This is a genomic window from Parafrankia sp. FMc2 (assembly GCF_041008525.1).
Lineage (GTDB): Bacteria > Actinomycetota > Actinomycetes > Frankiales > Frankiaceae > Parafrankia.
Genome location: NZ_JBFLUG010000011.1, coordinates 57,672 through 101,975, shown reverse-complemented (window position 1 = coordinate 101,975; position 44,304 = coordinate 57,672). Strand labels below are relative to the sequence as shown.

Annotated in this window: 37 protein-coding genes and 2 tRNA genes (1 of these 39 cut by a window edge); 28 read left to right on the top strand and 11 right to left on the bottom strand. The window is 72.4% G+C overall.

What is annotated here, in order from left to right; translation table 11 throughout:
• Positions 1-200: 200 nt before the first annotated feature.
• Positions 201-272 (top strand) — tRNA-Gln (locus tag AB1460_RS06800).
• Between the two features lie 45 nt (positions 273-317).
• Positions 318-390 (top strand) — tRNA-Glu (locus tag AB1460_RS06795).
• Between the two features lie 377 nt (positions 391-767).
• Here AB1460_RS06795 and AB1460_RS06790 read toward each other — a convergent pair.
• The gene (locus tag AB1460_RS06790; RefSeq protein WP_368959740.1) at positions 768-1,037 is read right to left on the bottom strand and encodes a hypothetical protein; all 270 of its coding nucleotides are present in this window, start codon (positions 1,035-1,037) and stop codon (positions 768-770) included.
• A 200-nt stretch (positions 1,038-1,237) separates the two neighbouring features.
• Here AB1460_RS06790 and AB1460_RS06785 point away from each other — a divergent pair, with 200 nt between their 5' ends.
• Entirely contained in the window at positions 1,238-2,956 is a 1,719-nt protein-coding gene (locus tag AB1460_RS06785) for a sensor histidine kinase (protein WP_368959739.1), read from the top strand.
• A 386-nt stretch (positions 2,957-3,342) separates the two neighbouring features.
• On the opposite strand, the gene AB1460_RS06780 is transcribed toward AB1460_RS06785, so the two are convergent.
• Together AB1460_RS06780 and AB1460_RS06775 are read right to left on the bottom strand one after the other, a co-directional pair.
• Positions 3,343-5,676, bottom strand: a complete 2,334-nt coding sequence (locus AB1460_RS06780) for a serine/threonine-protein kinase (protein ID WP_368959738.1) — start codon at positions 5,674-5,676, stop codon at positions 3,343-3,345.
• A gap of 472 nt (positions 5,677-6,148) precedes the next feature.
• Positions 6,149-6,967, bottom strand: a complete 819-nt coding sequence (locus tag AB1460_RS06775) for an IclR family transcriptional regulator (protein WP_368959737.1) — start codon at positions 6,965-6,967, stop codon at positions 6,149-6,151.
• 213 nt (positions 6,968-7,180) lie between these two features.
• On the opposite strand from AB1460_RS06775, the gene leuC reads away from it, so the two are divergent.
• From leuC to AB1460_RS06760, 3 genes are all read left to right on the top strand, one after another.
• A complete protein-coding gene (leuC, locus tag AB1460_RS06770; protein ID WP_368959736.1) occupies positions 7,181-8,578 on the top strand; it encodes a 3-isopropylmalate dehydratase large subunit in 1,398 nt (465 codons plus the stop codon).
• 125 nt (positions 8,579-8,703) lie between these two features.
• Positions 8,704-9,291: a 3-isopropylmalate dehydratase small subunit gene (gene leuD, locus AB1460_RS06765; RefSeq protein ID WP_018640565.1), complete on the top strand. Its 588-nt coding sequence runs from the start codon at positions 8,704-8,706 to the stop codon at positions 9,289-9,291.
• 521 nt (positions 9,292-9,812) lie between these two features.
• On the top strand, positions 9,813-10,097 hold the full coding sequence (locus AB1460_RS06760; RefSeq protein WP_018640566.1) for an HU family DNA-binding protein: 285 nt from the start codon (positions 9,813-9,815) through the stop codon (positions 10,095-10,097).
• A gap of 135 nt (positions 10,098-10,232) precedes the next feature.
• Here the strand turns inward: AB1460_RS06760 and AB1460_RS06755 are convergent, their stop codons facing one another.
• Positions 10,233-12,446: an RNA degradosome polyphosphate kinase gene (locus tag AB1460_RS06755; RefSeq protein WP_368959735.1), complete on the bottom strand. Its 2,214-nt coding sequence runs from the start codon at positions 12,444-12,446 to the stop codon at positions 10,233-10,235.
• Between the two features lie 189 nt (positions 12,447-12,635).
• Between AB1460_RS06755 and AB1460_RS06750 the strand changes: the two genes are divergently transcribed.
• Complete coding sequence (locus AB1460_RS06750) at positions 12,636-13,697, top strand: transglutaminase family protein (RefSeq protein ID WP_368959734.1); 1,062 nt, start codon at positions 12,636-12,638, stop codon at positions 13,695-13,697.
• Between the two features lie 405 nt (positions 13,698-14,102).
• Positions 14,103-16,499 carry a putative bifunctional diguanylate cyclase/phosphodiesterase gene (locus tag AB1460_RS06745; RefSeq protein WP_368959733.1) on the top strand — a complete coding sequence of 799 codons (2,397 nt, stop codon included), beginning with the start codon at positions 14,103-14,105 and terminating at the stop codon, positions 16,497-16,499.
• Here AB1460_RS06745 and AB1460_RS06740 read toward each other — a convergent pair.
• Positions 16,475-17,275 carry a cyclase family protein gene (locus tag AB1460_RS06740; protein WP_368959732.1) on the bottom strand — a complete coding sequence of 267 codons (801 nt, stop codon included), beginning with the start codon at positions 17,273-17,275 and terminating at the stop codon, positions 16,475-16,477. The two genes, AB1460_RS06745 and AB1460_RS06740, sit on opposite strands and share 25 nt — an antisense overlap.
• Complete coding sequence (gene cofC / locus AB1460_RS06735) at positions 17,272-17,964, bottom strand: 2-phospho-L-lactate guanylyltransferase (protein ID WP_071082501.1); 693 nt, start codon at positions 17,962-17,964, stop codon at positions 17,272-17,274. The genes AB1460_RS06740 and cofC overlap by 4 nt, the downstream gene beginning before the upstream one ends.
• Before the next feature lie 136 nt (positions 17,965-18,100).
• On the opposite strand from cofC, the gene AB1460_RS06730 reads away from it, so the two are divergent.
• Complete coding sequence (locus AB1460_RS06730; RefSeq protein WP_368959731.1) at positions 18,101-18,988, top strand: lysophospholipid acyltransferase family protein; 888 nt, start codon at positions 18,101-18,103, stop codon at positions 18,986-18,988.
• Positions 18,985-19,992: an NAD(P)H-dependent glycerol-3-phosphate dehydrogenase gene (locus AB1460_RS06725; RefSeq protein ID WP_368959730.1), complete on the top strand. Its 1,008-nt coding sequence runs from the start codon at positions 18,985-18,987 to the stop codon at positions 19,990-19,992. Before AB1460_RS06730 ends, AB1460_RS06725 begins: the two co-directional genes overlap by 4 nt.
• Positions 19,993-20,017: 25 nt before the next feature.
• Here the strand turns inward: AB1460_RS06725 and murA are convergent, their stop codons facing one another.
• Both murA and thiD read right to left on the bottom strand, forming a co-directional pair.
• Entirely contained in the window at positions 20,018-21,418 is a 1,401-nt protein-coding gene (gene murA, locus AB1460_RS06720) for a UDP-N-acetylglucosamine 1-carboxyvinyltransferase (RefSeq protein ID WP_368959746.1), read from the bottom strand.
• A gap of 284 nt (positions 21,419-21,702) precedes the next feature.
• A complete protein-coding gene (thiD, locus tag AB1460_RS06715; RefSeq protein WP_368959729.1) occupies positions 21,703-22,536 on the bottom strand; it encodes a bifunctional hydroxymethylpyrimidine kinase/phosphomethylpyrimidine kinase in 834 nt (277 codons plus the stop codon).
• Positions 22,537-22,746: 210 nt separating this feature from the next.
• On the opposite strand from thiD, the gene AB1460_RS06710 reads away from it, so the two are divergent.
• Both AB1460_RS06710 and AB1460_RS06705 read left to right on the top strand, forming a co-directional pair.
• Entirely contained in the window at positions 22,747-22,980 is a 234-nt protein-coding gene (locus AB1460_RS06710; protein ID WP_018640576.1) for an Lrp/AsnC family transcriptional regulator, read from the top strand.
• A 115-nt stretch (positions 22,981-23,095) separates the two neighbouring features.
• A complete protein-coding gene (locus tag AB1460_RS06705; RefSeq protein WP_368959728.1) occupies positions 23,096-23,557 on the top strand; it encodes a DUF3515 family protein in 462 nt (153 codons plus the stop codon).
• An 89-nt stretch (positions 23,558-23,646) separates the two neighbouring features.
• Here the strand turns inward: AB1460_RS06705 and AB1460_RS06700 are convergent, their stop codons facing one another.
• Together AB1460_RS06700 and rpmB are read right to left on the bottom strand one after the other, a co-directional pair.
• Positions 23,647-24,750: a D-alanine--D-alanine ligase family protein gene (locus AB1460_RS06700; RefSeq protein ID WP_368959727.1), complete on the bottom strand. Its 1,104-nt coding sequence runs from the start codon at positions 24,748-24,750 to the stop codon at positions 23,647-23,649.
• Between the two features lie 139 nt (positions 24,751-24,889).
• The gene (gene rpmB / locus AB1460_RS06695; protein WP_026311627.1) at positions 24,890-25,078 is read right to left on the bottom strand and encodes a 50S ribosomal protein L28; all 189 of its coding nucleotides are present in this window, start codon (positions 25,076-25,078) and stop codon (positions 24,890-24,892) included.
• A 236-nt stretch (positions 25,079-25,314) separates the two neighbouring features.
• On the opposite strand from rpmB, the gene AB1460_RS06690 reads away from it, so the two are divergent.
• From AB1460_RS06690 to AB1460_RS06645, 10 genes are all read left to right on the top strand, one after another.
• Positions 25,315-27,639 (top strand): ATP-dependent DNA helicase RecG, encoded by a 2,325-nt coding sequence (locus AB1460_RS06690; protein WP_368959726.1) that lies wholly within the window; start codon positions 25,315-25,317, stop codon positions 27,637-27,639.
• Positions 27,640-27,646: 7 nt separating this feature from the next.
• Positions 27,647-28,204, top strand: a complete 558-nt coding sequence (rsmD, locus tag AB1460_RS06685) for a 16S rRNA (guanine(966)-N(2))-methyltransferase RsmD (RefSeq protein ID WP_368959725.1) — start codon at positions 27,647-27,649, stop codon at positions 28,202-28,204.
• Entirely contained in the window at positions 28,201-28,689 is a 489-nt protein-coding gene (coaD, locus tag AB1460_RS06680; RefSeq protein WP_368959724.1) for a pantetheine-phosphate adenylyltransferase, read from the top strand. The genes rsmD and coaD overlap by 4 nt, the downstream gene beginning before the upstream one ends.
• Positions 28,690-28,911: 222 nt before the next feature.
• Positions 28,912-29,778, top strand: a complete 867-nt coding sequence (locus AB1460_RS06675) for a hypothetical protein (protein ID WP_368959723.1) — start codon at positions 28,912-28,914, stop codon at positions 29,776-29,778.
• A 222-nt stretch (positions 29,779-30,000) separates the two neighbouring features.
• The gene (locus AB1460_RS06670) at positions 30,001-30,585 is read left to right on the top strand and encodes a YceD family protein (RefSeq protein WP_368959722.1); all 585 of its coding nucleotides are present in this window, start codon (positions 30,001-30,003) and stop codon (positions 30,583-30,585) included.
• Positions 30,585-30,755: a 50S ribosomal protein L32 gene (gene rpmF, locus AB1460_RS06665; protein WP_018640585.1), complete on the top strand. Its 171-nt coding sequence runs from the start codon at positions 30,585-30,587 to the stop codon at positions 30,753-30,755. Before AB1460_RS06670 ends, rpmF begins: the two co-directional genes overlap by 1 nt.
• A 7-nt stretch (positions 30,756-30,762) precedes the next feature.
• Positions 30,763-31,767, top strand: coding sequence for a phosphate starvation-inducible protein PhoH (locus AB1460_RS06660; protein ID WP_368959721.1), 1,005 nt, complete (start codon positions 30,763-30,765; stop codon positions 31,765-31,767).
• Positions 31,767-32,606: a ribonuclease III gene (rnc, locus tag AB1460_RS06655; protein WP_368959720.1), complete on the top strand. Its 840-nt coding sequence runs from the start codon at positions 31,767-31,769 to the stop codon at positions 32,604-32,606. The genes AB1460_RS06660 and rnc overlap by 1 nt, the downstream gene beginning before the upstream one ends.
• 27 nt (positions 32,607-32,633) lie before the next feature.
• Positions 32,634-33,539, top strand: coding sequence for a bifunctional DNA-formamidopyrimidine glycosylase/DNA-(apurinic or apyrimidinic site) lyase (gene mutM / locus AB1460_RS06650; protein ID WP_368959719.1), 906 nt, complete (start codon positions 32,634-32,636; stop codon positions 33,537-33,539).
• Positions 33,540-33,723: 184 nt separating this feature from the next.
• Entirely contained in the window at positions 33,724-34,485 is a 762-nt protein-coding gene (locus tag AB1460_RS06645) for a DUF2786 domain-containing protein (RefSeq protein WP_368959718.1), read from the top strand.
• A gap of 134 nt (positions 34,486-34,619) precedes the next feature.
• Here AB1460_RS06645 and AB1460_RS06640 read toward each other — a convergent pair whose 3' ends face one another.
• On the bottom strand, positions 34,620-34,829 hold the full coding sequence (locus tag AB1460_RS06640; RefSeq protein WP_241829842.1) for a hypothetical protein: 210 nt from the start codon (positions 34,827-34,829) through the stop codon (positions 34,620-34,622).
• A 198-nt stretch (positions 34,830-35,027) separates the two neighbouring features.
• Between AB1460_RS06640 and AB1460_RS06635 the strand changes: the two genes are divergently transcribed.
• The 6 genes from AB1460_RS06635 to rpsP all read left to right on the top strand — a co-directional run.
• Positions 35,028-35,339 (top strand): acylphosphatase, encoded by a 312-nt coding sequence (locus AB1460_RS06635; RefSeq protein WP_368959717.1) that lies wholly within the window; start codon positions 35,028-35,030, stop codon positions 35,337-35,339.
• Positions 35,340-35,844: 505 nt separating this feature from the next.
• Positions 35,845-36,042, top strand: a complete 198-nt coding sequence (locus tag AB1460_RS06630) for a hypothetical protein (protein WP_368959716.1) — start codon at positions 35,845-35,847, stop codon at positions 36,040-36,042.
• Positions 36,043-36,652: 610 nt separating this feature from the next.
• On the top strand, positions 36,653-40,474 hold the full coding sequence (locus AB1460_RS06625) for an AAA family ATPase (protein WP_368959715.1): 3,822 nt from the start codon (positions 36,653-36,655) through the stop codon (positions 40,472-40,474).
• 95 nt (positions 40,475-40,569) lie between these two features.
• Positions 40,570-41,844 (top strand): signal recognition particle-docking protein FtsY, encoded by a 1,275-nt coding sequence (ftsY, locus tag AB1460_RS06620; protein ID WP_368959714.1) that lies wholly within the window; start codon positions 40,570-40,572, stop codon positions 41,842-41,844.
• A 550-nt stretch (positions 41,845-42,394) separates the two neighbouring features.
• Positions 42,395-43,993, top strand: coding sequence for a signal recognition particle protein (gene ffh, locus AB1460_RS06615; RefSeq protein WP_368959713.1), 1,599 nt, complete (start codon positions 42,395-42,397; stop codon positions 43,991-43,993).
• 264 nt (positions 43,994-44,257) lie between these two features.
• A protein-coding gene (gene rpsP / locus AB1460_RS06610) for a 30S ribosomal protein S16 (protein WP_368959712.1) crosses the window boundary here: on the top strand, positions 44,258-44,304 show its start. Its footprint extends 394 nt past the window's final position; only the first 47 of its 441 coding nucleotides appear in the window; it begins with the start codon at positions 44,258-44,260; its stop codon lies beyond the right edge, outside the window.

Below are 44,304 nucleotides of genomic sequence, written 5' to 3'. Positions count from 1 at the left end.
CGCCGGAGACCCGCCGGAGACCCGCCGGAGACCCGCCGGAGACCCGCCGGAGACCCGCCGGAGACCCGCCGGAGACCCGCCGGAGACCCGCCGGAGACCCGCCGGAGACCCGCCGGAGACCCGCCGGAGACCCGCCGGGGACACGGTCGCTGACAGGGCCGGTGGATGGGGTACAGTAGGCATCGCCCGAGAGGGACCCATGGGGTATGGGGTAATTGGCAGCCCAACAGATTCTGGCTCTGTTAGTCTAGGTTCGAGTCCTGGTACCCCAGCTGCACCACTTGCACGAACATGCTGTATATTGCAGAAACGGTCTTGGCCCCGTCGTCTAGCGGCCCAGGACGCCGCCCTCTCAAGGCGGTAGCGCCGGTTCGAATCCGGTCGGGGCTACATTTAAATCTTATGGCGCCAACCTTCCGAGGTTGGCGTTTTTTTGTGTGGCCGACGGAGTCCGTGGCTCAGTGGTAGGCAGCTCCGCGCCCTGACTTCACATCCCGTTCCTGAACGGACGGCCCGCGGACGTGCGGGGGCTCCGCTCGGAAGGGTCCGTCGGCGACCGGCGCGGGCAGCACTGGTCCGGCCCTGTCTGAGCACGGGTGCATCTGACGACGGAATCACCGATGCGGGTGTCCCGGCGGCGGCTGGATCACGGCGGATCGCGGCGGATCACAGCGGCGCAGCGGGGCCGACCGGCTCGTGGGGCCGGCCCGCGATGTGGCACCTGCCGGATGGTGGTGGGTACGCAGGACTAGTTCTCGGCCGTGCTCTCAGTCGACGACGCGCAGGCGGGGCATGAACGAGGGGTGGCGGGCCATGGCACACGGACGGCAGCCGCAGGTGCTGGGACCACCGAAACCGTGGACGATCTCCTGCACCTCCCCGGACGGGTCGACCGGCTCGGAACCGACGAGGCGCAGCACGGGGCGGGCCGCCAGCGCGAGCGAGGCACCGCCGTCCGTCGGAACATCCGCAGGCTGAGGCGTTGTCTGCACGGTGAAGGCGGCTGCGGTCGCGGTCGTCAGGGCAACTGGGGGCACGTGTCCTCCTCCGCGGGCGGCCGTCCGGGGGCCACCTCGCGGACCACAGCCTGTCGGGAATGCGGGCAACTGCGCCATGCTTCTTTGAGCCCCTTACCGAGTGGTACTGATGGCCTAGTCAAAGCTGGGCATAGTCGTCATACGACACCACCCTTGACAGCCATGGCGCTCCGGGCCCGGAACGGGAGAAACTTGCTCGGATGTCCTCCGCCCGACCCTCCATGCCCGAACGGGCGCGCCGCCGTCACGGCAGCGCCCACGTCGGGCGCGCCGCCCGCCGGCCCGAGAAGCCTCGGCCCGCCCGGACCCTCGCGGCGGACTCCGGCCTGGCCGCGTCGAGTGCCGAGGTGGTATCCCGCGGGCCGGTCGCCTGGTTCCCGCGCGGGCGGGGCCTGCCCACGGAGGACTGGGCTGCCCGCCACGCCCTGATGTGCTGGGTGCTGGCGATGCACCTGCCGGTGATCGTCGCGTACGGCCTGTGGCGCGACCACAGCCTGCCCCACGGCCTGCTGGCCGCCACTCCGCCGGCGCTGCTGTTCGGTGCCGCACTGGCCCCCGGCATGCGGCGGGTGCGGGCGCTCGCGGCAAGTCTGGGCCTGCTCTGCTGTTCGGTCGTCTTCGTGCACCTCTCCGACGGCCTGACGCCCATGTACTTCCACTTCTTCGTCGTGGTGGCGCTCATCGCCCTCTACGAGGACTGGAGCGTCTACCTCCTGGCCATCGCGTTCGTCTTCCTGGCCAGTCTCGCGATCGGTGACATCATCACCGCCGAGGCGGCGTCCAGGATGGACGAGAACGCCCTGCTGCTGGCCGGTCTGCACGCGGGCTTCATCTGTGCCCTGGCGGGCGCCCAGATGGTCTTCTGGCACTACAACGAGCAGTCCCGCCGCCGGGTGGAGGACTACCGCCAGCAGCTCTACGAGGGCCAGCAGAGCCTGATGGCGCGGCTGGAGGAGACCGACCGCATCCGCAGTGACCTGGTCGCCACCGTCTCGCACGAGTTCCGCACCCCGCTGACCGGCATCCGGGGCACCCTGCTCACGATCAGACGCCGTCGCGACCGCCTCTCCGACGCCCAGCTCGACGGCATGCTCGACTCCGCCGTGACCTACTCGGACCGGCTGTCCCGGCTGCTGGAGAACATGCTGACGGCCGCCACCGCGACCGGCACCGGCGACAACACGGTCGCCGACCTCCCGGAGGTCGTGCGGGACGTCATCGACGGGCTGGCCTACGCCGGCAACAGCGTGACGGTGGATCTCCCGCCGCAGCTCACCGTCCGGATGGCGCGCCAGGCACTGCACCAGGTCGTCGCGAACCTCGTGGACAACGCGCTGGTGCACTCCTGGCCCGGCGCCCCGGTGCGCCTCATCGCCGGCCGGGTCGGTGACGAGGTGGTGCTGCGGGTGCGCAATCCCGGGCCGGACCTCGACCCGGCCACCATCCGCCAGCTCTTCGAGCCGTTCACCCAGCGGGACGGGACGGCGACCCGGCAGACAGACGGCGCCGGCATGGGTCTTTACGTGGTGCGCCGCCTGGTCGAGGTGCACGGTGGTCGCCTGCGGATGTCCTCCGAGAACGGCGAGATCATCGTCGAGGTCGACCTGTGGGCCGCCTCGACGGCCACGGCGACTGCCGCGACGGACGAACCGGCACCGATGCCCGTCCCGATGCCGCTCCCGCGCAGCCTGCGCGCCCGGGGCGACCTGCTGCCCGACCCGCCCGCCCTGCCGGCGGGCACCGGTGCGCTGCTGCGCCCCCGCGGCGGGCCGTCCGGTGACGGCGCGGGCTCGGCCCTACCGACACCGACACCGGCGAACTTCCCCAAGCCGGCCGCCGCTCCGGCCCGGCTGCCCCACCCGCCGCCCGCCCGGGACCCGTGGTCGGCGGCGGTGTCCCAGTCCCAGGACTGGCGGTAGAGCGGTCTCCCCGTCGGCGCGAACTACTTCGGAGCGGACCATCCGCCGCCCTCGCGTGCCCGCGTGACAGACGCCGCGGGTCACGCGGGCACGGGCACACGGGCCGATGCCCGTGCCTCCGCCCGCCATGCCCGTGCCCGTGCCCGGGCACTGGCTCGGGCACGGCGGGCGGAGGCACGAGGGTTGCCTCGAGAGCAAGGCTGACGCCTGCCCCACCGGGAGTCGTGCCGGGCGCGGCACACGGGCTTCAGGGACCGCAGGATCGGCCACGCCGTTGATCGGCGTGGCCGCGGCAAGCCGTGGCTGTGTGGTGGCCGAGTGTCCGGAACTGCGAAAGCCGGCCCGGGCGGCAATCCGCCCGGGCCGGCTTTCGCGGCGGCCCGCCGCTATTTGGCGCTGGCAGGTGAGGCGGGCGGCGCGGAGCTCGGCGGCGGTGCCGGCGCGGGCGACGCGGCACAGGACGGCTCGAGCCAGACGCTCTCGCCCTTGCGCATCATCGTCCCGGCCGCGGGATTGGTACCGGCGGCGTTGCGGCCCGGCCCGTACGAGCAGTTGCCCGAGCCGTTCAGGACCCCGAACCCCTTACCGACAAGGGTGCTACGCGCCGCCTCGAGTGAGCTTCCGGCGACGCTGGGGACCTCGACGCAGTTCGTGGCCTGCACGGTCAGCGTCACCCTCGTGGAGACGGGGACCACACTGCCCGCGTTGGGGTTCTGGTCGAGCACGACCCCGCCGTTCTTGCCCTTCTGGCAGGTCTCGCTCGATGACACGTTGGTGAAGCCCTTGCCGCTCAGCGTGTTCGACGCCGCCGACTGACTCTGGCCCTGGACGTCGGGCACGGTCGCGTCCTTGGGTGTCGGTGAGGGCGAGGTCGTGGCGCTCGGGCTGGCGGTGGCCGGCCCGCTCTGCGTGGGCGTGGCGCCCGGGGAGGCACTCTGGCCGGGGCTCGCGGCCGGGCTCGTGCGGGCCGGTCCGCTGGGACCGCCGCTGGGGCCGACCTGCGCGGGATCCATTCCCGGCGGCATCGGGAGGCCTCCGGGCAGGGTCGCGGTGATCGACGGGTCGATCAGGGTCTGGGTCTGGCCGTCCGCCGTCAGCCCGCTCTCGCTGTCACCGGCGGCGAGAGCCCAGCCGCCGGCACCGGCGACGAGCGCGACGACCAGTCCGGCGCCGGCCGCGATGCGGCTGCGTCGCCGCCGGTCGACCGCGGACCGCGCGGCGGGGGAGCCCGGCCCGCTGACCGTGCTGGCGGGGGCCGAGTCCTTGCTGCGCGAGATCACCGTGTTGCGGTCGGCGGCCGAGCCGGCCGAACGGGCGGGGACACGGACCGCGGGCTGGGCCCCGGTGGCTGCGTCCGCCTCGTCCCAGCCGTCGGGCGCCTTCCCGGCCCAGGTCTGATCGGCTCCGCCCCGGTCCGGCCGGACCGGGGGGATGCCGGCAACCTGGGTGTGCGCGTCGTCGTTCCAGCCGGCCCGGCCCGAGGGCGGGCTGGAGGCCTGGGTGGCGGGGATTCCCCCCACCTGGGTGTGGGCCGCGTCGGCCCAACCGCCGTGAGCTCCGGTGGCTCCCCCGCCGGAGAGCACGGCGGTTGCGCCAGCGGCGGCCCCGGCCGATCCCGTCCTGGCAGCTCCGGCTCCGAGAGCTCCGGCTCCGACGACTGCGGGCTGACGTCCCGTCGTACCGGAACGGGCCGGGTCACGCTGCGGCGCGCCCGCTGTCGCGCGGTCGCGGTCGATCCGGGTCTGGGCGGTGTCGAAGTCGGAGTCCCGGCTCCCGGGGCGGCCCTGGAGCGCGCCGGGGCCGCCGTGCTGCCGGGAGGCGCCGGTGCCGCGGGGATCGGCGCGGCGGCCCTGCTCACGCTCCCAGCGCTGGTCATCGTCGCCCTCGTCGAGGTCCCGGTCCCGGTCCTCGTCCTCGATCGCGTCGAGCAGGTCCTCCGCGGCGTCGGCGGCGCTCGCCGGGCGCTGCTGCGGCGACTTCGCCAGCATGGCGGCCAGGACGTCCCACACCGCGGGTGGGACGCCCTGGATCGGCTGCGGCACGTCCTCGCGGTGCGCCCGCATGAGGTCCGCCGGGTGCGACGCGTCGAACGGCGGGCTGCCGGCGATGAGCTCGTAGAGGACGACGCCGGCGGCGTAGATGTCGACGGCCGGCGTCGGCGGGACCTCGTCCGCCAGCTCGGGCGCCATGTACAGCGGGGTCCCGATGGGGCCGGTCAGGGACGCCCGGCCCGGGGTCTGGATCATGCGCGCCACGCCGAAGTCGGTGAGCCGCACGTAGGGCCGCCGGGGGTCCGAGGTGTCGATGAGGACGTTCTCGGGCTTGACGTCGCGGTGGATGATGCCCGCCCCGTGCACGCTGTCCAACGCCCAGAGCAGGCCGACGACGAGCCGGACGGCCTCGGTCACCGGGCGCGGGCCAGCCTGGTCGAGGTGGGCCCGCAGGTCGATGCCCTCGACGAGGTCCATGACGATCGCCAGGGTGCCGGGCTCCTGGATCAGCTCGCGGACCCGCACGAGGTCGGGACTGTCGAGCTGGACCAGCAGATCGCATTCGCGCAGGAAACGGTCGACGACCTCGGGGTCGTGGGCGAGTTCCGGGCGGAGCACCTTGATGGCAACGGGCTCCCCGTCGGAGACGTGGGCTCCGCGCCAGACCTGGCCGGCCGTTCCCTGCCCGAGTAGTTCGTGCAGGACGTACCGCGAACCCAGTTTGCGCACTGCGCCTTTCCCCCTTTGAGCGCCGTCGGAACTCCTACGGCGCGAGCCTGTGATGCTGCCGCGGCGGGGCCTGCGGAAGCCTGAGGACTCCGGCGGATCCTCCCGTCGGCGGGTGGTGAGGCCGGCTGGCACAGCACCCGGCGGGTCGACCACACGTGCAGGTAAGGCGCCCCCTGCCCGGCCGGTGACCGCGGATCGGCGGTCTGGCCGGACTACGCCACGTGGCGTGGCCGGACTAGCCACGCGGAGCGCTGGGCCAGCCACGTCGTGCCTGTACGTGAACAACTTCTCGGTACGTCGATCCTGCTCTGGTGACAGGACAAAGGCTACGACGTCGTAGCCTGCCTGGCCGCGCCGGGGTACCGGTAGGGATGGCTGGTGCGGAAGCATTGTGTTTCAGGGTGTCAGGAAGTGGTGTTTAGGCGGGTAAGCGGGCGGCGTTTTTGCCTGCTCCGCGTGCGGCAATTCCCGTTCATGTGAAGTGACCTGCGACACCTCCTTCGGCGTGAGAAGGCGCGTCTGTGTCGTTAACCGTCACGCGAGGGCCGGGTTGTGTCATCACGGGCCCGGCCTGCGACGACAGCTGGCGGGCCGCGGCGACGACCACTGCCCCGTGCCGCCGCCCCGGCGACCGGGTGAGCCGCTCGACCGGGCCGGACAGGGAGATCGCCGCCACGACGCCCGCGGGGCCGAACACCGGCGCGGAGACCGAGGCGAGACCGGTCTCCCGCTCGCCGACGCTCTCCGCCCAGCCGCGCCGGCGAACCCGTGCCAACGCCTCTGCTGTGAACGTCGTGTGCGCTGGCAGCCCGGGCCCGGTGGCGCCGGCGGAGTCGGTGGAATCAGTGGAATCGGTGAAGGCGAGCAGTACCTGGGCTCCGGAGCCGGCGGTCATCGGCAGGGCGGCGCCGACCGGCACCGTGTCCCGCAGGCCGGCGGAGCGCTCCGCAGCGGCGACGCACACGCGGACCGGGCCGCGCCGGACGTAGAGCTGGGTGCTTTCGCCGGTGTCGTCCCGCAGCGCGGTGAGTACCCGCCCCGCCGCGTCGAGCATCTCCCAGGGCAGCGCGGCGGGGCTGCCCGCCGCCAGCCGCGGGCCGGGCACGAACCGCCCTGCCGCGTCGCGGGCGAGCAGGCGGTGTGTCTCCAGCGCGCTGGCGAGCCGGTGGGCGGTGGCCCGGGTCAGCCCGGTGCGGGCGACCAGTTCGCCAAGGCCGGCCGGACCGTGCTCGACGGCGCTCAGCACAAGGGCGGCCTTGTCCAGGACGCCGACGCCGCTACTATGTTCCATAGTCTGATACTGCCATCCCAAGCCTTGGGATGCCGTCCTTCGGGTGATGCAGCTCTTCGGGTGATCGCAGCCTTTCGGGTGCCGATGCCCACGGACTCCGATGGCCGTGCGTCGTGTGCGGCACCCGGGGTGGCAGTCCTGTGACGACACCGATGTTCGAACCGCATGTCCGACTGCGTGGGCCCGGCCCGCGCGAGAGAGGGAGTGGGGCCAATGGGGCGCACACTCGCGGAGAAGGTCTGGGACGCGCACGTCGTCCGCCGCGCCGACGGGGAACCTGACCTGCTCTACATCGATCTGCACCTCGTGCACGAGGTGACCTCGCCACAGGCGTTCGAGGCGCTGCGGCTGGCCGGGCGCCCGGTCCGCCGCCCCGACCTGACCCTGGCCACCGAGGACCACAACGTGCCCACGGTGGACACCCTGCTGCCGATCGCTGACCCGGTGTCGCGGGCCCAGGTGGAGGCTCTGCGCAAGAACTGCGCCGAGTTCGGCGTCCGGCTGTTCCCGATGAACGACCCGGGCCAGGGGATCGTGCACGTCGTCGGCCCGCAGCTCGGCCTGTCCGAGCCGGGCATGACGATCGTCTGCGGCGACAGCCACACGTCGACGCACGGCGCGTTCGGCGCGCTGGCGTTCGGCATCGGCACCAGCCAGGTCGAGCATGTGCTGGCGACCCAGACCCTGCCGCAGCGCCGGCCGAAGACGATGGCCGTCACGGTGCAGGGCGAGCTGCCGGCCGGAGTGACCGCCAAGGACCTCATTCTCGCCGTGATCGCCCGGATCGGCACCGGCGGCGGGGCCGGCTACGTCATCGAGTACCGCGGCGAGGCTGTCCGCGCGCTGTCGATGGAGGGCCGGATGACGGTCTGCAACATGTCCATCGAGGCCGGCGCGCGGGCCGGCATGATCGCGCCGGACGAGACGACCTTCGAGTACCTGAAGGGGCGTCCGAACGCGCCGACCGGCGCCGACTGGGACGCCGCCGTTGCCTACTGGCGGACCCTGGCCACCGATGCCGACGCGGTCTTCGACCACGAGGTGGTCATCGACGCGCCCAGCCTGAGCCCGTACGTCACCTGGGGGACCAACCCCGGGCAGGCCGCGCCGCTGAGCTCGGCGGTGCCCGACCCGGCGGGCTACGTCGACCCCGCGGCCCGCGCCTCGGTGGAGCGCGCGCTGGCCTACATGGATCTGACCCCCGGCGCGCCGCTGACCGATGTCGCTGTCGACACCGTCTTCATCGGCTCCTGCACCAACGGTCGGCTCTCCGACCTGCGGGACGCCGCCGACGTCCTGCGCGGTCGGCAGGTGGCCGACGGCCTGCGGGTCCTCATCGTCCCGGGATCGATGGAGGTCAAGGCGCAGGCCGAGGCGGAGGGCCTCGACGAGGTGTTCCGCGCCTCCGGGGCGGACTGGCGCAGCGCCGGCTGCTCGATGTGCCTGGGCATGAACCCGGACACTTTGCGCCCGGGGGAGCGCAGCGCGTCGACGTCCAACCGCAACTTCGAGGGCCGGCAGGGCCCGGGTGGGCGCACGCACCTGGTCTCGCCGGCGGTCGCCGCCGCCACCGCGGTCACGGGTCGCCTCACCGCGCCTGCCGACCTGTAACCCGGCCGCGGCCGGAACCGACTCCGCTCCACGACCTGCCCTGGAGACCCCTGGAGACCCCCGGAGACTCTCTCCCGGGGATCTTCCGGGACCTCTCCCACGACGCCGAAGGGAACGTGCCCTCGATGGAGGCGTTCACCATCCACACCGGTCGGGCGGTGCCGCTGCGGCGCAGCGACGTCGACACCGACCAGATCATCCCGAGCGAGTGGCTCAAGCGCATCGAGCGGACCGGCTTCGGGGCCGGGCTGTTCTCCGAATGGCGGGCCGACCCGTCGTTCGTGCTGAACGACCCAGCCCACGCCGGGGCGTCGATCCTGCTCGCCGGGCCCGACTTCGGCACCGGCTCCTCCCGGGAGCACGCTGTCTGGGCCCTGCAGGACTACGGCTTCCGCGCGGTGCTCTCACCCCGCTTTGCCGACATCTTCCGCGGCAACGCGCTGGGCAACGGCCTGCTTCCGGTCGTGCTGCCGGCGGACGTCGTCGAGGCGCTGACGGCCGCCGTGGAGGCCGACCCGGCCACCGAGATCACCGTCGATCTGGAGGCGCGGGAGGTCCGCGGCGCCGGCCAGGTCGTCGGTTTCGATCTTGACGACTTCACCCGCTGGCGGCTGATGGAAGGTCTCGACGACGTCGGCCTGACGCTGCGGCACGAGGACCGCATCACCGTCTTCGAGGCGGAGCGGCCGGCCTGGCTGCCGACCACCGCCTGAGCCCGACGGACCTGCGCCGGGCCGGGGTGACCTGGCCCGGCGCAGGGCTTTTCGGGCTACTGGGAGCCGGCCCGAGGGTGCTGCGGCGATGTTGCGTTGATCACATCACCGGCCATCGGGCGCACGCTCCCAGGGGGGTGGTGCACCCGTTCGGGTCGCCCCGTCCCGCAGTGGTCGCCGCGGTGCTGAGTGTGATCTCACATCCGCGTGGGGTAGTGCCCCGGTGTGTTGGGGTAAGGGTGCCTGTCGGCTGGCGTCTGCGGGCTATCAATTCGTGACTTTCGGCTCGAATCGCCACCGGACAAAAGTTACTCAAGGTGACGAAGCTGCAGGATGCGACGGGCTTGTCGAACAGTGCGCAAGCGGTAGCCACTCGACGCGAACCCGCTGACGTGCGGGTTTGTGTGACGCGACACGCTCATGGGAATTGCCCTCGACAGTGGAGATGCCTACGGTGCAGCGCAGTGTGATGCCCGATCTGCTCCCCACCCCGTCAAGCGCGGGGGCGTCCGGAGGTTGTTGTGAACAAGTCCCAGTTGGTTGACCGCATCGCTCAGCAGATCGAGGGCGGGCGGGCGAACGCCACCAAGGCCGTCGACGCGGTGTTCGACGCGATCCAGGAAGCCGTGGCCGGCGGCGAGAAGGTCACGATCACCGGTTTCGGTGTGTTCGAGCGCGTGGAGCGTGCCGCCCGCACCGGCCGCAACCCCGCGACCGGCGAGCCCGTGCACGTCGCCGCGTCCGTGGTGCCGAAGTTCCGTCCCGGTTCGGAGTTCAAGGCCAGCGTCTCGACGAGCAGCGACTGAAGTCGACGCCGCGGCCGTGCCCTCGCGCGGCCGCGTTCCGGCGCGGCCCTGGGCCGAACAGGCCGTGCCGGGACGCGCCAGCGCGAGGAGCGGCTCGGCGGCGGGGGCGAGCGGACCCCTGCCCCTGCCAGCGGCTCAGCGGCGGCCGCGCTCGTACGCCTGGCCCATGAGGTCCTGCTGGTAGTCCGCCAGGCGCGCGTCATCCGGGCCGGTCGTGTGCCGCTCCCAGCGCCCGTCGGCCGCGAGGACCCAGGCGGAGACGCCGTCGGAGAAGGCACGGTCGAGCATCCCGCGTACCGTGGCCTGGCGTTCGGCGTGCGGAACCCGCACGAGCGCCTCGATCCGCCGGTCGAGGTTGCGGTGCATCATGTCGGCGCTGCCGATCCAGTGCTCACCGGCCGAGGCGAACTCCAGGACCCTGCTGTGCTCCAGGAACCGTCCGAGGATCGACCGGACATGCACCGTCTCGGAGAGCCCGGGGACCCCCGGCCGTAGCGAGCAGATCCCGCGGACCAGGCAGTGGATCGGCACTCCGGCCATCGACGCCCGGTACAGCGCGTCGATGATCTTCTCGTCGACCAGGCTGTTGACCTTGATCCGGATGCCGCACTCGCGGCCCTCACGGGCGGCCTCGGCCTCAGCCTCGATGCGCTCGACGATCCCGTCCCGCATGTGCTGTGGCGCGACGAGCAGTGACCGGTACTCCGTCTGGCGGCTGTACCCGGTCAGGACGTTGAACAGGTCGGTCAGGTCGGCGCCGACGTCCGGCGCGGCGGTGAGCAGGCCCAGGTCCTCGTAGAGCCGCGCGGTCTTCGGGTTGTAGTTCCCGGTGCCGACATGGCAGTAGCGGCGCAGGCCACCGCGTTCCTGGCGCACCACGAGGCAGATCTTGCAGTGCGTCTTGAGGCCGATCAGGCCGTAGACGACATGGCACCCGGCCCGTTCGAGCTCGCGGGCCCAGCGGATGTTGGCGCTCTCGTCGAACCGTGCCTTGATCTCGACCAGGACGACCACCTGCTTGCCGGCCTCGGCCGCGGCAACCAGCGCGTCGACGATCGGCGAGTCGCCGGACGTCCGGTACAGCGTCTGCTTGATGGCCAGGACGTGCGGGTCGGCTGCCGCCTGCTCGATGAACCGCTGCACCGAGGTCGTGAACGAGTCGTACGGATGGTGCACGAGGACGTCGGCCTCGCGCAGCACGCTGAAGAAGTCGGACGGCTCGCCCTCGTCGTTGAGCAGGCGGGGATGGGTGACGGGCACCCGTGGGGAGTCCTTGAGCTCCGGGCGGTCGAGATCGTAGAGAGCCCACAGCACGGACATGTCCAGCGGGCCGCGCACCCGGTGGACCTCGCGGTCGGTGACCTCCAGCTCACGCATCAGCAGGCTGAGAAGGTCCTCGTCGATGTCGGCGTCGACCTCGAGGCGCACGGCGGGCCCGAACCGGCGCCGTGCCAGCTCGCGCTCCAGCGCCTGCAGCAGGTCCTCGGCCTCGTCCTCCTCGACCTCCAGGTCCGCGTTGCGGGTGACCCGGAACAGGTGCGAGTCGACGACCTCCATACCCGGGAAAAGCTGCCCGAGATGGGCCGCGATGACCTCCTCGAGTGGCACGAAGCAGGCGGTGGAGTCGTCCTGCGCGGGCCGGATCATCTCCCCGCCGGGGCGTTCCCCCGCGGGCTCGTCGGGGCCCACCCGGATCAGCCGCGGAACGTTCTGCGGAACCTTCACCCGGGCGAAACGTTCGGATTCCCCCCCGGGCGCACGGACAGCGACGGCGAGGTTCAGCGACAGGCCGCTGATGTACGGAAACGGGTGGGCGGGATCGACGGCCAGCGGCGTCAGCACCGGGAAGATCTGCTCGTGGAAGTAGTTCCGCAGCCCCTCCCGCTGTGACGGCCCGAGCTGATGCCACAGTTTGATCGTGATGCCCGCGTGGGCGAGCGATGGCGCGACCTCGTCGGTGAAGCAGCGGGAGTGCCGCGCGGTCAGCTCGGCGGTCGTGCGGCTGATCAGATCGAGCTGCTCACGGGCGGTCAGCCCGTCCGCGGAGCGGACCGCGAGCCGCGTCGCGTCCCGGCGCATCAGCCCGGCCACCCGCACCATGTAGAACTCGTCCAGGTTGCTGGCGAAGATCGCCAGGAACTTGGCCCGTTCCAGCAGCGGAGTGGCGACGTCCTCGGCGAGCGAGAGGACGCGGGAGTTGAAATCAAGCCAGGACTTCTCCCGGTTGATGTACCGGTCCGGCGGAAGATCCGACGGGGCCGGCGTTCGAGGGGCCTCCAGGGGCTCCAGCAGCGCGCTCCGCGCTTTTCGTTGCGGCTGGTCCGGCCGGGTCGCAACGAGGTCGCTCATGGTTGCTCATGCTGCCAGCTCCCGGTGAACTCGGCAGCCGCGATGTGTGACGAAGTGAGGTTTTCGTGCGGATGAGGCCTGTCGTCCGGGCAATGATGATGTTCCGTGTTGGCGTTGTTTGGTGACGCGGCGGAACCGGCCCGGTTTCCGTTAACGGGCGGGAAACAGGACCGGGCGACGATCGAGGGCGTGGCGCGAGCATCCGAGGCGGTCGCGGCGGGGGATGCCGCCCCCGAGCCAGGTGAACTCGACGGTGCCGAGCAGGTCACCTACCGGGTCCGCCAGCGGTTCCGCTACACCTACGACGGCGCCGCGACGGACCTGGAACACCGCCTCATAGCCGTGCCGCCGCCCCGCCACGGCGGGCAGCTGCGGCGCTCTGTCGACCTGCGGGTCTCCGCCCCGGACGCCCGGACGACCTGGGCTCGTGGGCCCGACGGCCTCCAGATCGCCACCATCAGCGTCGACGTGGTCCCGCCGACGCTGGACTTCGACATCACCCTCGTGGTGGAACGGTTCGCGGACCTCGGCTGGCCCGAGCTGCCCGCGTCCGCGCTGAGCAGCCGGCGGCTGCTCGCCCCCACCCCGCTCACGACGCCCACCGCCACCATGATCGACGCGGCCCGCTCGCTGGCCGGCAGCGACCCGGTGGCCACCGCCCGCCGCGTCTGCGGCTGGGTGTACCAGCGGATCGAGTACGTCTCGGGCAGCACGGACGTGGGTACGACCGCCGCCCAGGCGCTCGCCGGCGGCCACGGGGTCTGCCAGGACCAGGCCCACGTCATGATCGCGATGTGCCGGGCAGTCGGCATCCCCGCCCGCTACGTCTCGGGGCACATGCTCGGTGAGGGTGCCTCGCACGCCTGGGTGGAGGTCGTGGTGCCGGCCGGCATCCTCCGGGCGGGAGGCCTGGGCCCGCTGGGCGCCCGGACCGACGCCTCGCCGGTGCCGGCACCCGTGCCCATGCCCGTGCCCGTGCCCGGACACGGGCCGGTGGCGGTGACGCCCGGGGGGGCGGCCGCGGCGGCGGTGGCGTTCGACCCCTGCCACAACCGGGTCGCGGACCTTCGCTACGTCACGGTCGCGGTCGGCCGGGACTATCACGACGTCGCCCCCACCTCGGGCCGCTACGTCGGCGCGGGTCGCGGCGCCCTCACCGCGACCCAGCGGGTGGACGTCCTCGAGGTGCGCCGACGCGGGCCGATAGCGGATGTCCGATCTGGGGGTCCCCAGCGCCGCGCCCCGGGGTGAAGGTGGACCGACGCGCCGCGCGCACCACAGGTGGACACTCTTTGTGTTTGGCCGATCACAAGATACGGTGACGCGTGGGGCTCTCCGCCGAGCTGGTGTCTCAGCGTCGAATGGTCGACCACGCATGGGATGTCCTGGTTCGCGGGAGTACTTCGACGAGCGTGCCGCGGCCGTGTGCCGCGGTCAGTGACCCCTCGCAGTGGCCGGATCACCTCCGAGGCGCCGGCCCGCGACGCGCCGTCAGCCCCGACCAGCCGCCATGACCTCTGCCGCAGCTGGCCGACCTTGCCCGGCCGGCGTGTGCAGGGGGAGCCTGCCCGGGATCGGGCGACTGGCCGGGTGAGTGGCCGGGCGGCCGGTCGGGCCACCGGATCGCCACCGGATCACAGGGGAGGAGGGGCGGGCGTGCCGCTGTTGCTCGACGGTGTCGCGATCGCGGCAGGTCTGGCCGCCGCGGCGGGCTGCGTCTGGACGGGTCGCCGGCTCGGGCGGGCCCACGGCCGATGGCTGATCTGGGTCGCGGCCGCCCTCGTCGCCTGGGCCGCCGGCCAGTCGGCGTGGGTCATCGACGGGCGGGACGGCCAGCGGCCCCACCGGCCCACCCCTGCCGACGCCGGCTATCTGGCCATGCCGGTGCTCGCCCTGGCCGCGCTCGCGGCCGCGCCGACCGCCCGCCCGCGCCGCCCGCCCGACCAGCCGGATCTGCCCCCGTTGCCCGCCGGGACCCCCGGCGACGGTGGCCGCGGTGGCTTCACCGCCGCCACCGCCCGCTCCGCCCCCGCTGGCCCCGACGTTCTCGGCGCACTGACACCGGGGCCCGGCGGCGGTGCCGGCGGGCTGGCAGACCGGTTTCTGCTGGTCTGCTCAGTGATCCTCGTCGGCTGGGCGCTGGGCATCCGCCCGGCACTGCGGACCGCGGCGCAGGACGGGTGGGAACGCGCCATCGCGCTCGGCTACCCGACCGGCGCCATGCTGGTGGTACTCGCGTCCTTCCATGCGTCCGCCCTGCGCCGGCTCACCGACCGGATCCGGATCCTCGCCGCGGCCGTCGGGCTGGTTCTGATCGCCGCGTCGACGTCGCTGCTGCGGGGCACGCCCGGGCCGGCCGCCCCCCCGGCCCTCCTCGGGGTCGTGCCGATCGCCGGGTGCGCGTTCATCCTCATCGCCACCCGCCGCCCGGCCGCCGCGAAGGTGACCGAGCGGCGCGCGTTCCTGGTCGTCCCCACGCTGTTGGCCGGCGCCGCGGCCGCGGTGGTCCTCACCGGCGTCGCCAGCGGCCACCGTCTCGACGGCGTCGAGGTCGGGCTGGCGGCCGCCCTGGTCGCGGGCATGGTCGCGGACCGGCTGGCCGCCGCCCGCACGGGGCGGCGGCTGGTGCTGCGCGTCGACGCCGCCGAGCGGGAGCTGCACCACCGGGCGTTTCACGACCCGCTCACCGAGCTGGCCAACCGGGCGCTGTTCCACCACCGGCTGCGCGGCGCCCTGACCGACAGCTGGCGCACCGGTGCGCCAGCCCCGGGCGCCGAGATCGCCGTCCTCTACTGCGACCTGGACGACTTCAGCGTCCTCAACGACAGCCTCGGGCCTGCAGCCGGCGACCACCTGCTGCGCACCGTCGCCCACCGGCTACGGCACTGTGTGCGGACGTCCGACCTGGTCGCCCGGGTCGGCGCGGACGAGTTCGCGGTGCTGCTCGCCGGCGGGAGAGAGTCGCCGGAGGTGGTCGGCGAGCGGGTGCTGGCCGCGTTGCGCCATCCGGTGTCGGTCGGCGGCCGCCAGCGGTCGATCCGCGCGAGTGTGGGACTCGCCGTGGCCCGGCGCAGCCACGAGACGGGGGAGTCGCTGCTGCGTCACGCCGAGACCGCCGTGCAGGTGGCGAAGTGCTCGGGCAAGGACCGCCTGGTGACCTACCGGCCGGGGATGACCTCGCCCGACGCGGGCGCGCACCTGGCGGACGCGCTGGCCACCGCGCTGCGCAGGGGCGGGCGTTCCGCTGGCTTCGACGTCCACTACCAGCCGATCGTCAGGCTGCGGGACGGGCGCCCGGTCGCGCTCGAGGCACTTGCCCGGTGGACGGATCCGGGCCGCGGGCCGGTCTCACCAGGGACGTTCGTCGCCGCGGCGGAAAGCGGCGGCATGGTCGGGCTCCTCGACGACCTGGTGCTCACCAGGGCCTGCACCGAGGTCGCCCTGGCCTACCCGAGCGGCTCCCGGCTGCGCCTGCACGTGAACGTGTCAGCCAGCCGCATCACCGACATCAGGCTGCGCGACAGCGTCGCCCGGGTGCTCGCGGCGAGCCGGCTCGACCCACGGCGGCTCGTGGTCGAGGTCACCGAGACCAGCCGGATCACCGACCTCGGCGCCGCGGCGGACGTCCTGTCGGAGGTGCGCAGCCTCGGCGTCAGGATCGCACTGGACGACATGGGCTCCGGCAACACCAACCTGGCGGTGCTGCACCGGCTGCCGGTGGACGTCGTCAAGCTGGACCGCACGCTCATCGAGGCGCCCATGGACGGAAGCCGCTCCGCGAACCTGCGGCGGTCGATGATCGACGTCGCCCACTCGCTCGGCGCGGTCGTGATCGCCGAGGGCATCGAACGCGAGGCGCAGCTGGTGGAGCTCGACCGGCTCGGCTGCGAGCTCGGCCAGGGGTTCCTCTTCGCCCGGCCGGGTCCGCTGGCCGGCCTGGCCCGCATCGACGAGAACACCGGCGGGGCCGATGGGGCCGGAGCCGGCTGCGATGGCAGGGCCGACGGCGATGGCAGGGCCGATGAGCCTCAGCGGTGGCGACGGCCATCCTGATGGCGGACGGTCCGGATCCGGCGCCCGCCGGCGCATGGTTGCCGGGGGATCAGGCCGAACACGGTGGCGGCCGAGCCCGACCCGGCCCGGTTCACCGCGCCGCCGGCGAGCACCCAGGCCCCCGCCGCCGGGAGATCCTGAAGATTCGCCAGGTTCTCCAGGGAAATGCGATGTTCATGGAAGAGCTCCCGGGAGACCGCGAAGGTGGCGTCCAGACCCGGATCAGGTCCGAAGGTGTCCGAACCCAGTGCCCCGCGCCGACCGAGCCGTCCCGTCCCGATCAGCCAGCGGGCCGCCTCAAGGCTGAAGCCGGGCTGGTGCATCCGGCCCTGCCCGTCCAGGTTCGGGTAGGCCGCGGTTCCCCAGCGGTCCGACCACCCGGTCCAGGCGATGACCGCGGCACCGGCCGGGATGCGCCCGTGCCGACGCTCGAAGGCCACCAGGTCGGCCATGCTCACCTGGTAGTCCTGGTCCGCGGCGACGGCGGCACGCACATCGATCCGTACCGCGGGAAGGAAGAGATCGGCGGGGCACAGCTCGTCGGCGAGGGCGCCGCCGGGCTCGAAGTGGCCGGGTGCCCCCCAGTGCGTCCCGGTGTGCTCTCCGCGGGACACCCGCTGGAGGTAGTAGCCGTCGCGCTCGATCGTCGCCGCCGTCGTCAGGGTGAACTCCGGATCTCCCGGGAACACCGGTGTCACCGCGGGGTCGTGCACGTGGGCGAGGCTCACCACCCGCAGCGCGCCGAGGCCACCTGGTCCGCCCGGGACGTCCCTCACGCCGCGCTGCGGGGCGACGGGGCGGCCGCGAGGACGCTGCTGGTGGCCGGGCCCAGCCCGAGCGCCCGGGCCACCGCGAGGTCGGCGACCGTGTCGACGTCACGGCGCAGACCCGGCACCTGGTCGGTGAGCAGCAGGGTGAGGTCGACCGCGCCGGAATCCCGGTGTGCGGCGAAGCTGCCGGGGCCGAACCTCGGGTGCAGGTCGGTGCCGGCGGCGGCACTGAGCAGGACGGTGCCCGTGCCGGCCGCGTCGGCCAGCACGCCGTGGCCGGCCACGGGCGCGGCGGCGAGGGCCCGCCGTACCTGCTGCGGGCGAAGCGCCGGGAGATCCGCGGACAGCGCGGCGGTGCCCCAGCCCGGGTACAGGACGCGGGCGAGTGCCGCCGCGTGCGCGAACGCCGGGTTCAGCCCGCCCCGCGGCTCGTCGGCGGTCACCAGCAGCCGCTCGGCGAGCCCCCGCGCCCGGGCCAGGCCGGTCAGCGCGTCCCGGGCCGCGCGGTCGTCGGTGACGACGATCAGCGCCCCCACCGCGTCGCTCCCGGCGTCCAGGACGGCGGCGGCGGTGTCCAGAGCCATCGCCAGTGCCAGCGAGCGGCGCGCCGGATGGTCCAGCCGGGACTTGGCGGCTCCGAGCGGCTTCAGCGGCACCAGCGCGACCCAGGGCGGCGTGCTCTCGGCGGGCTGCACAGCGCCGACGATAGGACATCCCGGCCCTCGAGGGCCCGGCCTTGGGCGTCCCCGGCGGTGCCGTGCGGATGTCGTGCCATGGCGGGACGAAGGCGAACTCGACAGCGTTCCCGGCACTGAGCAAGACTGCGCGTTCATGAGACGACCGTGGCGTGGAGGGTTCTGGATCGCGTTCGCCGCGGCCGTCATCCGGCCCCTGTCGTGGCTGCTGACCCGCCGACGCTGGTCAGGTCAGGAGAACATCCCCGGGTCGGGGGGCGTCATCCTGGTCGCGAACCACCTCTCGACAGTGGACCCACCCCTGCTCGCGCACTATGTGTACGCCACTGGGCGTAATCCCCGGTTCATGGCGACGAGCGATCTGTGGGAGGTTCCGATCCTGCGCCATGTGCTGGCCGGTGCCGGCCAGATCCCGGTACACCGCCGGGATCCCAACGCCCAGGAGGCGTTGCGCGACGCGATCGCGGCGCTGCGGGCCGGGCGGGCCCTGGTCATCTATCCCGAGGGCGGGATCACCACCGACCCGGACTACTGGCCGAGGCCGGCGCGTACCGGCGTGGCGCGGCTCGCCCTCGCGACCGGGGCGCCGGTGATTCCGGTGGCCCAGTGGGGCGCCCAGCGCATCTGGGGGCGGGAGCGCCGGCTGCGGCTGTTCGCCCGCCCCGAGGTCCGGATCCATGCCGGTCCGCCGGTGGACCTCGCCCGTTTCGCCGCGCGGGCGGAACCGCTGGTCAGGCCGACCATGGCGACCGACGGCGATCAGTCGGCTGGTGGCGAGCACGGGTCCGGCGGGCTGGCGCCGCTGTTGCGCGAGGTGACCGAGGCGGTGATGGCCGGGCTGACCACGGAACTGGAGCGGATCCGCGGTGCCTCGAGGCCGGCCGTGATGCCCCGGCCGGGCCAGGAGGTCATCCCGCCTCGGCAGGTGGCTCCGGCCGACGCCGCGGCCGGTGCAGAGGCCGGCACCGCGTCCGGTAGCGAGTCGGACGCGGGGTCGACGGCCCACCCCGGAGGCGGCAGGTGAGGCGCGCGGCAGTGCTCACCGCCGGCTCGTGGGGCACCGTGTTCGCCAAGGTGCTCGGGGACGCCGGCGCCCGGGTCACGCTGGTCGCCCGTGACCAGGAGATCGCGGACGCGATCAACGCCCGTCACGTGAACCCCCGGTACCTCGCGAACGTCCGGCTGCCCGACCTCGTCCGTGCCACGATCCGTCCCGAACAGGCACTTCCCGGTGCCGACCTGGTGGTGCTGGCGGTGCCGTCGCACGCGCTGCGGGCCTGCCTGACCGACTGGGCACCGCTGGTGGGCTCCCAGGCCGTCTACGTCAGCCTGATGAAGGGAATCGAGGCCGGCAGCAGCCGACGGATGAGCGAGGTGATCGCGCAGACCGCCGGGGTCGGGCCGGAGCGCATCGCGGTCGTCAGCGGGCCGAACCTGGCCCGCGAGATCGCGGCCGAACATCCCGCCGCCACCGTGATCGCCAGCGCCTCGGCGTCCACCGCGCACGCTGTGCAGGCTGCCTGCTGGACGCCCTACCTACGGCCCTACACCAACGGTGACGTCGTCGGATGCGAGCTCGGCGGGGCGGTGAAGAACGTCATCGCGCTCGCCGCCGGGATGCTGGAGGGCATGGGCTTCGGCACCAACAGCCAGGCCTCGCTGATCACCCGGGGGCTGGCCGAGACCACCCGGCTCGGCGCCGCGCTGGGCGCCGAGCCGATGACGTTCGCCGGCCTGGCCGGGCTCGGTGACCTGGTGGCCACCTGCGGCTCCCCACTGTCACGGAACCGGACGTTCGGTGAGAAGCTGGGCCGTGGCATGACCCTGGACCAGGTACTCGCGCAGCAGCACCAGGTCGCCGAGGGGGTCCGCTCCTGCCGGCCGCTGCTCGCCCTCGCCGAACGCCTCGGCGTGTCGATGCCCATCACCCGGCAGGTCGAGCGGGTGCTTTACGAGGGCCTGCCGCCGCTGGAGGCGGTGAAGGACCTGATGAGCCGCGAGCCCGGCCCGGAGTACCGCACCCCCTGACCGCGGGGGAGTCGGCTGGCGGCGCTCAGCCGGCCGCGGCGCCCGTCACCGAGGCCGTCACCGAGGCCGGCACCGAGGCGACATCCGGCGCGGGGGGGCCTGCCGGGCAGGTCTCGATCAGCGCACCGATCGACCGGAGCTTGCCGACCGGGTCCTCGTAGCCGCGTTCCAGGAAACGAGTGCCGCGGATCAGGCTGGATCCCTCCGCGATGAGCGCGGCCATCACGTAGGCGAAGCCGGCCCGCAGGTCGGGAATCTCCAGGTCCGTGCCGCGCAACGGGGTGGGCCCGCTGACGACGGCCGAGTGCTCGAAGTCGCGGGAGGCGAACCGGCATCCCTTGCCGCCGAGGCAGATCGTCGACAGCGCGATGTCCGCGCCCATCTCGTTGAGCTGGCGGGTGTAGCCGAACCGGTCCTCGTAGATCGTCTCGTGGATCACCGACACGCCCTTGGCCTGGGTGAGCAGGACCGTCAGCGGCTGCTGCCAGTCGGTCATGTAACCCGGGTGGACGTCGGTCTGGACGTGGGTCGCGGTGAGCTCGCGCGCCCGCCGGAACGTCAGGCCGTGCGGGCTGACCTCGAACTCGCCGCCGAGCCGGCGCAGGTGGTTGAGGAAGGTGGCGACATGCTCCTGGCGGGCGCCGACGACGTCCACCCGGCCGTTCGTCGCGACCGCCGCCGCGGCGAACGAGGCGACCTCGATCCGGTCGGGGATCGGCGCGTGCGTCGCCCCGTGCAGGGCCTCGACGCCCTGTACGACGATCGTGCGGTCGACCTCGACGTCGACCAGCGCGCCCATCTGCTGCAGGAACAGGATGAGGTCGATGATCTCGGGCTCCACTGCGGCGTTGGAGATCACCGTGGTGCCCTTGGCGCGGACGGCCGCGAGCAGCAGGTTCTCGGTCGCTCCGACGCTCGGGAACGGCAGCGTCACGTGCGCCCCGTGCAGACCCAGTGTCTTGACCTCGACCGAGCGCAGCTGCTCGGTGATCTCGGCACCCATCGCGCGCAGTCCGCGCAGGTGGAAGTCGACCGGGCGCTTGCCGATCCGGCACCCACCGGGCAGGGGAACGACCGCCTCGCCGACCCGGTGCAGCAGCGGGCCCATCATCAGGATGGGGATCCGGTTGACCCCGGAGTAGGCCTCGGCGAGCGACGCGTCGACGATCCGTGGCGTCGCGACCCGCACCGTGTGCGCGTCCAGCCATTCGACCTGGGTGCCCAGCTCGGCGAGCATGCCGAGCACGACGTCCACCTCGACGATGCGCGGCACCTTGGTCAGGGTGCACGGCTCGGGGGTGAGCAGGGTGGCGACGAGCAGCTTCGTGACCGAGTTCTTCGCCCCGGAGACCTCCACGGACCCGGTCAGCGGCGCGCCACCGACGATCGTGTACCAGTGCTGGTCAGCGCCCGGGGGAGTGATCATGCTGGTACTGGTTTCCCTCACGGGCTGCCTCCACGACGGTGGGTCGATTGCGCCAGGGTTTGAGATGCGTCACATCGCATGGTGCGTCCGGGCCCGCTGTGCGAGCGCTCCAGCTGTGGCCGGGGAGATTCAATCAGACGCCCGGATCGGCTCCGCGAGGCCCACGGGCGTGCCCGCTGGACGTCGATTCGAAAGTGTGTTCGAATCTCGCGCTGTGGGAACATCAGCTGCTGTCAACGGCAGCCCGGCGGGTCCACCGCGAGCTCCGGGTCGGCTGTGCCGGGTCAGTCGGCTGTGCCGGGTCGGCTGTGCCGAGTCAGGTGTGCGTGGTCCACCGGGCCGATGCCGGCGCCCAGGGGGAACCCTGCGGCGATCGCACCGGTCACGTATCTCTTGGCGGCCCGCGCCGCCGTCGGGACGTCGTCCCCGCGCGCCAGGTGGGCGGCGATGGCGGAGGCGAGGGTACAGCCCGTCCCGTGGGTGTGGGGGCACTGCAGCCGAGTCGAGCGTAGCCAGACGTCGCACGAGCCGTCAGTGAGCAGGTCCACGGCGTCGCCGGCCAGGTGGCCGCCCTTGACGAGGGCCCAGGTGGGGCCGAAGGCGAGCAGGGCCTCGGCAGCCCTGCGCATCGTGGTCTCGCTGTGAACATCCACGCCGGTCAGCAGGCGCACCTCGTCCAGGTTCGGTGTGACGACGGTGGCGTGGGGAAGGAGTTCGGAGCGAACCACCTCCACCGCGTCGGCAGCCAGCAGCGGGTCACCGTGCTTGGAGACGCCGACCGGGTCGACGACGCTGGGCACCCCGAGTGTGGCCAGCTCGCGTGCCACGGTCTCGACGAGCGCCGCGGACGAGAGCATGCCCGTCTTGACGGCGTCCAGGCCGATGTCGTCGGCGACGGCGCGGATCTGGGCGCGTACCGCCTCGGGCGGCAGGTCCCAGACGCCGTGCACGCCCACCGAGTTCTGTGCGGTGACCGACACAACTGCGCTCATCCCGTGCACGCCGAGTGCGAGCATCGTCTTCAGGTCCGCCTGGATGCCGGCACCGCCACCGGAATCAGAGCCGGCGACGGTCAGCACCCGTGGCGGGGCGGGTACCCGCCGTACTGATGGGGTCATGCGTGGGGATCCTCACAGTGCGGGTGGGAGCGGGGGTGAGAGGCCGCCAAAGGCCGAGTTCACCGCCGGTGGGGCGCGGTTCCTCCGCGTCAGTCGGGCGATCAGAGCAAATTCCTCGCCTCAGACCCTCTCATCCGGCCCGTTTGCCTGTTACCTTCTGTCAGCCCGTGTCTGCTCGACGGGCTGTCGACGTCCGACGAGGGAGCGTCTGTGGTACACGCGTATATCCTTATCCAGACCGAGGTCGGCAAGTCGGCATCGGTGGCCAAGGAGATCGAGCAGATCCCGGGGGTCACCCAGGCCGAAGATGTGACCGGCCCATATGACGTCATTGTGCGTGCACAGGCGTCAAGCGTGGATGACCTGGGCAAGCTCGTGATGTCCCGGGTCCAGGCCGTGGACGGCATCACCCGCACCCTGACCTGTCCCGTGGTCCACTTCTGACGGCGGGCTACTGAACGTCATCACGGGAGGCGACGGCGGCGTGCGCCGGTGTGGGTCGCTGGGGCAGCGTGGGGTGCGAGGAGAAGGAACCGGCGCGAGATGGAGGGGGCGGTCGTTGCCGTCCCGCCTTGCCGGTTTCGCCTGTCTCGCGGCGGCGTCGCTCACCGCCTGTGGTGGGCCCGGCCCGGTGTCGATCACGGGAGTGCCCACCCCGGCCGCTGAGGACCAGGCTGCCTGTTCGGCACTGGCGGGCGCCCTGCCCGGCTCGCTGGGCAAGGGCCTCGAGCGTCGAGAGGTGGAGCCTCCCGTCGCCACAGCGGCCGCGTTCGGCCCGGATCCGGTCGTTGTCACCTGCGGTGCCTCGGGTGTCGCGGCCGGATACCAGCCAACCTCGCTGCTCTCCGAGGTCGACGGGGTCGGCTGGTTCTCGGAGGACGTCGGTGACCGGATCCGGTACTCGACCCCGACCAGGGCACCCCAGGTCGTTGTCACCCTGCCGGCGGACCGGCAGGCCTTCGAGGTCCTGGTGGCGCTGGCTGCCGCCGTCAGCGCGCACACCCGCGCCACCACGGCCTGACCAGGCCGCCCCGCCCCGCCGCGCCCGCGCGGGGCCCCTTGCCCGGGCTGGCCATGGCCCCTCTCCTGCCACGCCGGCGGCTTGCGTGGTCAGCGCAGACCAGAGCCGTCGCGCAGGGCCAGCTGGATGAGACGGTCCACCAGCGGCCCGTAGTCGAGGCCACTGGCCGCCCACATCCGCGGGAACATCGACATCGGGGTGAATCCCGGCATCGTGTTCACCTCGTTGAGGACGATCTGCCCGGCGGGGGTGACGAACATGTCCACCCGTGCCAGCCCGGCGCAGTCGAGCGCCTCGAACGCGGCGACAGCCGTCGCACGCACCTGCTCGCTCATCGCGGCCGGCAGGGCGGCCGGCACGTCGAAGCGGGCACCGTCGGAGACGTACTTCGCCTCGAAATCGTAGAAGCCGGCGGACGACGTCACCACGACCTCGGCCGGTGCGCTGGCCTCCGGCCCCGAGCCGTCCAGGCGGTCCAGCACGCCGCACTCGATCTCCCGGCCCCCGACCGCCGCTTCGACGAGCACCTTGGGGTCGCTGGCGCGGGCCGCCTTCAGCGCGGTGTCCAGGTCGGCCCAGGCGTCGACCCGGCTGATCCCGATGCTGGAGCCCCCGCGCGCGGGCTTGACGAAGACCGGCAGCCCGAGCCGGTCGCGGTCCTCCTCGGTGAGGCGCTGTTCCGGCCGCAGGACGCTGTAGGGACCGACCGGAAGCCCGGCGCTGGCCAGGATGCGCTTCATGTGGTGCTTGTCCATGGCCGCGGCGCTCGCGAACACGCCGGAGCCGACATAGGGCAACCCGCTCATCTCCAGCAGGCCCTGAATGGTGCCGTCCTCGCCGAACGGTCCGTGCAGGAGAGGGAAGACCACGTCAATGGGGCCCAGGTCCCGCAGGGTGGCCACCGGGTCACGGACCAGCAGGCGGGCGGTGGTCGGGTCTGGCGGAAGGGTCACGCCAAGACCGGCCGTCGCGTCGACGGTGGGGAGGTCGGCACCCGCCGCGGTGAGGGTGGGGCTGTCGTCGGGCACGACGACCCAGCGGCCCTCGGTATCGATACCGACCGGGATCACGTCATAACGGGACCGGTCCAGAGCCCGCAGGACTCCGCCGGCCGACACGCACGAGATCGCGTGCTCCGTACTGCGCCCGCCGAACAGAAGAACGAGCCGAGTCCTGCGCGTGGAGGCTCCCATGCCGGGACAGTAGCCGATGCCTGCCTGCCCGGCGCTACGGGGCCCGTGCGACCGGCCAGGGTTTCACCAGCCCGGCGAGGACGCCACCACGGGGCTCCTGGGCCCCGCCTGGCCAGCCGATCAGGCTGACCGGTGCAGGTCAGCCGCGGCTGACCTTGCCCGCCTTCAGGCAGGACGTGCACACGTTGAGCCGCTTGGGCGTCCGGCCGACCATGGCGCGGACGGTCTGGATGTTGGGGTTCCAGCGACGGCGGGTGCGCCGGTGGGAGTGGGAGACCGACATGCCGAAGCCCGGCCCCTTGCCGCAGACGTCACACACCGAAGACACGAGAACACTCCGTCAATAGCGATTGGGTCAATAGCGATGGCCGGGAATCACCGGCCGCTCTAGCCTGTAGTCGACTGTGAGGCTACCCTAGCAACGCCCAATCACGACGGGCCGGCCCGCGCGGGCCGATGCCCTGTGCCGCTCCGAGCCCGGCGGGCCACGCTCCGGTGCCGTGAAGGTGGCTGGGGCGGCGAAGGTGGCTGGGGCGGCGGGAACTGTCGGTGGCCAGGTGCACTATGCATGGTGTGCTCGATCTCGACTCGCCGCTGAAGGGGCCTCTCGGCGCCCGCTCCGCTGCGCTTCTCGCCAGCGAGCTGGATCTGCTGACGATCGGTGATCTCCTCAACCATCTTCCCCGGCGCTATCACGAGCGCGGCGAGCTCACCGACCTGAACGAACTCGTGGTGGGTGAGATCGCCACGGTACAGGCACGGGTCACGAAGGTCGTCGTGCACAAGGCCCGGCGCGACCCGTCCGAGCGGGCGCGCCGGCGGGAGAACGGCCGGCTGGAGATCACCGTCACCGACGGCAACGGCCAGCTCTCCCTGGTCTTCTTCAACCAGCAGTGGCGGGCCAAGGCGCTCGTCCCCGGAACGACCGCGATGTTCGCGGGCAAGGTCGCCGAGTTCCGGGGGCGCCGCCAGCTCATCCACCCCGAGGTGCACCTGCTCGACGGCCCCGCCGACCCGGAGGAACCCGGCGGTGAGCGGGGCGGCGATGGCGGAGCCGAAGCCAGCGAGACCAGTGCGGCCGGCGAGCGGCCGGTCGACTTCGCCGGCTCGCTGGTCCCGATCTATCCGGCCACGGCCAAGGTCGCGAGCTGGACCATCGTCCACTGCCTGCGGCTGGTCTTCGACTCGCTCGGCGAGATCGACGATCCGTTGCCGGGCCCGGTGCGTGCCCGGCACCGGCTGGTCGGGCTTCGGCGGGCCTACGAGCTCGTCCACCGGCCCGCCTCGCGGGCTGAGGTGGCCGCCGCCCGCGTCCGGCTCAAGTGGGACGAGGCCATGGTGGTCCAGGTGGCCCTGGCCCGCCGCCGTCGCCAGGCGGAGCTGGTCGCGACCGAGGCCCGGCCGGGCCGGCCCGGCGGGCTGCGTGACGCCTTCGACGCCGGGCTGCCCTACGACCTCACCGAAGGCCAGCGCTCGGTCGGCGAGACCATCGATGCGGAGATGGCCAAGGCCTACCCCATGCACCGGCTGCTGCAGGGCGAGGTCGGTTCGGGCAAGACCGTCGTCGCTGTGCGGGCGATGCTGACGGCGGTCGACTCGGGCGGCCAGGCTGCGTTGCTGGCACCCACCGAGACGCTCGCGTCCCAGCATCACCGCAGCCTGCTCGCCCTGCTCGGTGACCGGGCCCGCGCCGGCGAACTCGGCGTCGACGGCCCGGCGACCCGGATCGCGCTGCTGACCGGGTCGATGCCCGCGCGGGCCCGGCGCGAGGCGCTCGCCGCGATCGCCGACGGCAGTGTGGGCCTCGTCGTCGGCACCCATGCGCTGCTCGGCGCGGATGTCACCTTTCGCGACCTCGCGCTGGTCGTGGTCGACGAGCAGCACCGGTTCGGGGTGGAACAGCGCGACGAGCTGCGCTCCCGCGGCCGCCGGCCTCCTCATCTGCTGGTCATGACCGCCACGCCCATCCCGCGCACGGTCGCGATGACGGTCTTCGGTGACCTCGAGGTCTCCGTGCTGGACCAGCTCCCGGCCGGCCGGTCCCCGATCTCGACGTTCGTCGTCCCCGAGGTGAACACGGTGCTGATGACACGGATGTGGGGGCGCGTGCGGGAGGAGGTCGCCGCCGGGCACCAGGCGTACGTGGTGTGCCCGCGGGTCGGCGAGGGAACGGAGGACGACGCCGAGTCCGGTCTTGCCGAGCCCGGTGCCGCCGGCAGGCAGGACGGCGACCGCGCGTGGGGCGGCGCCGGCGAACAGAGCGGCCCCGGCGAGCGGGTCGGCGCGACAGTCACCGAGACGCTGCCCCGGCTGGCGGCGGGGGAGCTCGCCGGTCTGCGGGTCGAGGGCCTGCACGGGCGGATGCCGGCAGCGGTCCGGGAGGACGTGATGACCCGCTTCGCGGCGGGCCAGGTCGACGTGCTGGTGGCGACCACCGTCATCGAGGTCGGCGTCGACGTCCCGAACGCCACCGTGATGATCGTGCTGGACGCTGACTGGTTCGGTGTGTCCCAGCTTCACCAGCTCCGCGGGCGGGTCGGGCGTGGCCGGGCTCCCGGTGTCTGTCTGCTGCAGACCTGCGTCGAGGCGGCGGCGCCGGCCGCCGAGCGGCTGCGCGCCGTCGCCTCGACCACGGATGGCGCTCAGCTGGCGCTGCTCGACCTGGCGCAACGCCGGGAGGGCGACGTCCTGGGCGCCGCCCAGTCGGGCGGCCGCCGATCCCTGCGCCTGCTGGAGCTGCTGCGGGACGAGGACCTCATTCTCGCCGCGCGCGAGGAGGCCGCCACGATCGTGGCCGAGGATCCCGAGCTCCGGTCGCTCCCGGTGCTGCGCCGCCAGCTCGCCGAGGCGCTGGACGAGACGAGTGTGGCCTTCCTGGAGAAGGGTTGACCCGGCAGTGACGCGGATCGTGGGTGGGCGGGCCGGTGGACGGCGCCTGGTCGTGCCACCGGGCGGCACGACGAGACCGACGTCCGACCGGACGAGGGAAGGTCTGTTCAACACCCTGGCGACCCTGATCGACCTGACTGGCGCCCGGGTGGCTGATCTCTACGCGGGCTCCGGTGCCGTCGGCCTCGAGGCGTTGTCCCGCGGAGCGGCCCACGTCCTGCTGGTCGACAGGGATCCGGGCGTCGTACGGGTACTGCGCCGCAACGTCGAGGCGCTCGGGCTGCCCGGCGCCGAGGTGGTCCGCTCGCCTGTCACGCGGGTGGTGGAGGTCGATCCGGCCGAGCCGTACGACGTCGTCTTCCTCGACCCGCCCTACGCCCTGCCCGACGCCGAGGTCGGCGTCGTGCTGGGGCGGTTGGCCAGCGGCGGGTGGCTGGCGGGAGGCGGTGTCTGCGTGGTCGAGCGGGCAGCCCGGGGGGCGCCCGTGACCTGGCCTGACGGGATTGTCGCGCTCCGTGAGCGCAGGTACGGAGAGGGTGTCCTCTGGTACGGTAATCGATCATGAGGAGGGCAGTCTGTCCTGGATCGTTCGACCCCATCACCAATGGTCACCTCGACATCATCGTCAGGGCCAGCAGGCTCTTTGACGAGGTCGTCGTGGCCGTTGGGATCAACAAGACGAAGGCCACCCTGTTCACGATCGACGAGCGGATGGATTTCATCCGGCAGGCGGTGCGAAGTCATCCCGACTCGCCCACCAACGTCGTCGTGGACACGTCGCATGGCCTGCTGGTCGACTTCTGCCGTGTGCGGGGGGTCCAGTCCATCGTCAAGGGCCTGCGTGCGGTGAGCGACTTCGACTACGAGCTCCAAATGGCGCAGATGAACAACTCGCTGGCGGGAGTGGAGACGCTGTTCATGAGCACCAACCCGCAGTACGCGTTCCTCTCGTCGAGCCTGGTGAAGGAGGTCGCGCGCTACGGCGGCGACGTGTCGGGCCTGGTGCCCGACATCGTGCTCAAGGGACTGCGCGACCGCTCGGCCTCGTAAGCACCCACCCTCGGAGTCCGGCCACCCTCCCTGTCCGCGGTGCTCGTCGCGGGTCGGGAGGCTGGCCCTTCGGGGGTTGCCGCATCCGTGTGATACGTGCGGGTTGCGGTCGAAGCGTCACGTTGCGCTGATTTCGGGCTTCTGTGTCTCCGTGGTCGGTCCACGTGCGTTAGCGGAGTGTCGCTACCGGGTGCCCCGGCGACCGGTCGTAACCTACCGGTCATGGACGATCTCGCTGAGCGCCTCGATCTGATCATCGCCCTGGTCGAGGGTGCGCGGGCGATGCCGCTGTCGGCGTCCTGCGTGCTCAACCGGGCCGAGATGCTGGAGGCTCTGGAGGATCTGCGGGCCCGGCTGCCCGAGCGGCTCGCGGACGCCGACCGGATCCTGGCGGACAGCGAGTCGATCATCGATGACGCGCACCGCCAGGCCTCGGCCATCGTCGCCGACGGCCGCCGGGAGGGCGCACGCCTTGCCTCGGGCAGCGCCGTCGTGGTCCAGGCCCAGTCGGACGCGGCGTCGATCATGGCTGCCGCCCGCCGGGAGTCCGAGGACATGCGTAGCCAGATCGACGCCTACGTCGACGGGAAGCTCGCCGGCTTCGAGGAGCTGCTCGACCGCACGCTCATCTCGGTGACCCGGGGGCGGGAGCGCCTCGCCTCGCGGGCGGCGATGGCCAGTGCGGCCAGTGCGGCCGGTGCTCGCGGCATGGTCGGCTCGGCTGACCCGTCCGGAGCCGAGATGGGCGTGGGTGGGGCGCGTGCGGGCGGGGCCGGACCGGCCGGCGGCTGGGCCGGTGGCGATCAGCACGTGATGGTTCCCCGGCAGGGGGAGTCCGGGGGCTACGGGCCCGCCGGCTACGGGCCCGCCGGCGAGCTGGAGGAGCCGGCCCGCGCCGACGCGGCAGATTTCGACGCCGACGGGCCCAGGGGTGGCGTCGGCCTGGCCGGCGCCCCCGGGAGGGCCGCCACGGCGCCGGAGGCCGAGCTCTCCCAGCGCGGGGAGCAATGGGGCGGGATGCCGGCGGCGCGCGGCGGCATGACGGGTCATGTCCGGCTGACATCGGGTGCCGGAGCGCCGATCGGATAGGCTGGTTGTCCGTGCCCGGTGACGTGGGTGCGCACTCCCGTCCGGATCCGGTCTGTTCCACGCCGGCCCGGGCTGGCCGGCGGGTTCGCCGGCCGCTCGTCGCTGGCCTCCGCCGGCTGCCGGGAGGGGTGGGGCGGGCGATCTCCGATCGGTACGATCGGTTCCCTGCTCTCTGGTCAGTCCCGCAACGACCGCGACGTGAGAACATCTGCTGTGACAGCCATGACCACACAACGAGTACGTCGACGCGCCCCTCGGGGTCCCTACGTGCTTGACACCCGTGAACTCGGCCGCCGGCCGGGTTCGCTTCGTCGTGTCGAGACCACGATCGTCCAGCCGTCCGACTTCGGCACCGAGATGCTGCGGGTGCCCGCGGGCGCCACGGTGGCGCTCGACCTGAGGCTCGAGTCGGTCATGGAGGGAGTCCTGGTGAGCGGCGTCGTCACGGCGCCGCTGTCGGGGGAGTGCGGCCGCTGCCTGGATGAGGTCAGCGACACGGCATCCGTCGAGATCAGGGAACTGTTCTACTACCCCGACCGGGTGGTCGAGACCGAGGACGAGGACGACATCGGAGTCCTTGTCGACGATCATGCCGACATCGGGCCGGTGGTGCGTGACGCGATGGTGCTCAGCCTGCCGCTGTCGCCGGTCTGCCGTCCGGACTGTGCCGGCCTGTGCGTCGACTGCGGCGCCCGCCTCGACGAGGTCGGCCCGGACCATTCCCATAACCGGCAGGATCCAAGATGGGCGGCGCTGTCCGGCCTCGCCGCGGATCCCGCCATCACCGAGAACAAGGAGAAGGACTAGTGGCCGTCCCGAAGCGGCGCACCTCGCGCAGCAACACCCGGTCTCGTCGCGCGCAGTGGAAGGCCAAGGTGCCGACGCTGGCGAAGTGCGCCCGTGGCCATGTGATCCGCCCGCACAACGCGTGCCCGACCTGTGGTCGCTACAACGATCGTCAGGTGCTCGACGTCTGACGACAGTGTGGCGCGCATCGCTGTCGACCTGGTCGGTGAGGGTCTTCCTCCGGAAGGTGCCCTCGACGAGCTGATCACTGCGCTGGCCGGCGATCCGCAGCTGACGCTGACCGTGGTGGCGCCCACGGGCGACGTCGAACCGGTGGCCGCCGCGCGGGGGCTTCTCTCCGGTGGGCGTGTCCGGTTGGTCGACGCCCGACGCGGCGTGGCACCGGGTCCGGACGCGCTGCGTGAAGTCCGTGCCCGCCGCGACAGCGGCGTGCGGATCGCTGCCCGGCTCGTGCGGGACGGGCAGGCCGACGCGATGGTGTCGTTGGCGCCCCTGGAGGCCGTCCTGGCCGCGGCCAGATTCACCTTTGGCCTCGTCCCGGGGGCTACCAGGGCCGCTGCGGCTGTCACCCTCCACCTCAGTCCTGGCGGTCTCGGTCCCACCGGCAGGCCGGTGGTCCTGTGTGATGCCGGGGGTTCGGTTGACGTCACCGCGGATGAGCTCGCTCAGTTCGCCCTGGTCGGGGCCCGTCTCTCCCGGGCTCGGCACGGCGTCGACAGTCCGCGGGTCGGTCTGCTGTCGGCGCGTCCGGCGCTGCTCGACCCGCTGCGCCGCTCCGCCGGCGATCTGCTGGCCTCGCTCGGCGTCGACTTCGTCGGGCCGGTGACCGCCGACAGGCTCCTCACCGGGGCGGGAGCCGATGTCGTCGTCACCGACGGGTTCACCGGGGACGTCCTGCTCGCCGCGCTGGGGCCGTCCATCGGCGGGGCGCCGGACGGGCCGGGCCGAGCTCCGGGGCAGGCGGACACTTCGCAACCTCAGGGGGGAATGATCGTGCTGGGAGTGGACGGGACAGCCGTCCGGGTGGGTGACCTGCCCGTGGTCGGACCGGTACCGCCGGGAGCGCTGCCCGCGGCCGTCGGTGCGGCGGTCGGCGCGGTGCGTGCGGGGCTCGCCGGATCGGTCCGTGACGCCATGGCGACGCTCGTCGAGCGCCGCCGGGAGCTGGCGGGGCTGTCCTGATGAGCCGGGCTCAGTCGGTTCCCCCGCCGCGGGAAGGGCTCGTCGAAGCGTTGCAGGTCAACGTCGATCCGGAGCTGCTCGACCGGGCGCTGACCCACCGGTCCTACGCCTACGAGAACGGCGGCCTGCCGACCAACGAGCGGCTGGAGTTTCTGGGCGACGCGGTCCTCGGGCTCATCGTGACCGCAGCGCTGTTCCGCCGCCACCCTGATCTGCCGGAGGGCCAGCTGGCGAAGCAGCGTGCCTCGGTGGTCAACATGCGCGCGCTCGCCGAGGTGGCACGGCGCCTCGGCCCGACCGGAATCGGGCCGTACCTGCTGCTCGGCCGCGGCGAGGAGGCGACCGGCGGGCGGGACAAGCCCAGCATCCTCGCGGACACGCTGGAAGCCGTGATCGGCGCGGTCTACCTCTCGAACAGCCTCGACGTCGCCTCCGACTTCGTCCACCGGCTGTTCGACCCGCTGCTCGACGAGGCAGCCGGCCGCGGCGCGGGCCTGGACTGGAAGACCTCACTGCAGGAACAGACGGCGCTGCTCGGGCTCGGGCCGCCGGACTACGTGGTCACCGAGGCCGGCCCGGATCACGCAAAACGGTTCACTGCCTTCGCGCGGGTCGCCGGTGAGGTTCTCGGCGAGGGCGAGGGCGGTAGTAAGAAGGAAGCCGAGCAGCGGGCCGCGGCTACGGCCTTCGCCGTGCTGGAGAAGCGGTCGGCCGAGAGCGCTGGAGCCGAACTGCGTCAGGACGCAGAGCGCCCGGTAGACGCGGCCGGCGACAGCACTGCCACCACTGTCGGCACTCCGGCCGGAGACGCAGGGGCCAGGGCGGGCGAGCCCCGATGATCGCTTCCGCGGCGCGCGCCACCGGTGATGCCTGAACTTCCGGAAGTCGAGGTCGTCCGGCGCGGGCTGGAACGAGGGGTGGTCGGCCGGACGATCGCGCAGGTGGAGGTGCGCCACCCCCGGGCCGTCCGTCGTCACGCCGCCGGTGCCGATCACTTCGAGGCCACGCTGGCCGGGCGGACGATGGTCTCCGCGTCGCGCCGCGGCAAGTACCTGTGGCTGGGCCTCAGCCCGGCCGCCGTGAACGGTGTGAGTGGTGTGAGCAGCGTGAACGAGGCGAACAACGCCGGCGAGGCGCTGCTGGGTCACCTCGGGATGAGCGGGCAACTCCTCGTGGTCCCCGCGGACAGCCCGGATCAGGTTCATCTGCGCGTTCGTCTTCGCTTCACCGACGGCGGGCGTGAGCTGCGCTTCGTCGATCAGCGGACGTTCGGTGGCCTCTGTGTCGTCCCGGGTTCGGAGCTGCCGGTGACCATCGCCCACATAGCGCCAGATCCCCTCTCCGCGGAGTTCGACCCCGATCACTTCGTCGCCGCGCTGCGCCGGCGCCGGACCGGCCTCAAACGCGCGCTGCTCGACCAGACGCTGATCAGCGGTGTCGGCAACATCTACGCTGACGAGGCACTCTGGGCGGCCGGCCTGCACTACGCCCGCCCGACCGAGTCGGTGACCCGGGCGGAGGCCATCCGCCTGCTTGAAGCCGTCCGCACGGTGATGACGGCGGCGCTTGCCGCGGGTGGGACGTCCTTCGACCGGCTGTACGTCTCGACCGAGGGTGTCAGTGGCCTGTTCGAGCGATCCCTGACGGTCTATGGACGCGGCGGCCAGGAGTGCTCGCGGTGCGGGGGGCTCATCCAGCGGGACGCGTTCATGAACCGCTCCAGCTTCACCTGCCCGGTGTGCCAACCGAGGCCGCGCCGTGCGCGATGGTAAAGTCGAACACACATTCGATTCAGCCTCGTTCATGGCCGTGACCGGGGGCTGACGGTGGAAGCCGGCTGAAGGCGTTCCGTGAGGGAGCCCCACCGGCAGGCTGTCGTCCCGGGTTCGGCGAGGCCGTACAGACGGTGTCCTCTTCTGGTATCCACTCCGGAGGAGGACCGTGGACGGAGGCGCCATGAATCCCGATGCTCTGCTTGGCCGCGTCCGCAAGCTGCTGGCGATGGCGGAGGCCGAGGGCCTGCCCGACGCGGCTCGGGAGAACTACAACGCCAAGGCCGCGGAGCTCATCGCCCAGTACGGGATCGACCGTGCGTTGCTGGAGGACGCCGCTCCAGCGGGTGCTGTCGCCGGCGACGTCGTGATGGGCATCGACGCGCCCTACGCGCGGGACAAGATCTCGTTGCTCGCCAGCGTGGCGGACCCGCTGGGCTGCCGGCTCGTCCACCGCACGCAACCCGCGGGCTCGGGCACGGCCCACGCGGCTCACCTGTTCGGCATGGCAGGTGACATCGAACGTGTGCAGATGCTGTTCACGTCGCTGCTCGTCCAGCAGGCGCACGGCCTCGCCGCGGTGCACCCACCCCGCTGGGAGGACCCGCGGGCCTTCCGGCGATCCTGGATGGCGGGGTTCTCCGTCGCGGTGCGAGACAGACTCGCCCAGGCCGAGGAGGCGGCGCGCCGCCGCGCCGAGGGAGCCGAGAAGCCGCCGGCGGCGGACGGAACGCCCGAGCGGCGGTCTGTCGCCGTGGTACTGGCGAGCAGGGAGGGTGTCGTCGACGCTCACCTGGCGCGCGTCTACCCGCGCCTGCGCACGACCCGGGCGCGTCAGCTCTCGGGATCGGGCGGCCGTGACGGCTATCGGGCCGGTCAACGGGCAGATCTGGGGGAGGGGCGGCGCGTACCGGCGCGGCGCGGAGCGAGACCAGAGCTCGGCTGACCGGCGGGAGCGGGTGACCTGCGCGGGGCACGACTCGACTCCGCCTTGGAAGACGAGCCCAGGTGCGGACGGCGTGAGCGGAAATCTGATCGAATCGGCGTGGCGGTGAAGCCACGCCGATCAGCCTGACTGACCTACAGCTTGCCACCAGGCAGGTTGGGGACGGCGGTCTGCGTCGGGCGCTCACCGCGGGGCGGTGCGTAGCCCGGGCCGATCACCGGCTCGGACGGCACGGCGGCCGGCGTCACAGTGGAGCCCTCGGTGCTGGCGTGCGGCACCGGGATCACTCCGCCGTCCTGCTCGAAGTTCTGACCACAGCCGGAGAGGAGGAGTGCGACCCCCATCGAACACACGGCGGCCATGCACGCCAGCGACCGTCGCCGCCCTGATCGCCCAGGGATGCGCACATGATCACCAACGGTGCTGCCGTTCGACGGCGTCCCCGGATCGCGCCCCGCCGGAAGGGTGGCCTCGGTGCCCCTGTTGAGCTGCGCGCTCTCGATGTACATGGTGTCCACAATGGCTAGTACCCTACCGCTCCGATGAACGAGATTCGCGAGACGAAGGGCGCCTCCGGCAGGGACGTGGTCCGCCTCACCGCGCGGGTCGAAGGTCTGGTTCAGGGCGTCGGGTTCCGTGACTACGTGCGTACCAAGGGGCGCCGTATGGGTCTTGTCGGGTCTGCGACGAATTTGCCGGATGGTGCGGTCGCAGTGATCGCCGAGGGCGAGCGGGGAGCCTGCGAGGCGCTGCTGGAGCTGCTCGTGACCGGGCACACCCCGGGGCGCACGGATCGCGTCGATCATGTATGGAGTGACCCGCGGGGCGGATTGGACGGGTTCCTTCGGCGCTGAACGCGCATCCGGGCTCGATTGAACGAGTGAGTAAACCGCGGCGACGTCCGCGCGAACGGAGTCGAACTTCACAGAGAAGGCCGCGTTGGCGCAAGTCTGCTTTTGCTCAACGAGACCATGCGATCACAGTGGCGACGATGCGATCATTGCTGCGCCTGGATGTGGGGTCGCGACCTGCTTTCCCTGCGCCTGCAGATGATCGTTGCTGGTGGCAGGCCCGATCGGGGGAGGCGGCGGGCGCCGAACAAGCCAGGTGTCGACGCCGCCACATGGACGAAGCGCGGACGAACCTGCTGCGTCTGGTCCCGCGTCATGTGTCCCGTGAGGTGTACGACAGCGGCGATTTTCTGATGTTCGGCGGACCGTGCGTGGGGCTTGTGGCATGCTCTTGACTTTCGGTCGCCTGGCGTGGGATTCTTAGGTCATTCTCTGGGGCGCGCTCTGATCCTTCTGATCTCGTCGCCCCAACATCCCGCTAGGTCACTCATCGTGGAGGACCATCACCATGGCGAAGGCCCTTTTCGGCCACGTCGGTTCTGGCAGCGACATGCGTCTCTCGTACGAGGTACGCCGTCTTCGTGCCCGGGTGGCGGAGCTTGAGGCTGAGCTCGCGCGCGTCCGGGCAGTGAACGAGGCACTCGTCGACGGGGTCGACGTCCCCGCTGACGTGCGTTCACTCGAGGTCGAGCCCGCGCTCACCTGATCCGGCTCCGCAGGTACACACATCCCGGGCACTTCGGGTGCCCCATATGCAATGTCGTGCACGGTGAGGGCCCCTTGTCTCTTGCCGGGCAGGGATCCTTCATGCCCAGTGCTGCCTCCTTGGGGGTTTGTTCTCGGCGAGGAGGGGGCGTGCTCGGCGCGGCGAGGCCTTGTTGTGCCATTTTTCGATCACTAGAAGTGGTCGTAGTGTCACTTGGAGTGGCTTCTGTCGTTCCGGGTGAGTCATCCGAGGTGCCGGTCTTCTGCTGATCCGACTGATCCGCGGAGGGTCCGGGCCCGGTGTCGAGTGTCCGGCGACGGGTGTGTCCGAGTTGTCGCACACGTTGGCGGTTCGCGCCTGTGTGCGCTGTGAGCTCCTGACGCCGGGCGTAGCTGCGCCGAGCTGGCGGCCGTTCGTGGCGGCCGTTGCGATGGCGGGGAGCTGCTGCAGGCGGAATGTCGCAGGTCACCCGACCTGTGTCCGGGGTGCCTGAGCGGGGTGCGGGGCCTCGCTCGGTACCATGAGCGGGTCGAATGTCGACTGATCTTCGTCCGGGCCGGCGGTTGCCGGCCCGGCCACGACTTTTCGTCCCTCCGCCGCCCGGAGCCCGGTGCATCTCAAAAGTCTCACCCTGCGGGGTTTCAAGTCCTTCGCGAGCTCGACCACCTTGCATCTCGAGCCCGGCATCACCTGTGTCGTGGGCCCCAACGGGTCGGGCAAGAGCAATGTCGTCGACGCGATCGCCTGGGTGCTGGGCGAGCAGGGCGCCAAGGCGCTGCGTGGCGGCACGATGTCGGACGTCATCTTCGCCGGCACGCCGTCCCGCCCCGCGCTGGGCCGCGCCGAGGTGCTGCTGACGATCGACAACACTGACGGCGCGCTGCCGATCGAGTATTCCGAGGTGACCGTCGGGCGGCTGATGTTCCGCAGCGGCGAGAGCGAATACACCATCAACGGCACAACCTGCCGCCTCCTGGACATCCAGGAGCTGATGAGTGACTCCGGGATCGGGCGCGAGCTCCACGTGGTCGTGGGGCAGGGCCAGCTCGATGCCGTGCTGCACGCGCGCCCCGAGGACCGCCGAGCGTTCATCGAGGAGGCGGCGGGCGTCCTCAAGCACCGCAAGCGCAAGGAGAAGGCGCTGCGCAAGCTTGAGGCGATGGCGGCGAACCTGACGCGCCTCACCGACCTGTCCGCCGAGCTGCGACGGCAGCTCGGGCCGCTGGGCCGCCAGGCGGAGATCGCCCGCAAGGCCGGAGTGATCCAGGCTGCCCTGCGCGACGCCCGGCTGCGGCTGCTGGCTGACGACCTCGCCGCGTCCCGGGCCGCGATCGTCTCCGACGCGGCGGACGAGGAGGCGCTGCGGACCCGCGTCACGCGGACCGAGCGGGTGCTGGCCGACGGCCAGCGGCGGGAGGCGGAACTCGAGGCCCAGCTCGCCGCGGCCGTGCCGCGGGCGGCGCGGGCGGCGGAGACCTGGTACGGCCTCGCTTCCGCCCGGGAGCGGCTGCGGGGCAGCCGATCGCTCGCGGCCGAGCGGTCGCGGCTGCTGGGGGCCGCCGAGGAGCACCGAGGCGGCCGTGACCCGGAGGAGCTCGAGCAGGAGGCCATCGCGGTCCGGGAACAGGAGCTCGCGCTGACCGAGCGGCTGGAGCTGGACCGTGAGACTCTCGACGAGGTGATGGCCCGCCGGGGCTCCCTCGAAGAGCTGCTGGCACAGGAGGAGAAAGCCTTGCTCGCCGCCGCGAAGGCGGCGTCGGATCACCGCGAGACCCTGGCCCGGCTCGCGGGGCGGGTGGAAGCGGCCCGTTCGCGTGCCGCGGCCGCCGAGGCCGACATCATCCGGATGACCGAGGCGTTGCAGGCAGCGCACGCGCGGGACGAGGAGACTGCGGGTTCCCGCTCGGCGCTCGACGCGGAGCTTGCGCGGATCGAGACCGCACGGGAAGAGCTGGCCGAACGGCACGGCGAGGCCGTTGTCGTGCACGGCGCGGCAAGCGAACGCCTGGATGCGCTCCGCGACGCCGAGCGCGCGGCGGAGCGTGACCGGGCTTCCTGGCAGGCGCGCCGGGAAGCCCTCGAACTGTCCCTCGCTCCTGCTGACGGCGCCAGCGCACTGTTGACCGCGGCCGTGACGGCCAGCGAACGCGCGGCGGCGGGGATTCGTCCGGACGATCCGGAGACGGCGTCCACCTCCGAACTGTCCGCCTCCGAACCGGCGACCGCCGCCGACCCGCCGACCGTCGCCGCGACGGTCGCAGCCACGGCAGCGCGCGCCGGATCCACGACATCCACTGCCACCGAGGCCGGCCGCCAGGGGCGGGGAGGGAAGAAGCGGCACGGGCGCGGTGCCCGCCGCGACGAGCCGGACACCGTCGTCGAGCTCCCGCCGCTCGATCCGTCGGTCGAGATCATCGGGCGGCTGGCCAGCTTCGTCACCGTCGCGCCGGGCGCACAGGCGGCAATCGCGGCGGCACTGGGTCCGGCCGCGGACGCGTTGCTGGTGGGCGCCCCGCAGGATGCTCTCGCGGCGCTGCGCTGGCTGCGCGGATCGGACGCCGGCCGGGCGGCGCTCGTGGCGGCAGACCCACCGCGCACCGACCGCGGGGAGCCATCCGGGGAAGCCTTGTCCGGAAATGGGCTGCCTGCCGGATCCGTTCCGGCGTTCGACCTGGTCACGGTGGTCGATGCACGCTATGAGGCCGCGGTCCGGGATCTTCTCGCAGACACCGTCGTCGCGGACGATCTGGGGGTGGCCGGGCAGGTCCTCGCCTGCCACCCCCAGACGACAGTCGTCACCAGGGACGGCGATCTGCTGGGCCCGCGGGCGGCGCTGGGCGGCAGCGCCACGCCGCCATCGGTCCTGGAGGTCCAGGCCGCCGCGGACGAGGCAGACCGCGGGGCGATCGAGGCCCTGGCCCGCCGGGAGGCATCCCGTGAGGACCTGGGCCCGGCCCGTGAGGCCGTGGAGCGGGCCCGCGCGGCCATTGACGCCGCACTCGCCGAGCGGCACGGGGCAGACGCACGGCATCGGGCGCTGTCCGAGCATCTCGCGCAGATCGACCGCACCCGGGGCGCCGCCGCCGGTGAGATCACCCGCCTGGAGCGGTCCAGACTCGCGGCGGAGACCGCGCGCGACCAGGCCTACGGGGCGCTTACCGAGCTGGAGGGCGAGCTTGCGGCCAGCTCTGCCGAACCGGATGCCGGTGAGCCTTCGCAGACGGAGCGGGACCGCCTGGTGGCGGCGACCTCGGCGGTCCGCGCGGCAGAGGTCGAGGCGCGGCTGGCGGTGCGCACCAGCGAGGAGCGGGTGCGGGGGCTGCACGGCCGCGCCGAGGCGCTGATGCGGACCGCCGCGAGCGAGCGGACGGCGCGGGCCGCCGCCGCCGCGCGCCGCGAGGTGCGGGAACGCCAGTCCGCCACCGCGGCCGCACTTGCCGCCGCGGCGGACACCGCACTGGTGGCGCTCGAGGACTCGCTCGGCGCCGCGGCGGCCGAGCGCGAGACGGCGGAGGCGGCTCGCCGGGAGACCGAGGCCGAACTCGGTACCGTCCGCGAACAGGTGCGCGGGTGGGCGAACGAGCTGGCGACCCTGCGCGACGCCGCGCACCGCGACGATCTGGCGCGCGCCGAGAAGCGGCTGCGCGTCGAGACTCTGGAGGCCAAGACCCTCGAGGAACATGGGGTCGCCGCGGATGACCTGATCGCCGAGTTCGGCCCGGACGTTCTGGTGCCACCCGACGAACCGGACGGCCAGCCCGTCCCGTTCGACCGCGCGGAGCAGGTGACCCGGGCGGGCCGGGCCGAGAAGCAGCTGGCCCGGCTCGGGAAGATCAACCCGCTGGCGCTGGAGGAGTTCGCCGCCCTACAGGAACGCGCGGCGTTCCTCTCCACCCAGCTGGACGATCTGAAGAGCACCCGGCGGGACCTGCTCCTTGTGGTGGACGAGGTGGACGCGCGGGTCCGCGAGGTGTTCGCGACGGCGTTCGCCGACACCGCCCGCGAGTTCGAGATCGTCTTCGCCACGCTGTTCCCGGGTGGCGACGGCCGGCTCGTCCTGACCGACCCGGAGAACATGCTGACCACCGGTATCGAGGTGGAGGCACGTCCGCCGGGGAAGAAGGTCAAGCGGCTGTCGCTGCTCTCGGGCGGCGAACGGTCGCTGACGGCCCTCGCCCTGCTGCTCGCGATCTTCCGCGCCCGGCCGTCGCCGTTCTACGTTCTGGACGAGGTGGAGGCGGCGCTCGACGATCGCAACCTCGGCCGGCTGCTGAACGCCGTCGAGGGACTGCGGGAGAAGTCGCAGCTGATCATCATCACCCACCAGAAGCGCACGATGGAGATCGCCGACGCGCTCTACGGCGTGGCGATGCGCGGCGACGGCATCACGACGGTGATCAGCCAGCGCCTGCGGGCCCGCGCCTCGGCCTGACCAGGTGCTGGAACCACCCCGTCCGGGTACCTCGTTCGCGGTGGCGCGGGGGGTGGACGAGCGATCGTTGCGCCGCGATCTGTAAGGATCGTGTCGTGGAGCTGGTCATCCTCATCGTTCTCATCGCCGTTGCCCTGGTGGGTGTGGTCGGCCTCGTCGCCGGCAGCGCCCTGCGAGGGCGCACCCGCCGGGGCCCGCGTGGTCTGGGCCACGCTGGCAGGCACGGGGGTACCGAGCCACCAGATTCCGTTGCCGGCACCCTCGGCGATGCCCCGCCGGTCCTGCCTACGGGCGAGACCCGGCCGGATCTGCCCGGTTCGACGGCGGTCGGGACGCCCGCGCCCGTCGAGGAGGCGGGGCTGGCACCTGCCGTCCCCGCCCCCGCCGGCGAGATCTCCGCCGAGCCGGAGATCATCTCCCCGCGTACCCCGCTGGACGTCCCCGCCCCGGCGCTCGGCCGGATGGTGCGCCTGCGGGCCCGGCTTGCCCGTTCCCAGAACGCTCTGGGCCGTGGCCTGCTCGCGTTGCTGTCCGGGGACAACCTGGACGAGGAGACCTGGGAGGACGTGGAGGCCACGCTCCTGGTCGCTGACGTCGGCGTCGCGGCGACCACGGAGATGGTGGAGGCCCTGCGTGAGCGCACCAGGGTTCTGGGCGCCCGCACCGCGGCCGACGCCCGCGCCATGCTGAGAGACGAGCTGCTCGCCCAGGTCGGCACCACGATGGACCGCTCGTTGCGCACCTCGGCGCCCGACCGGCCCGCCATCGTGCTGGTGGTGGGTGTCAACGGAACCGGTAAGACGACCACCTGCGGGAAGATCGCCCGGCTGCTGGTCGCGGACGGACGGTCGGTCGTGCTCGGCGCCGCGGACACCTTCCGAGCCGCCGCGGCGGACCAGTTGGAGACCTGGGGCGGCCGGGTCGGTGCGACGACCGTCCGCGGCGCGGAGGGCGCCGACCCGGCGTCGGTCGCGTTCGAGGCCGTGAAGCGTGGGATCGAGGACAGCGCGGACACAGTGCTCGTCGACACCGCCGGCCGGCTGCACACGAAGGTCGGCCTGATGGACGAGCTGACCAAGATCAAGAGGGTGGTCGGCAAGCAGAGCCCGGTGGACGAGGTGCTGCTGGTGCTGGATTCGACCACCGGCCAGAACGCGCTCGTCCAGGCGCGGGTGTTCACCGAGGCCGTCGACATCACCGGCGTCGTGCTGACCAAGCTTGACGGCACAGCCAAGGGCGGGATCGTCATCGCGGTACAGCGCGAGCTGGGCGTGCCGGTCAAACTGATCGGTCTCGGCGAGGGCCCGGACGACCTCGCGCCGTTCGAGCCCGAGGCCTTCGTCGACGCACTCGTGGGCGACTCCGCCTGACCGCCTGACCGCCTGACCGCCGGGCCGCCTGACCGCCGGGCCGCCTGGCCCTGATCCGTCTCGTCTGGCCCGTCTGGTCCGCCTCTCCTGACCTCTGCGGACGCAGGGACCACATTCCGGGGCGTCCGCGCTCTTCCCCTGTGGGCGGGTGCGGATCTACGCTTTCCGCGTACGCGGATCCGCCGGGCTCGGTGCTCTCTCGGCGTCAGCGCCACACTGGTTTCCAGGCCGTCCTGGTCTCCCGTGCTGCCTGGTGTCCGGACTGCACCGGGTTCGCCCACGATCCGCGGCCAGCCGCCGCCCAGGCCTTGTCCCTGGTCCATCCAGTCGGGCTTGTGAGCCTCCGGCGAGGTGTCTCGCCCTCCTCAGCGCAGAGGGCGGAGCCGGCCGGCGTCATGCCGGGTTCCGTGCGGGCACGCCTCGCCGGGCTGGGCGGTGCTGCCGTGCGGCCCGCGGGGAGCGCCACCGCCGCGCGGCCCCCGGTTCCGGATCAGCGGGTGATGCGTACGCTGGTGGCTGCGGTCCGTCTGCGATCTCGGAGTGTGTGCGCGTGTTCGACACCCTTTCCAGCCGCCTCGACAAGGTCTTCACGTCGCTGCGTGGCCGGGGGCGGTTGACCGACGCCGACATCGACGCCACCGCCCGTGAGATCCGGGTGGCGCTGCTGGAGGCCGACGTCGCCCTGCCGGTCGTCCGCAGCTTCGTCGCGGCGATCCGTGAGCGCGCCCGTGGCGCCGAGGTCAGTACATCGCTGAATCCCGCGCAGCAGGTCATCAAGATCGTCAACGAGGAGCTCGTCGCCGTTCTCGGCGGCGGGACGACCACGTTGCGCTTCGCCAAGACGCCGCCCACGGTCATCCTGCTGGCGGGCCTGCAGGGAACGGGTAAGACCACGCTCGCCGGCAAGCTCGGCCGGTGGCTGAAGGCCCAGGGGCACACCCCGCTGCTCGTGGCCGCCGACCTGCAGCGCCCGAACGCAGTGAACCAGCTTCAGGTCGTCGGCGCGCGGGCCGGCGTCGAGGTGTTCGCGCCCGAGCCCGGCAACGGCGTCGGCGACCCGGTGCGTGTCGCTCGGGACGCACTCGCGCACGCCCGCCGGCAGGTCTTCGACGTGGTCCTCGTCGACACCGCCGGCCGCCTGGGCGTCGACGAGGAGATGATGCGCCAGGCCGCCGACATCCGGGACGCGGTCTCTCCGGACGAGATCCTCTTCGTCCTCGACGCGATGATCGGTCAGGACGCCGTCTCCACGGCCCAGGCGTTCGCCGACGGGGTGGGCTTCTCCGGCGTCGTGCTGACCAAGCTCGACGGTGACGCCCGCGGTGGCGCCGCGCTGTCCGTGGCCCGGGTCACCGGGGCCCCGATCATGTTCGCCTCGACGGGTGAGTCGCTCGAGGACTTCGACGTCTTCCACCCCGAGCGGATGGCCTCCCGCATCCTCGGCATGGGCGACGTCCTGACGCTCATCGAGCATGCCGAGAAGGCCTTCGAGGTCGAGCAGGCCGAGGCGATGGCCGCCAAGATGGCCGCCTCGGAGTTCACCCTCGAGGACTTCCTCGAGCAGATGCTCACCGTGCGCAAGATGGGCCCGATCGGCAACCTGCTGGGGATGCTGCCGGGGATGGGCCAGATCAAGGACCAGCTGGCCCAGGTCGACGACCGCGATCTCGACCGGGTCGTCGCCATCATCCGGTCCATGACCCCGGCCGAGCGGCAGGACCCGAAGATCCTGCAGGCTTCCCGCAAGGCCCGGGTGGCCCGCGGTTCCGGTGTCACGGTGACCGAGGTCAACCAGCTGCTGGACCGCTTCGGTGAGGCCCGCAAGATGATGAAGCAGATGGCGGGCGGCGCCGGCCTCCTCCCCGGGATGGGGCGAGGGAAGGCCGCGCAGGCACGCAAGGCGGTCAAGAAGGGCAAGGGCGCGCGGCGCAGCGGGAACCCGGCGGCTCGGGCGGCCCAGGCGCAGGAGCGCCGCACCGGCCAGGACGGCACGCCTGCCCTCGGTCCGGGCGTCGGCGGGGCCGACCTGGAGGGGATGCCCGACCTCGCGGCCCTCATGCAGCAGCACGGGATCGGCGGGGGCAACGTCGGCGGGAGTGGCCCCGGCGCCGGCGGGAACCCGGGGCGCGGGTCCCGGAAGGGCCGCTGATTTCCACCGCGGGGTGGTGTTCGCGCGGTGTTCTCCGGGTCCCTTCGAGCGTGGCGAGCCCCCGGGCGTTGTCCCGGCGGGTGATCTGGCAGACTGTAAGGTCATACAGGCCTTGCCTGCCGGCGTCGGTGTGGCCGCTCGGGTCAGCTCCCTGAGGGAGTTCCGTTGCGGTCGGCCGCCGGCGGTGCTCTCCCGCCATCGGGGCGCCACGGTCCTCCCGTGTGTTCCGGTGGTCACCGATATGTCTGGAGTCGTTCGACCACCGTGGCAACAAAGATCAAACTTCAGCGCCTCGGCAAGATGCGCGAGCC

What these genes read in the sequence shown, in the direction of transcription:
- AB1460_RS06730 (WP_368959731.1), top strand. Translation starts at nt 18,101, where the DNA reads ATGAGACGACCGTGGCGTGGAGGGTTCTGGATCGCGTTCGCCGCGGCC.
- AB1460_RS06690 (WP_368959726.1), top strand. Translation starts at nt 25,315, where the DNA reads ATGCATGGTGTGCTCGATCTCGACTCGCCGCTGAAGGGGCCTCTCGGC.
- AB1460_RS06670 (WP_368959722.1), top strand. Translation starts at nt 30,001, where the DNA reads ATGACCACACAACGAGTACGTCGACGCGCCCCTCGGGGTCCCTACGTG.
- mutM (WP_368959719.1), top strand. Translation starts at nt 32,634, where the DNA reads ATGCCTGAACTTCCGGAAGTCGAGGTCGTCCGGCGCGGGCTGGAACGA.
- leuD (WP_018640565.1), top strand. Translation starts at nt 8,704, where the DNA reads ATGGAGGCGTTCACCATCCACACCGGTCGGGCGGTGCCGCTGCGGCGC.
- AB1460_RS06755 (WP_368959735.1), bottom strand. Translation starts at nt 12,446, where the DNA reads ATGAGCGACCTCGTTGCGACCCGGCCGGACCAGCCGCAACGAAAAGCG.
- AB1460_RS06645 (WP_368959718.1), top strand. Translation starts at nt 33,724, where the DNA reads ATGAATCCCGATGCTCTGCTTGGCCGCGTCCGCAAGCTGCTGGCGATG.
- AB1460_RS06700 (WP_368959727.1), bottom strand. Translation starts at nt 24,750, where the DNA reads ATGGGAGCCTCCACGCGCAGGACTCGGCTCGTTCTTCTGTTCGGCGGG.
- AB1460_RS06630 (WP_368959716.1), top strand. Translation starts at nt 35,845, where the DNA reads ATGGCGAAGGCCCTTTTCGGCCACGTCGGTTCTGGCAGCGACATGCGT.
- murA (WP_368959746.1), bottom strand. Translation starts at nt 21,418, where the DNA reads ATGATCACTCCCCCGGGCGCTGACCAGCACTGGTACACGATCGTCGGT.
- AB1460_RS06635 (WP_368959717.1), top strand. Translation starts at nt 35,028, where the DNA reads ATGAACGAGATTCGCGAGACGAAGGGCGCCTCCGGCAGGGACGTGGTC.
- leuC (WP_368959736.1), top strand. Translation starts at nt 7,181, where the DNA reads ATGGGGCGCACACTCGCGGAGAAGGTCTGGGACGCGCACGTCGTCCGC.
- coaD (WP_368959724.1), top strand. Translation starts at nt 28,201, where the DNA reads ATGAGGAGGGCAGTCTGTCCTGGATCGTTCGACCCCATCACCAATGGT.
- AB1460_RS06785 (WP_368959739.1), top strand. Translation starts at nt 1,238, where the DNA reads ATGTCCTCCGCCCGACCCTCCATGCCCGAACGGGCGCGCCGCCGTCAC.
- AB1460_RS06640 (WP_241829842.1), bottom strand. Translation starts at nt 34,829, where the DNA reads ATGGGGGTCGCACTCCTCCTCTCCGGCTGTGGTCAGAACTTCGAGCAG.
- rnc (WP_368959720.1), top strand. Translation starts at nt 31,767, where the DNA reads ATGAGCCGGGCTCAGTCGGTTCCCCCGCCGCGGGAAGGGCTCGTCGAA.
- AB1460_RS06775 (WP_368959737.1), bottom strand. Translation starts at nt 6,967, where the DNA reads ATGGAACATAGTAGCGGCGTCGGCGTCCTGGACAAGGCCGCCCTTGTG.
- AB1460_RS06675 (WP_368959723.1), top strand. Translation starts at nt 28,912, where the DNA reads ATGGACGATCTCGCTGAGCGCCTCGATCTGATCATCGCCCTGGTCGAG.
- thiD (WP_368959729.1), bottom strand. Translation starts at nt 22,536, where the DNA reads ATGACCCCATCAGTACGGCGGGTACCCGCCCCGCCACGGGTGCTGACC.